62 protein-coding genes and 1 tRNA gene (2 of these 63 only partly in view) are annotated in these 57,404 nt (G+C 49.0%); 29 read left to right on the forward strand and 34 right to left on the reverse strand.

Features of this window, described 5'->3' with window-relative positions; translation table 11 throughout:
• Positions 1-351, forward strand: partial view of an alpha/beta fold hydrolase gene (locus tag C0557_RS20870; RefSeq protein ID WP_208660702.1) — the end only. The gene continues 531 nt to the left of window position 1, outside the view; only the last 351 of its 882 coding nucleotides appear in the window; its start codon lies beyond the left edge, outside the window; it ends in the stop codon at positions 349-351.
• 36 nt (positions 352-387) lie between these two features.
• Here C0557_RS20870 and C0557_RS20875 read toward each other — a convergent pair whose 3' ends face one another.
• Entirely contained in the window at positions 388-1,149 is a 762-nt protein-coding gene (locus C0557_RS20875) for a class I SAM-dependent methyltransferase (RefSeq protein ID WP_208660704.1), read from the reverse strand.
• A 108-nt stretch (positions 1,150-1,257) separates the two neighbouring features.
• Between C0557_RS20875 and C0557_RS20880 the strand changes: the two genes are divergently transcribed.
• On the forward strand, positions 1,258-2,037 hold the full coding sequence (locus tag C0557_RS20880) for a helix-turn-helix transcriptional regulator (RefSeq protein ID WP_208660706.1): 780 nt from the start codon (positions 1,258-1,260) through the stop codon (positions 2,035-2,037).
• 43 nt (positions 2,038-2,080) lie between these two features.
• Here the strand turns inward: C0557_RS20880 and C0557_RS27515 are convergent, their stop codons facing one another.
• Both C0557_RS27515 and cspA read right to left on the reverse strand, forming a co-directional pair.
• Entirely contained in the window at positions 2,081-2,269 is a 189-nt protein-coding gene (locus C0557_RS27515) for a cold-shock protein (protein ID WP_074774097.1), read from the reverse strand.
• A gap of 9 nt (positions 2,270-2,278) precedes the next feature.
• A complete protein-coding gene (gene cspA, locus C0557_RS20885; RefSeq protein WP_035887590.1) occupies positions 2,279-2,491 on the reverse strand; it encodes an RNA chaperone/antiterminator CspA in 213 nt (70 codons plus the stop codon).
• Between the two features lie 386 nt (positions 2,492-2,877).
• Here cspA and uxuA point away from each other — a divergent pair, with 386 nt between their 5' ends.
• Positions 2,878-3,945: a mannonate dehydratase gene (gene uxuA, locus C0557_RS20890; protein ID WP_208660708.1), complete on the forward strand. Its 1,068-nt coding sequence runs from the start codon at positions 2,878-2,880 to the stop codon at positions 3,943-3,945.
• Between the two features lie 61 nt (positions 3,946-4,006).
• The gene (locus C0557_RS20895; RefSeq protein WP_208660710.1) at positions 4,007-5,341 is read left to right on the forward strand and encodes a gluconate:H+ symporter; all 1,335 of its coding nucleotides are present in this window, start codon (positions 4,007-4,009) and stop codon (positions 5,339-5,341) included.
• 297 nt (positions 5,342-5,638) lie between these two features.
• Here C0557_RS20895 and C0557_RS20900 read toward each other — a convergent pair whose 3' ends face one another.
• From C0557_RS20900 to C0557_RS20915, 4 genes are read right to left on the reverse strand one after another with little or no spacing between them, the layout of a single operon-like run.
• Positions 5,639-5,911 (reverse strand): GNAT family N-acetyltransferase, encoded by a 273-nt coding sequence (locus tag C0557_RS20900; RefSeq protein ID WP_043956696.1) that lies wholly within the window; start codon positions 5,909-5,911, stop codon positions 5,639-5,641.
• 10 nt (positions 5,912-5,921) lie between these two features.
• Positions 5,922-6,152 carry a 4Fe-4S mono-cluster protein YjdI gene (yjdI, locus tag C0557_RS20905; RefSeq protein ID WP_007370286.1) on the reverse strand — a complete coding sequence of 77 codons (231 nt, stop codon included), beginning with the start codon at positions 6,150-6,152 and terminating at the stop codon, positions 5,922-5,924.
• 38 nt (positions 6,153-6,190) lie between these two features.
• Positions 6,191-6,703: an ATP-binding protein gene (locus C0557_RS20910; RefSeq protein WP_208660712.1), complete on the reverse strand. Its 513-nt coding sequence runs from the start codon at positions 6,701-6,703 to the stop codon at positions 6,191-6,193.
• Positions 6,704-6,731: 28 nt separating this feature from the next.
• Positions 6,732-7,625 (reverse strand): oxidoreductase, encoded by an 894-nt coding sequence (locus C0557_RS20915; protein WP_371813214.1) that lies wholly within the window; start codon positions 7,623-7,625, stop codon positions 6,732-6,734.
• Positions 7,626-8,632: 1,007 nt separating this feature from the next.
• Here C0557_RS20915 and C0557_RS20920 point away from each other — a divergent pair.
• From C0557_RS20920 to C0557_RS20985, 13 genes are all read left to right on the forward strand, one after another.
• Complete coding sequence (locus tag C0557_RS20920; protein WP_208660714.1) at positions 8,633-9,550, forward strand: HlyD family secretion protein; 918 nt, start codon at positions 8,633-8,635, stop codon at positions 9,548-9,550.
• On the forward strand, positions 9,547-10,458 hold the full coding sequence (locus C0557_RS20925; protein ID WP_064563857.1) for an ABC transporter ATP-binding protein: 912 nt from the start codon (positions 9,547-9,549) through the stop codon (positions 10,456-10,458). The genes C0557_RS20920 and C0557_RS20925 overlap by 4 nt, the downstream gene beginning before the upstream one ends.
• A gap of 29 nt (positions 10,459-10,487) precedes the next feature.
• Complete coding sequence (locus C0557_RS20930; protein WP_208660716.1) at positions 10,488-11,597, forward strand: ABC transporter permease; 1,110 nt, start codon at positions 10,488-10,490, stop codon at positions 11,595-11,597.
• A gap of 754 nt (positions 11,598-12,351) precedes the next feature.
• The gene (locus tag C0557_RS20935) at positions 12,352-12,909 is read left to right on the forward strand and encodes a fimbrial protein (RefSeq protein WP_074772938.1); all 558 of its coding nucleotides are present in this window, start codon (positions 12,352-12,354) and stop codon (positions 12,907-12,909) included.
• Positions 12,910-12,965: 56 nt separating this feature from the next.
• Positions 12,966-13,637 carry a molecular chaperone gene (locus tag C0557_RS20940; RefSeq protein WP_371813215.1) on the forward strand — a complete coding sequence of 224 codons (672 nt, stop codon included), beginning with the start codon at positions 12,966-12,968 and terminating at the stop codon, positions 13,635-13,637.
• A gap of 91 nt (positions 13,638-13,728) precedes the next feature.
• The gene (locus C0557_RS20945) at positions 13,729-16,230 is read left to right on the forward strand and encodes a fimbria/pilus outer membrane usher protein (RefSeq protein ID WP_253073841.1); all 2,502 of its coding nucleotides are present in this window, start codon (positions 13,729-13,731) and stop codon (positions 16,228-16,230) included.
• 20 nt (positions 16,231-16,250) lie between these two features.
• The gene (locus C0557_RS20950) at positions 16,251-17,216 is read left to right on the forward strand and encodes a fimbrial protein (protein WP_208660722.1); all 966 of its coding nucleotides are present in this window, start codon (positions 16,251-16,253) and stop codon (positions 17,214-17,216) included.
• Positions 17,217-17,444: 228 nt separating this feature from the next.
• Positions 17,445-17,786, forward strand: a complete 342-nt coding sequence (locus C0557_RS20955; RefSeq protein ID WP_208660723.1) for a hypothetical protein — start codon at positions 17,445-17,447, stop codon at positions 17,784-17,786.
• A 68-nt stretch (positions 17,787-17,854) separates the two neighbouring features.
• Entirely contained in the window at positions 17,855-19,138 is a 1,284-nt protein-coding gene (locus C0557_RS20960; protein ID WP_208660725.1) for an HlyD family secretion protein, read from the forward strand.
• Entirely contained in the window at positions 19,131-21,245 is a 2,115-nt protein-coding gene (locus C0557_RS20965; protein ID WP_208660727.1) for a peptidase domain-containing ABC transporter, read from the forward strand. Before C0557_RS20960 ends, C0557_RS20965 begins: the two co-directional genes overlap by 8 nt.
• A 13-nt stretch (positions 21,246-21,258) precedes the next feature.
• The gene (gene yjeJ / locus C0557_RS20970; RefSeq protein WP_208660729.1) at positions 21,259-22,095 is read left to right on the forward strand and encodes a YjeJ family protein; all 837 of its coding nucleotides are present in this window, start codon (positions 21,259-21,261) and stop codon (positions 22,093-22,095) included.
• A gap of 771 nt (positions 22,096-22,866) precedes the next feature.
• Positions 22,867-24,099, forward strand: a complete 1,233-nt coding sequence (locus C0557_RS20980; RefSeq protein ID WP_208660731.1) for a tyrosine-type recombinase/integrase — start codon at positions 22,867-22,869, stop codon at positions 24,097-24,099.
• A 191-nt stretch (positions 24,100-24,290) separates the two neighbouring features.
• Entirely contained in the window at positions 24,291-24,533 is a 243-nt protein-coding gene (locus C0557_RS20985) for a hypothetical protein (protein ID WP_053894008.1), read from the forward strand.
• A 27-nt stretch (positions 24,534-24,560) separates the two neighbouring features.
• Here C0557_RS20985 and C0557_RS20990 read toward each other — a convergent pair whose 3' ends face one another.
• The 12 genes from C0557_RS20990 to C0557_RS21045 form a co-directional block, all read right to left on the reverse strand.
• Positions 24,561-25,223: a phage baseplate protein gene (locus C0557_RS20990; RefSeq protein ID WP_208660733.1), complete on the reverse strand. Its 663-nt coding sequence runs from the start codon at positions 25,221-25,223 to the stop codon at positions 24,561-24,563.
• On the reverse strand, positions 25,223-27,097 hold the full coding sequence (locus C0557_RS20995) for a hypothetical protein (RefSeq protein WP_208660735.1): 1,875 nt from the start codon (positions 27,095-27,097) through the stop codon (positions 25,223-25,225). The genes C0557_RS20990 and C0557_RS20995 overlap by 1 nt, the downstream gene beginning before the upstream one ends.
• A complete protein-coding gene (locus C0557_RS21000) occupies positions 27,097-27,291 on the reverse strand; it encodes a hypothetical protein (protein WP_080818183.1) in 195 nt (64 codons plus the stop codon). Before C0557_RS21000 ends, C0557_RS20995 begins: the two co-directional genes overlap by 1 nt.
• A 134-nt stretch (positions 27,292-27,425) precedes the next feature.
• Positions 27,426-28,463, reverse strand: a complete 1,038-nt coding sequence (locus tag C0557_RS21005) for a major capsid protein E (RefSeq protein ID WP_208660737.1) — start codon at positions 28,461-28,463, stop codon at positions 27,426-27,428.
• 18 nt (positions 28,464-28,481) lie between these two features.
• Positions 28,482-28,859 (reverse strand): hypothetical protein, encoded by a 378-nt coding sequence (locus C0557_RS21010; RefSeq protein ID WP_208660739.1) that lies wholly within the window; start codon positions 28,857-28,859, stop codon positions 28,482-28,484.
• Between the two features lie 3 nt (positions 28,860-28,862).
• Positions 28,863-29,096: a hypothetical protein gene (locus tag C0557_RS21015; RefSeq protein ID WP_208660741.1), complete on the reverse strand. Its 234-nt coding sequence runs from the start codon at positions 29,094-29,096 to the stop codon at positions 28,863-28,865.
• Between the two features lie 526 nt (positions 29,097-29,622).
• Positions 29,623-29,964 carry a hypothetical protein gene (locus C0557_RS21020; RefSeq protein WP_208660743.1) on the reverse strand — a complete coding sequence of 114 codons (342 nt, stop codon included), beginning with the start codon at positions 29,962-29,964 and terminating at the stop codon, positions 29,623-29,625.
• Positions 29,961-30,182, reverse strand: a complete 222-nt coding sequence (locus C0557_RS21025; protein WP_208660745.1) for a hypothetical protein — start codon at positions 30,180-30,182, stop codon at positions 29,961-29,963. The genes C0557_RS21020 and C0557_RS21025 overlap by 4 nt, the downstream gene beginning before the upstream one ends.
• Positions 30,182-30,553 (reverse strand): hypothetical protein, encoded by a 372-nt coding sequence (locus tag C0557_RS21030; protein ID WP_208660747.1) that lies wholly within the window; start codon positions 30,551-30,553, stop codon positions 30,182-30,184. The genes C0557_RS21025 and C0557_RS21030 overlap by 1 nt, the downstream gene beginning before the upstream one ends.
• Positions 30,554-30,674: 121 nt before the next feature.
• Positions 30,675-30,956, reverse strand: coding sequence for a hypothetical protein (locus C0557_RS21035; RefSeq protein ID WP_208660749.1), 282 nt, complete (start codon positions 30,954-30,956; stop codon positions 30,675-30,677).
• Positions 30,953-31,870 (reverse strand): hypothetical protein, encoded by a 918-nt coding sequence (locus C0557_RS21040; RefSeq protein ID WP_208660751.1) that lies wholly within the window; start codon positions 31,868-31,870, stop codon positions 30,953-30,955. The genes C0557_RS21035 and C0557_RS21040 overlap by 4 nt, the downstream gene beginning before the upstream one ends.
• 976 nt (positions 31,871-32,846) lie before the next feature.
• Entirely contained in the window at positions 32,847-33,515 is a 669-nt protein-coding gene (locus C0557_RS21045; RefSeq protein ID WP_208660754.1) for a DNA N-6-adenine-methyltransferase, read from the reverse strand.
• A gap of 780 nt (positions 33,516-34,295) precedes the next feature.
• Here C0557_RS21045 and C0557_RS21050 point away from each other — a divergent pair.
• The gene (locus C0557_RS21050) at positions 34,296-34,913 is read left to right on the forward strand and encodes a tyrosine-type recombinase/integrase (protein WP_208660756.1); all 618 of its coding nucleotides are present in this window, start codon (positions 34,296-34,298) and stop codon (positions 34,911-34,913) included.
• Positions 34,910-35,119: a hypothetical protein gene (locus C0557_RS21055; protein WP_208660759.1), complete on the forward strand. Its 210-nt coding sequence runs from the start codon at positions 34,910-34,912 to the stop codon at positions 35,117-35,119. Before C0557_RS21050 ends, C0557_RS21055 begins: the two co-directional genes overlap by 4 nt.
• Positions 35,120-35,145: 26 nt before the next feature.
• Here C0557_RS21055 and C0557_RS21060 read toward each other — a convergent pair whose 3' ends face one another.
• The 6 genes from C0557_RS21060 to C0557_RS21085 form a co-directional block, all read right to left on the reverse strand.
• Positions 35,146-35,436 (reverse strand): hypothetical protein, encoded by a 291-nt coding sequence (locus C0557_RS21060; protein WP_208660761.1) that lies wholly within the window; start codon positions 35,434-35,436, stop codon positions 35,146-35,148.
• A 10-nt stretch (positions 35,437-35,446) separates the two neighbouring features.
• Positions 35,447-35,866, reverse strand: coding sequence for a hypothetical protein (locus tag C0557_RS21065; RefSeq protein WP_208660762.1), 420 nt, complete (start codon positions 35,864-35,866; stop codon positions 35,447-35,449).
• A 132-nt stretch (positions 35,867-35,998) separates the two neighbouring features.
• Positions 35,999-36,325, reverse strand: a complete 327-nt coding sequence (locus C0557_RS21070) for a hypothetical protein (protein WP_208660764.1) — start codon at positions 36,323-36,325, stop codon at positions 35,999-36,001.
• A gap of 530 nt (positions 36,326-36,855) precedes the next feature.
• Positions 36,856-36,929: transfer RNA gene (locus C0557_RS21075), tRNA-Gly, on the reverse strand.
• A gap of 92 nt (positions 36,930-37,021) precedes the next feature.
• Complete coding sequence (gene actS, locus C0557_RS21080) at positions 37,022-37,762, reverse strand: amidase activator ActS (protein WP_371813216.1); 741 nt, start codon at positions 37,760-37,762, stop codon at positions 37,022-37,024.
• Positions 37,763-37,827: 65 nt separating this feature from the next.
• A complete protein-coding gene (locus C0557_RS21085) occupies positions 37,828-38,727 on the reverse strand; it encodes a LysR family transcriptional regulator (RefSeq protein WP_208660768.1) in 900 nt (299 codons plus the stop codon).
• A 217-nt stretch (positions 38,728-38,944) separates the two neighbouring features.
• Here C0557_RS21085 and C0557_RS21090 point away from each other — a divergent pair, with 217 nt between their 5' ends.
• The 4 genes from C0557_RS21090 to idi all read left to right on the forward strand — a co-directional run bounded on the left by C0557_RS21090 (position 38,945) and on the right by idi (position 42,439).
• On the forward strand, positions 38,945-40,438 hold the full coding sequence (locus tag C0557_RS21090; protein WP_208660770.1) for a UbiD family decarboxylase: 1,494 nt from the start codon (positions 38,945-38,947) through the stop codon (positions 40,436-40,438).
• A gap of 10 nt (positions 40,439-40,448) precedes the next feature.
• Positions 40,449-41,036 (forward strand): UbiX family flavin prenyltransferase, encoded by a 588-nt coding sequence (locus C0557_RS21095; RefSeq protein ID WP_208660772.1) that lies wholly within the window; start codon positions 40,449-40,451, stop codon positions 41,034-41,036.
• Positions 41,037-41,052: 16 nt separating this feature from the next.
• The gene (locus C0557_RS21100; protein WP_007370262.1) at positions 41,053-41,769 is read left to right on the forward strand and encodes a DUF554 domain-containing protein; all 717 of its coding nucleotides are present in this window, start codon (positions 41,053-41,055) and stop codon (positions 41,767-41,769) included.
• 118 nt (positions 41,770-41,887) lie between these two features.
• Positions 41,888-42,439, forward strand: coding sequence for an isopentenyl-diphosphate Delta-isomerase (idi, locus tag C0557_RS21105; RefSeq protein WP_208660774.1), 552 nt, complete (start codon positions 41,888-41,890; stop codon positions 42,437-42,439).
• Positions 42,440-42,487: 48 nt separating this feature from the next.
• Here the strand turns inward: idi and lysS are convergent, their stop codons facing one another.
• From lysS to xerD, 5 genes are all read right to left on the reverse strand, one after another.
• Positions 42,488-44,005, reverse strand: a complete 1,518-nt coding sequence (gene lysS / locus C0557_RS21110; protein WP_208660776.1) for a lysine--tRNA ligase — start codon at positions 44,003-44,005, stop codon at positions 42,488-42,490.
• A 9-nt stretch (positions 44,006-44,014) separates the two neighbouring features.
• Positions 44,015-45,113, reverse strand: a protein-coding gene (gene prfB, locus C0557_RS21115; protein WP_139109723.1) for a peptide chain release factor 2 whose coding sequence is annotated in 2 segments (ribosomal slippage) — positions 44,015-45,037 and positions 45,039-45,113 — 1,098 coding nt in all. Because the reading frame shifts where the segments join, the coding sequence is not laid out codon by codon here.
• 91 nt (positions 45,114-45,204) lie between these two features.
• Positions 45,205-46,938 carry a single-stranded-DNA-specific exonuclease RecJ gene (gene recJ / locus C0557_RS21120; protein WP_208660778.1) on the reverse strand — a complete coding sequence of 578 codons (1,734 nt, stop codon included), beginning with the start codon at positions 46,936-46,938 and terminating at the stop codon, positions 45,205-45,207.
• 5 nt (positions 46,939-46,943) lie between these two features.
• Positions 46,944-47,657 (reverse strand): bifunctional protein-disulfide isomerase/oxidoreductase DsbC, encoded by a 714-nt coding sequence (gene dsbC / locus C0557_RS21125; RefSeq protein ID WP_043956671.1) that lies wholly within the window; start codon positions 47,655-47,657, stop codon positions 46,944-46,946.
• 24 nt (positions 47,658-47,681) lie between these two features.
• Positions 47,682-48,578 (reverse strand): site-specific tyrosine recombinase XerD, encoded by an 897-nt coding sequence (xerD, locus tag C0557_RS21130; RefSeq protein WP_208660780.1) that lies wholly within the window; start codon positions 48,576-48,578, stop codon positions 47,682-47,684.
• Positions 48,579-48,678: 100 nt separating this feature from the next.
• Between xerD and fldB the strand changes: the two genes are divergently transcribed.
• Complete coding sequence (gene fldB, locus C0557_RS21135) at positions 48,679-49,200, forward strand: flavodoxin FldB (RefSeq protein ID WP_064563822.1); 522 nt, start codon at positions 48,679-48,681, stop codon at positions 49,198-49,200.
• A gap of 19 nt (positions 49,201-49,219) precedes the next feature.
• Here the strand turns inward: fldB and C0557_RS21140 are convergent, their stop codons facing one another.
• A complete protein-coding gene (locus tag C0557_RS21140) occupies positions 49,220-49,636 on the reverse strand; it encodes a protein YgfX (protein WP_208660782.1) in 417 nt (138 codons plus the stop codon).
• Entirely contained in the window at positions 49,617-49,883 is a 267-nt protein-coding gene (sdhE, locus tag C0557_RS21145) for an FAD assembly factor SdhE (protein WP_043956667.1), read from the reverse strand. Before sdhE ends, C0557_RS21140 begins: the two co-directional genes overlap by 20 nt.
• A 247-nt stretch (positions 49,884-50,130) precedes the next feature.
• On the opposite strand from sdhE, the gene ygfZ reads away from it, so the two are divergent.
• Positions 50,131-51,111 carry a tRNA-modifying protein YgfZ gene (gene ygfZ, locus C0557_RS21150; protein WP_208660784.1) on the forward strand — a complete coding sequence of 327 codons (981 nt, stop codon included), beginning with the start codon at positions 50,131-50,133 and terminating at the stop codon, positions 51,109-51,111.
• 39 nt (positions 51,112-51,150) lie between these two features.
• Here ygfZ and C0557_RS21155 read toward each other — a convergent pair whose 3' ends face one another.
• Positions 51,151-51,810: a hemolysin III family protein gene (locus tag C0557_RS21155; protein ID WP_007370251.1), complete on the reverse strand. Its 660-nt coding sequence runs from the start codon at positions 51,808-51,810 to the stop codon at positions 51,151-51,153.
• Positions 51,811-52,155: 345 nt separating this feature from the next.
• Between C0557_RS21155 and C0557_RS21160 the strand changes: the two genes are divergently transcribed.
• The gene (locus C0557_RS21160; protein WP_208663076.1) at positions 52,156-52,884 is read left to right on the forward strand and encodes a MurR/RpiR family transcriptional regulator; all 729 of its coding nucleotides are present in this window, start codon (positions 52,156-52,158) and stop codon (positions 52,882-52,884) included.
• 116 nt (positions 52,885-53,000) lie between these two features.
• Positions 53,001-54,434, forward strand: coding sequence for a 6-phospho-beta-glucosidase (gene bglA / locus C0557_RS21165; protein ID WP_208660786.1), 1,434 nt, complete (start codon positions 53,001-53,003; stop codon positions 54,432-54,434).
• A 102-nt stretch (positions 54,435-54,536) separates the two neighbouring features.
• Here the strand turns inward: bglA and C0557_RS21170 are convergent, their stop codons facing one another.
• Positions 54,537-55,406: a LysR family transcriptional regulator gene (locus tag C0557_RS21170; RefSeq protein ID WP_208660788.1), complete on the reverse strand. Its 870-nt coding sequence runs from the start codon at positions 55,404-55,406 to the stop codon at positions 54,537-54,539.
• A gap of 126 nt (positions 55,407-55,532) precedes the next feature.
• Here C0557_RS21170 and C0557_RS21175 point away from each other — a divergent pair, with 126 nt between their 5' ends.
• The gene (locus tag C0557_RS21175; protein ID WP_208660790.1) at positions 55,533-56,279 is read left to right on the forward strand and encodes an SDR family NAD(P)-dependent oxidoreductase; all 747 of its coding nucleotides are present in this window, start codon (positions 55,533-55,535) and stop codon (positions 56,277-56,279) included.
• A gap of 143 nt (positions 56,280-56,422) precedes the next feature.
• On the forward strand, positions 56,423-57,404 hold the 5' portion of the coding sequence (locus C0557_RS21180; RefSeq protein WP_208660792.1) for an MFS transporter. 470 nt of this gene lie beyond the right edge of the window; 982 of the gene's 1,452 nt are visible here — the first part of the coding sequence; its start codon is at positions 56,423-56,425; its stop codon lies beyond the right edge, outside the window.

The following is a 57,404-nucleotide window of genomic DNA, read 5'->3' on the forward strand; positions in this document are numbered from 1 at the left end:
CACGGCGTTAGCGATCCTGCGCTGGTTGCGCCGGAAGGTTATCAACTGGATGCCCTGTTGATGGAGCGGCCCGGCAATAAGGCAATCCAACTGGATCTGTTTCTGGATTACGCCAATAACCTGAAACGTTACCCGGAATTTCAGGCTTTCTTCCGCACCAGGCAGCCGCCAGCGCTGATCATCTGGGGCAAACACGATCCGTTCTTTATTCCGCCAGGGGCTGAAGCCTGGAAACGCGATAACCCCAATGCGGTGGTCGAACTGCTCGATACCGGCCACTTCGCGCTGGAAACCCATGCCGGTTACATCGCGCAACGCATTCGCGAAGTCATCGGTGAGGCGCTGGGCTGAGGAAAGTGTGCGCCCACTTACCGTGGGCGCAGATTGTCAGGCCTGAGTCTGGAACATGATGGTGTCCGAAGTAAACGAGCCATCTTCGCCAATCAGGAAGTGCTGCTTCACCTCTTCCGACGTTTGCTGTTGCAGAAAGCGAATTGCCTCGCGCAATACTTCCGGCGTTTTCATGCGTTCAACCCACGAACTGTATTCCAGCACCAGGCGATCGGTTAACAGCTTATCGACCGTCATCCCGCTCTGCTGCGTCATTTGCAGCCACTCCGCCGCCGAGTAATTGCGCACATGAGACGGATCGCGCAGCACTTCGATGGTTTGCAGCCAGATATCCAGCACCGGACGGCCCGGCGAGGCGATATCCATTAAGATAAATTTACCGCCCGGCTTCAGCACACGTTTCACCTCACGCAGCGCCAGCGCAACATCGTGCCAGTGATGGGCAGAGTAACGGCTGATCACCACATCAAACGCGCCATCGGCAAAGGGCAACTGTTCGGCCGCGCCATGCACCGTGCTGATATTGCTCAGTTGACGATCGCGGGCCGCCTGACGAACCACGTCGAGCATTTTTTCCGACAGATCGTAAGCTGTCACTTCACGGGCGACGCCAGCCGCGACAAAACTGGCGTGCCCGGCGCCGCAGCCCAGATCCAGCACCGCGGCAGCAGGATTTTCACTGAGCCACTCTGCCAGCCGCACCAAATCTGCGCCCTGCGCATGAACCTGGCTGGTGAGATAGGCCTGCGCCTGGTCGCCAAACTGTTGCTTCGTTAATTCATGATGATTGACCGCCATTCTCTTTTTCCTTTTTTCGCACGACAAAAATTTGCTCTTTGCCGACTATACGAGCCTCTTTATAGGGGTACAATATGGCTACTTATACTGGTATTAATGAGTACCACCATGGAAAATACGCTCTTTGCCGGGCCAAAAACTCTCGGCGCTTTTTTACGTGCACAGCGGGAAAAAACCGCGCCGGCCGATATTGGCCTGCCTGCGCAAGGTCGGCGGCGCACCTGCGGATTACGCCGGGAAGAAGTGGCGCAGCTCAGCGGTATCAGCACCACCTGGTATACGTGGATTGAGCAGGGACGCGACATTGTCGTGTCGCCGCAAACCTTGTCGAATATTGCCGGCGTATTAAAAATGACGCAGGCGGAGCGGAAGTATCTGTTCCACCTGGCGCTGCAAAACGATCCGCAGGAAGAGCATGTCATTACCGTGGAAGAATCGGTGCTGGCGACGGTGAATCAGGTGCAGTGCCCCTGTTATTTGCTGGATGTCACCTGGAATATGGTGGCGTGGAATACGCCTGCTGAAGCACTATTTAGCGGCTGGCTGGATAAGGATGCCCAGCCGAATATGATGAGTTTTATGTTTCGTCATCCCCTTGCGCAAACGCTGGTGGTTGACTGGGAGACGCGCGCCAGCCGGATTGTCGCGGAATTGCGTGCCGATGCGATGCACTATCCGCACGATCAGGGATTGAATCATTTCGTGCAGAGTCTGAGTAATGACAGCGAACTGTTTCGCACCTTCTGGTCGCGCCAGCAGGTGGTGGTGCGCGAAGGCGGAGAACGCGTTTTTCATCATCCGCAGCAGGGGGAGTTGCACTTCCGGCAGATAACCTGGCAATTAACCAGTAATCGCGCGATCAAAATGATTATGTTAATGGCGGAATAATGCAGAATAAAAAAAGCAGATCAGAAATCTGACCTGCTTTTTTTTATTTACGGAATTCGACAGTATTCGAACCAGACTGGATAAACGCAGCGATATTATCAAATGTGTTCATTGCAGATTTGCAAAAAATACATTTAGCACCGACCGGGTTTTTCTCAGTGACATCAAAACTGGAAATTCGGTATTGCGACCCGTGGCAGCACGGGCAGCGAAAATGGATACGATTCGTAATGGTAAATCCTTAGCGCGGAACCACGTTGGCCGCAGCCGGACCTTTCGGGCCGTTTTCGATAGTAAACTCAACCTCTTGATTTTCTTCAAGAGTACGGTACGCATTGCTCTGGATAGCAGAGAAATGTACGAATACATCTTTGCTGCCATCTTTCGGAGTAATGAAACCGAAGCCTTTCTCAGCGTTGAACCATTTAACGATACCGTTCATTTTAGTAGACATGCTTGTTACCTTCTATTTTGTTCGCCGAATGCGGCAGTAATGGTCTGAGACATTATTTTTATCAGAGTGTAAAGCGAAGACCCAAAAAGAAGTAGCAAGGAGGTACTTAGAGATGAGAAAGACTTTAGTGAACTGCTGGAGATAATGATTTATCAAACCGACGACGCATTAACTCATGGTTGCCCTTATTACGCAAGCGTTAATTTTAAAAAATTTGTCAGCGCCTTATTTCACCCGCATAACCAAACACCTCGGAAACTCTCCTGCCGACAACCGCAAACCAAACGGCTTATGTGTGAAGCCGATCGCAAAAACAGGCACAGGCAAACGCTACTATAAATACTAGTATGGCAGTTGAATGTTTTCTTTTAGAGGTGGCAATGAGCATGCAAATGACAATGCGCTGGTTTGGACCAGTTGAAGACAAAATCCCGCTGGAATACATCCGCCAGGTACCGGGCGTCGAAGGGGTGGTAGGTGCGTTGTACGATGTGCCGGTAGGTGAAGTATGGCCAAAAGAGAAAATCAACGCGCTGGCCGGGCAAGTCCATGATGCCGGCCTTAAGATGGAAGTCATTGAAAGTGTTAATATTCATGACGATATTAAGATCGGTCTCCCTAGCCGCGATCGGCTAATTGCCAATTACCAGCAAACCATCCGCAACCTTGCAGAAGTTGGGGTAAAAGTCATCTGCTACAACTTTATGCCGGTTTTTGACTGGATGAAGACCGAGATGAATTACGTGCTGCCGGACGGCTCGCTGACGATGGCGTTCGAAAAGAAAGGCATCGATAAAACGCTGGATGAAGTGGTTAAAGAGGTGCTGGAAAATTCCAACGGCTTTGCGCTTCCGGGCTGGGAACCCGAACGACTGGCAAAAGTACAAGAGCTGTTTGCCAAATATAAAGATGTCGACGATAAAAAATTACGTGAAAACCTGGTTTACTTCCTTGAGCGCGTTATTCCGGTCTGTGAAGAAGTCGGTATTAAAATGGCGATTCACCCGGACGATCCGCCGTATTCTATTTTTGGCCTGCCGCGTATCGTTAAAAATCGTGACGATCTCGACTGGATTTGTAATGCAGTCGATTCTGAAGCCAACGGTATTACCTTATGTACCGGTTCGATCGCCGAGGATCCGGATAATAATGTGTGCCAAATCCTGGCCGAATTTACACGCCGTAAACGTATTCACTTTGCGCACGTGCGCAATATCAAACTGATTAAAGATAAAGATTTCTATGAATCCGCGCACTTATCCCGCTACGGTTCACTGGATATGTACGAAGTCATGAAAGCCTTGCATGACAACGGGTTCGACGGTTACATCCGTCCGGATCACGGGCGTTTCATCTGGGGCGAAACCGGCCGTCCAGGTTACGGTCTTTACGATCGGGCGCTCGGCGTAACCTATTTACACGGACTTTGGGAAGCACTCGAAAAACAAAACTAATTTTATTCGGGCCGGTGGTTCCACCGGCTTTTCTTGATAGCCAATCCGTAAGGTATTCTCTATGTCCCCGCTGTTAGCCTTATTCTGGGTGCTGGTAGGTATTGCACTTTTGGTTTTGATGAACCTGAAATACAAATTTCATAATATTTTCGCGCTGCTGATTGCAGGTATATTTGTCGCAATCATGGAAGGCATTCCACTCGATAAAATTGTGTCTGTCGTTCAGGACGGTCTGGGCAGTATTCTCGGCCATCTTGCACTCATTATTTTATTCGGCGCGATTATCGGTAAATTTATGACCGAATCCGGCGCCAGCCAGAGGATTGCCGATAGCGTTATTGAGCACTGCGGCACACGTCTTCTCACCGTCGGTTTAATGTTTATTGGCGTGATTTTCGGCATCGCCATGTTTTATGAAGTCGCCTTCCTGATTGCCATGCCGCTGGTTTTGAACATCGCCAAAAAAGCCCATATTCCCTATATGAAACTGGTCGTGCCAACGGTGGTCGGCGCAACCATGGGGCACAGTTTGTTCCCACCGCAGCCAGGGCCGGTCGCGCTGATCAGCGCGTTTAATGCCGATATTGTGCAGGTCTATCTGTATGGCATCCTGGTCATTATTCCGGCGCTGTTTTGTGCAGGTATTTTATTGCCGAAATATTTACCGGGAATCAAAACGATTCCGCTGAATTCACTGCTAAAACCCGTGGAGGAAAAAACAGCACAGGATCTGCCGCGGTTTAGCATCAGTATTTTGATCCCGCTGATCCCGGCGGTACTGATGATTGTGGCCTCGCTGGTAAAAGGCCTGATGCCCGCTGGCTCGCAGCTGGTAAAAGTCTGTACTTTTTTCGGCAGTGCGGAAATCAGTATGCTGCTGGCAACGCTCGCGGCAATCTGGTTTCTCGGCATTAAGCGTGGCATGACGCCGGACGGAGTAACCCATTGCGTCAGCGACGCGATTGCTAAAATTGCCAACGTCCTGTTTGTTATTAGCGCCGGTGGGATCCTGAAGCAGGTGATTGTGGTTTCCGGCGTTGGCAACCATATCGTGGACATTATGAGTAACGTCCCGCTGTCACCGTTTATCGTGGCGTGGATCATCACGGCCATCATCCGCATTCTGACCGGGCAAGGCGCAGTTGCGGCGATTACCTCTGCAGGGATCGTCGCGCCGATGGTCAGCGCTTTTCATTTAAATCCCGCGTTGATGTGCCTGGCCGTCGCCTGCGGCAGTAATACCATTACGCTGATGTATGATGGCGGCTTCCTGCTGTTTAAAGAAACCTTTGGCATCTCCATGAAAGACACCTTCAAAACCTGGGGGCTGCTGGAACTGATTAACTCAGTTATCGGGTTAGGCATGGTGCTGCTGCTCAGCCTGTTTATCGCCTGACGTTTGCACTTGGGGGAACAAGGAAGTCCCCGCCAAAATAATCCGCCCTTCTCATTCGCCATGCTACGTTTATCAGCAATAACATCCAATCCGGCCAGCCAATGTAACGACATCTCATTGTAAACACACTTTTTTCATCGTGTAGTGCATGCTGCACGCGGAGCTTTGTTTGCCTGAGAATGTTAACAATGAATACGTTATGCATCGCAAAGTGCGCTGGCACTGGTGATGACCGTGCTGATTCGCTACCGACGGTAACGATGAAGGGTGGGCACCGGCTAACACCGGTGCACATTTTTATGCGCGTATGTCGTCATATTCACGAGTTTTATCAAACTCGTGTTTGGCAAACGGGCACAGTGGAATAATTTTACGGTTCTCGGCCCGCATTTTTTCCACCACGCGCGCCACAAGCTGTTTACCCACGCCTTGCCCTTTCAGGCTGGGATCAACATCAGTGTGTTCAATAATACTGAGATGTTCGCCCGTCGGCACAAATACAATCTCGGCAACCTGCACGCCCTGGGCGTCGTTGACGTAAAATTTGTTGTGACCTTCCAGTATTTCCATCTTTTCTCACTCAGTTATGGCGGTATTTGAGCGCACCGCTTGGGCAGGTATCAATCACGTTGATCACCGTCTCAACATCCACTTCGTCCGGAATGATCCACGGTTTACGTTTCAGGTTAAAAAGCTTCGCATTACCGCGTACGCAGTTTCCTGAGTGTTTACAAATGGCCGTATTGAAGTAAACATCAATTTTTTCACCGGTATACACGCGATAACCCGCGTCCAGTAGATCTTTATCCACGACATTGCCTCCGCTGTTTTTATCGGGCGTTGAAGACATCATAACCTTGTTACGGGATTGTGAATATCGTGACGCAAGATATGAAATCCCTCATCAGCACCCGGCTCGACAAAATAACGGGTGATCGCTTCAAACTGTGCATCAGAAGCAGCAAAATCGTGGTTACCCGCCGCATTCCTCCGTCGCAATCGCGCTTTGCACTCCTCATCCGCCACCGGCAAATAGTGCAGGCAATGCGTCGCGCCTGAAGCGTGAATCAAAGACATCATCCATTGGCGACTGGCAAGCGTATTAGCGGGAAAATCCAGCACGACGCTGACACCCGCTTTAAGCAACGCCACGGTATGCGGACCGATAGCGTTCCTGAGTTTTTCCGAGTAGTGAACATAGTCCGCCACGCTGCTCATCACATCCTTAAACAGCAACGCCAGCCAGCGATCTTCACTTAAGAGCACAGTGCCCGGTGTTTTTGCCAGTTCAGCGGCAAGCGTCGATTTACCGGACGCAATTTTGCCGCACAGGATATGCAGGGTCGGTGCAGAATGCGCCATCGTTCCTCCTTTATATACGCGACTTTTATCAACCGGGCCCGTCGCTGGCCGCAGCAAGCAGCGGCACAATCAGATCGCTTAACGGCGTTGGAATACCCCGCTTACGCCCGTACCGCTGTATAACGCCGTTACGGATATCCCATTCAAGCACTCGTCCGGCCTGGCGATCGGCGAGAATAGAGGTACCCAGATCCGCCGGTGCACGATGAAAAACATCAACGATCTCCTGCGGCACGTCATCACTTAATACCGCACCTTCCGCACGCGCCACCGCAAGGCATTCGCGCAAATAAGCTAATGCCACATCTGTAATATCGGAGCGTGAAAACATTCCGGCGCGACGCCCTGACAGCACCATCAAGCCCGCAACCGCATTCTGCAACAATTTGCGCCATGCAATAGAGGTGAAATCAGCAGCAAGATCGACTTCACAGCGCGTGCCCTGCAATACCTCGACCACACGTTGGGCTGCTGGCGTATCCGGCAATGTCAGACGCGGCTTAGCGCGCAGCCAGACAGAGGAATCGGGTTCACGCTGTGCGGGGAACCATACCACTGATGGCAGAACCGTCGCACCTGCAACATAAGCGGCGAATTGTATTTTCTGCTCAACACCATTTTGTAATACGCAGACCACCGTATGCTCGTCGCACAAAACATTCAGCCAGGCCGCTGTGGCGTCCAGTTGCGTTGTTTTCACTGCGACAAACACCAGATCAAACGGCTGTTTGATTTCGGCAGGCTCGGTCAACACCGGGCCCGGTACAATAATGCGCCCCTCGTCAAAACGTAATTCGAGCTGCGGATGCGGTGTACGTCCACAAATTACAGGAGTTCGACCTGATTCGTGCAGGGCCGCGACAACCGTCGTTCCGATGGCCCCCGGCCCAATGAGGGCCACTTTAGGATTTTCAGAAATCATGAACTTCCTCCAGGTGATCTTTAACTGCCCTTGCATCTTTATAATAAGGATGAAAAACAATACCACCGGCAATCAACCCGGTGACAGATGCTCTGCTTATCACGCTCAAATCGGCATCGTCTGGTGGTTATAAATACGCTTAATCTAATACAACTTTTTTACAAGTGTACGCCAGATGCTCTCAGCCGCCCCTTGTTTCGATAAAGCATTAAAAACCTGCGATCGGCGATGGACTGATGACAGGATAGAGAGAAAGGCGTCAACAACGTATTCGTATTTATTACCTATTCATTTTCTCGGAAAAAATCTTAATTATTAGTTCTTAAAACATCATCATCAATTACAGACAAACAATTAAGAACCATTTAAAAAATCATATTAGTTTAGATTTGTAAAATATTCGTAACTATATAAAATCATGATAGAAAAAACGTTACAATAAACATCTGCGCATCATTAAAAACCATCTGCAAATGCTGTGGATGAGGTTTAATTTAATTGATCTCGTTACTCTGCCTGTAATATCATCCTGGTATTGCAACAGCTAAATTGTTACCTACTCTGTTTTTATGGATGTCAAAAACAGAGCTTGTCCCTATTGACATTTGACAAGGAAGATATTTGTGGGAGTATTCAGTTACAAAGACCACGGAGAAGAAGAAACAGCGCATTATTTTATAACACACTGATAATGTTAACAAAGAATGACAATAATACTGATGATGGTTTCGCTGACAACCTGGGGTTTTATGTTCCCACGAACAACCTTCGTTACGGATTGATGGAACGCAGAGTCGCTCAATCTTATTGAATATCGGCGCTCACGCTCCCGGCCTTGATTCGGAATCTATGTTAATTGAAACGATGAATAACTCAGACTGGTCAGCAGCATCTGATAAAAATCGAATAACATTACCAGTCTGAATAATACACCTAACATTTACTGAATTTATGAAATAATTAATGCCATGAAACTCTTTTCTCATAAAATGACCGCCATATATTGTATGGCATTGGTTTTTATCACCGGTTGCCGTGATGAAAATAAAAAAAATCTGCAAGGGTATATTGAAGGTGAGTTCGTCTATATCTCGACTGAAAGTTCCGCGCTGATTTCAAAAGTGATGGTTAAGCGTGGCCAGCATGTTGCCGCAGGACAAACTTTGATTGTTCTGGATGATGATTATGAAAAAAAACAGGTCGAAATAGCGAATCAAACGCATGCAAGCGAGGCCTCGACTCTGGCCGATCTGGGCAAAGGCGGTCGCGATGCCGAACTGGATATTCTGAAAGCGCAGCTCTCACAGGCGCAGCATGACGCCGAAGTGTCCCGCTCGAAATTTGGCCGCTACCAGAAGCTGCAATCCAAAGGCTACGTGTCCGAGCAGGAACTTGAGCAGTCCGAAGCAGATAACAAAATGAAATGGGACAGAGTGCAGGAATTGACCTCACAACTGAAAAATAAATCCCTGCCTTCGCGCACCGATCAAATTGAGGCTCAAAAGGCCAGAGTGGAAAGTTCTTTATTGCAGGTCAAACAGAGCCAAATCGCGCTGAACAAACGCATTTTACGCAGCGCCGGTAGCGCCAAAGTTTACGACATTATGTATCACACTGGCGAAGTGGCCTCGCCTGGTGCGCCGCTCATCTCATTACTGCCGGAAGAGACCATTAAAATCCGTTTTTTTGTCCGCAACCCGCAGCTTTATAAAATCACGCAGGGTATGCAAATCGCAGTCAAAATCGAAGGCCGTGAAGAGCCAATGGCGGCAAAAGTGACCTATATTTCGCCCAAAGCTGAATTCACGCCACCGGTTATTTTCACCTCTGCGCACAAAGAGCGAATGGTCTTTATGATCGAAGCGATGCCGATCGAACCGGGAGAAAAGCTCCATCCTGGTCAGCCCGTCGAGGTCATATTATGATGGATTATTGCATCAAACTTCAGAACGTGAATAAGTCATTCGGGACCAAGCATGTCGTGAAAGATCTCACGCTGAATATCCCTACCGGTAAAATCACCGGTTTTCTCGGGCCAAATGGCAGCGGGAAAACAACAGCAATGCGCATGATGTGCGGGCTACTGAAGCCGGACAGCGGTTCAGGTAGCTGTTTTGATTTCGATATTTTTAAGCAGCGAGAGTCCATTAAACCGATGATCGGTTATATGACGCAGTATTTCTCACTGTGGGAAAATCTTACGGTCCGGGAAAACCTGCTATTTCTGGCCAAAATACGGAATATTCCCCAACCGATAAAACGCGTTGAAGAGCTTATTAACGAATTTGCTCTTCAGCGCTTTCGGGATGTTCTGACGCACCATTTATCCGGCGGCTGGAAACAACGCGTCTCGCTCTCGGCCAGCATCTTGCACGATCCGAAGATAATATTGCTGGACGAACCGACGGCGGGTGTCGATCCGTATGCCCGCCGGGAATTCTGGAAAATTTTGCATTATCTTTCCAGCAAAGGCATGACGATTCTGGTCAGCACGCACTATATGGACGAGGCTGAACGCTGTAACCATCTGGCGTGGATGTCCTATGGTAATTTGCTGGCTTCCGGTTCTGCTGAAAGCATTATTCAATCCCAGGGGCTGACTACATTCGCTATTAAAGGTCCGAATCTGCACGATCTGGAATACCGCTTCAGCGATATCGACGAGATCGAACAAACCGTGATCTTCAGCAACACACTGTTTGTTACCAGCAAACAGAGCAACACACTTAATACTATTGTTGGCGCCTTGCCCGATAACTACCACGTTGAAAAAACCGCCACCACACTTGAAGATTCGTTCGCGCATTTGATGAAACAGGCTGTACCAATATGAATAGATTAAAATTGATATACGAGCGCGTCATGGCAATTATCGTGAAAGAGATCTTTGAGCTACGCCGCGACAAGGTCAGCTTGCTGATGATCTTTGCGATTCCTTTGCTCAACCTCTGTATTATTGGTTTTTCGGTAAACACTGACCCTAAATTTGTACGCACTGCGCTGATCGATCACGATGTCTCATCCTTTAGCCGTACGCTGGTAACCGGGATGACCAATACGGATTATTTTGCTATCCAGCGGGTTACCAGTGAGCAAGAGGCCGATAAGCTTTTCCGTGAAGGCGCAGTGCAGCTGGTGGTCATTATTCCAGCCGGCTTTTCCAGAGATCTCATCGCCGCCAGGAAGCCGCAACTGTTAGTCCAGACCGATGCCAGCGATCCCGCGGCGACGGCAAATGCTACACAGGCACTGACAACACTGCTTAATGATGTGTTCAGACACGATACGAAAAACTTACCGGGCCTGCAAAAAGAGAGCACACAACTGGTCGATGTTATAGTGCATAAACTCTATAACCCGGAGGGAATAACCCGCCTAAATATCGTACCTGGGCTTGCAGGGGTCATACTTTCCATGATCCTGATTCTGATGACCAGTCTTTCTATCATCCGTGAAAGAGAGAAAGACTCCATCATGCATATCATCAATTCGCCAGTCACCGCATGGGAAATCATGCTGGGTAAGGTTTTCCCCTATTTTTGTGTTGGTCTGTTACAGGCTGCGTTTATCGTTATGATGGCGGTTTACGTCATGGACGTTCCGGTCATGGGATCGTTTATTTCGCTGGCATTTCTGCTAACGATTTTCATCATTCTCTGCCTGGCAATCGGCGTCATATTTTCTACGATCACGAAGAGTCAGCTCCAGGTGATGCAACTGGCTTCGTTTTACTTTTTATTATCGACCATGCTTTCCGGTTTCATGAATACGTTCTATGGCATGCCTTTCTGGTCGCAACTGTTGGGTTCAGTACTTCCGCTCACCTATTTTTTACGCCTTGTCAGAGGGATTATGCTGAAGGGTTACGCTCTGAACGAAATGGCGCCTGATTTCATGTCGCTGTTATTTCTTACCGTATTCTTATCGTTACTCTGTTGCATTCTTTTTCATCGCGTGGTTAAAAAGCTCTAGATCATCATTGATAAACGCGCTATCTGTTCTTATTTTTCCTGTCCATAACGTGGTTATGTATTGTTCGCATCGGCCAATAATATGGAAAAGAACTCAAGCATCCGTTATGAAAATACTTATCGGATGCTTGCCATTCGTCCAGCCTCCCTTCTATAAAATGTCATCAAGCTAAACCTGTCACTTTTTCAGTTATCGCACGCACGTTATTACCTGCCTTTTTAACAAGCAGTGAGCAATCGCCCCCCAACAGAATTAATTATCTGCTGACACACCCTATAACTTGCCACACCAATATTTGCCCGCCCAATAATTCCATTATTCACAACAAACAAATAAAAAACATTTAGTCCGTAAGTTGTTATTAAATGGCCTTAAATAAACATACATAACACACATTAAAATTCCTGCGCACGCCCGCCACGACTTAACCTACCTACTGAAAAAGAAGGTCTTTTTTATATAAGAGGCAATACAGATAGGTATAGCAAAATAATAATTTTCTTAAAAAGAGAGCAACTAAGAAAACACATCTTTGCAATATAAAAAACTGCATATAGAATTCTCACTGCAATCACGAGATGATTCTGCGTAATGTAAAAGTCGTAGCTGCAAATCATAATACCGTATAAAAAACTGCGGCAATAAAAATGATAAAACAGCCTGCGATTACCTCTGACGCGCTACACAAATATATCTTTTATATACCTGATGATAATCATTAGATTCGTCATCTTTATTAAACAAGGACTATGTTATGAAAAATCTGAAAACTACCGCACTGGCATCATTTGTCGTACTGGCATTATCTTCTATTTCTTCTGTAAGTGCAGCAGACGGTACAATTAACTTTACCGGTGAAATTACCGATGCAGGCTGCAACACTTCTGTTAACGGTTCCAGCGCTACGACTGGCGACGTTGATATGGGTAAAGTTGTAAAAACTTCCTTTAAAGGTGTTGGTTCAACTGTTGACGGTTCTGCAAGCAGCACCGGTTTCACCATCGAAATGGATGACTGCCCGTCTACCGTAACTTCTGTAACCTTCAAGTTTGACGGCCAGAACGAAAATGGCGACGACACTGTTCTTGCTCTGACCGCAGGTGCTAACTCCGCTACCGGCGTTGGCATCCAGCTGTACGATAAAGATCGTAATGTAATCCAGCTGGCTAAAGCTTCCGCACCGTACACCATTACCAACACTGGCGCAGGCAGCACCAACTCCCTGCCGTTCTACGCCAAATACATCCAGACTCAAAATACGGTAACCACCGGTCCGGCAAACTCTGTTGCGACCTTTACCGTTAACTACTAATCACCTTTGGCCTGTTCCCCCGAGGGGACAGGCCTCTTTTTCAAAAGATGTTAGCCATGTTAAAAATATCTGCATATGCATTTTCCCTTATTTTTTGCTGCGCTTCGGCACAGGCTGGCGTGGTGCTTGGCGGCACGCGCATTATTTATGAAGAAGGGAAAAAAGAAGTCTCCATCGACATCGAAAATAAAGGTTCAGTGCCTTATCTCATTCAATCCTGGATTGAAAATAAGGACGGAGTGAAAACCGGGGATTTTTTAGTTACTCCGCCATTATTCCGTCTTGATGGTGATAAAAAAAATGCATTACGCATTTTTAAATTGGTAAAAGAACTCCCTGGCGACCGGGAATCACTCTTTTTCCTTAACGCAAAATCTATTCCCGGCGGCATGCCGGACAGTAATACGTTGCAGATTGCAATCCGCAATCGGTTGAAACTTATTTATCGCCCCGCCGCTTTAAAAAAAGAAACGCCAGAGAGCCGCACTGAGGAATTAACCTGGAGCAGAACGGGTAATAAATTAAAAGTAACAAATCCCACTCCGTATTATCAAAATTTTATGTTTATCAAAATCAATGATAAAGACATTGAGCTGAAAGATAAAAGCTACGCAGCTCCTTTTACAGATACCTGGTTTGATATTGGTGCCATCAATGGTAATCAAGTTAGCTGGAAAATCATAAATGATTATGGTTCGGCTGGCCCTCTCCACAGGAAAAATTTATAATAATACATGAGGTTATTAAAATGAAAGATGAGTCTTTCAGCGTCAATTATAAGACGGGGTTAAGCCTGTTGATTCGCGTTACTCTTGTGTCATTTTTTTTTCGGATTGTGTCGCAGCCCAAAGCCTCTTCAACCCTGAATTTTTAAAAAACAGCGATCAGCAAAATGAAGTTGGCGACCTCTCTTATTTTGACATGGGATTACGCCAGAGCCCTGGCACTTACCGTGTTGACATTTGGTTGAATGGTAAAGCAATTGAAACGAGTGATGTTGAATTCAGGGCCCAAAAAGATGAGACAAGTGATACCATTGGGCTGTCGCCTTGCCTTAATCTGCCAAAATTAATTTCATTAGGTCTAAATGAAAATTACATCAAGCAGAATGCCTGGCTGGCAAAAGATCCTCAACGTTGTGATATTCTTTCACTTATACCAGAAGCTACGGCACAGTATGATACGGAACACCAACGTCTTAATTTAAGTATACCTCAAGCCGCATTAGTCCGTAAAAATAGGAATATTGTTCCTCCTGAACAATTTGATCAGGGTATTCCGGCATTTCTGCTGAATTATAAATTTCTGGCCAGCCAGACAAGTTCCAATCAAACCTCTGCCAAACAGGATAGTTACCACCTGAACCTGCGGCCGGGCCTGAATATTGGAGCATGGCGTTTACGCCATTATTCCACCTGGTCAAGAACAACCGATAATTATCGAAACGATGATTCGTGGGATAACATTTATACCTACGCGCAGCGCGATATTATTCCGTTACGTAGTTCTCTCGTTTTAGGGCAGAGTACGTCACCGGGCGATATTTTCGACAGCGTTGGTTTTACGGGTATGCAACTGGCGACAGACGAAACAATGTCTCCTGAAAACGTTACCGGCTATGCTCCAATCATCCGGGGTATTGCTAAAAGCAATGCCAAAATCGTTATTCGACAAAACGGTTACCAGATTTATGAAACCTATGTTTCTCCAGGTGCATTTGAAATTGATGATTTGTACCAGACGAACTCTAACGGCGATTTACAAGTTACCGTTCAGGAGTCCGATGGCAGCCAGCAAATCTTTACGGTGCCTTACGCCTCACTCCCCGTCATGCGACGTGAAGGCAGTCTCAAGTACAGCCTGACCTCTGGTGTTTATCGCACCTACGACAACAGCATTGCTAAAACGCCCTTTACGCAGGCCAGCGCCAGCTATGGCTTACCATTTAATGCCACTCTGTACGGCGGGATTCAGGCTGCGTCGAAATATCAGGCGCTGGCTACAGGGATTGGGAAAAATATGGGAAAGATTGGCGCAGTGTCAGTTGACGTGACGCAGGCGTGGTCAAAAAAACAGGATACCGATAAAAGCGATGGTCAATCCTGGCGTATTCGCTACAGCAAAAATGTTACCCAGACTGGTACCAATTTCGCTATTGCGGGTTATCGATACTCAACCTCTGGTTTCTACACGCTCGCTGATGTGCTGAATACGTATCGCGATGATCACCGCAGATATCAGATGTATCGTGTCAGAAACCGTACCGAAATGAATATTAACCAGAACATTGGCGATCGACTGGGCTACGTTTCCTTAGGCGGAGTCATTGAAGATTACTGGGATAATAACCGGCAAAACAGATCGATCAGTACCAGCTACAGCAATAGCTGGAATAATATCAGCTACAGCCTTAACTATAGCTATGTGCAATCCATACAGAACAGAGGGCGTTTCGAGAAAACGTATAATGATCAGATAATTAGTCTGACGGTAAGTCTTCCTTTCGATCAATGGCTGCACACCAATCATAGCCTCTATGCCTTTAATAACATGAATGTCGCCAGGCCTGGCGAGACCTCTTTTATGGCTGGCCTGGCCGGTACCGCGCTGGAAGAGAATAACCTCAACTGGAGCGTTCAGCAGGGCTATGGGAATAAATCGAATGCCAGCGGCAACCTGGATCTTTCGTACCAGGGAACGTATGGCGAACTGGTTTCTTCCTATGGCTATAGCCAACAGTCCCGTCGCCTCAGCTATGGCGTTTCAGGGGGAATGGTTGTTCATGAACGCGGCCTGACGTTAAGCCAATCGCTTGGAGAAAGCGTGGCTCTGGTTGAAGCGCCAGGAGCAGCGGGAACCAGCGTGTCAAACCATACTGGCGTGAAGACAGATTTCCGGGGTTATACCGTGGTGCCGTACGTTACTCCGTATCGTCTGAACGATATCGTACTTAACAGCGAGACACTTCCCGATAACATGGAGCTGAACAGCAACACGGCGACGGTTGTACCGACGCGCGGCGCAGTTGTGCGTTCAAGTTTTGCAGGCAAAGTGGGGATAAAAGGATTTATCAGGCTACTGGATCGTTCAGGAAAAATTCTCCCCTTTGGTGCGACGGTAACGCTGCAGAATGCAGAAAATAACGTGTCCAACTTCGTGGGTGAAGATGGGCAAGTCTATTTAACGGGTCTGAGCGAACAGGGTTCTCTTCTCGCGAAATGGGGCAATGAAGCTAATAAACAGTGCAAAGCTTCTTACGACTTCCGTGATACCCCTACGCCACCAACCGGCATCCAGCAGGTTGAGGCTGTCTGCCAGTAAGATTTCAGGAAAGTTAATATATGAAGAGATATGTTTTTATCACATCGTCAGTGATGTTATCACTATTCCATTCAGCTTCGGCCTGGGCTGTTGGATGCCGAGCCACAGCGTCTGGCATGGGAGTGGAAGGCAATAAGCTCGAGTACCGTCTGAATAGTCCCTTAATTGCCATTGATCCGAATGCCCCCATCGGAGAAATATTATGGACCCGCAATATGGATACTTCGGGGAGGAAATGGAGTTGCAACTCCACGGCGCAGCGTCCATATGCTTCAACAATGGGCGCGGCGTATTCGACGATTATCGGTAGCAATTCAAGAGGGAATATTTATTCGACGGGTGTCGAGGGGCTTGGTATTCAGATCAGCGATCTCTACCAACCTAACAAAGTTGTCCCCAATAAAGCCTGGCCTACAGCACCACAAACCTCAGACTGGACAAGTAACAGCTACACGCGTATTGATTTTATTAAAGTTGGTAAGATTGGTTCCGGTAGTATGCCCAATGGTCCTATCGCAACATATTCAATGGATGGGGTACCCGTTATGACAGTTTCTGCCTACAGTTCAACATTAAAATTTAAAAGCTGTACTATTGGTGGTGGTTATAATCGCACAATTAATCTGGGAAAGCTCAATGTTCATGATATAAACCCCACATCGAAAGATGTACCTTTTACCTTAACACTCACCTGCCAGGCAGATTCTGTTCCTGCTTATGTCCAGTTTGATGCGCTCAATGGCAGCAGCGGTGATGGTTTATTAAACATTGATTCAAGCGTTGCGAATCCAGCGACGGGTGTTGCGGTAGAGATTGTTGATGCCTATAGCCACGCGCCACTAAAATTTGCTCAAGAAACCAAATATCACTTGAACAACGAAACAGCAATTTATATCTCACTGGCTGCCCGTTATAAACGAATTGCATCCACGATTACGCCAGGCCAGGCTAATGCAGGGATGACTATTACTATTAACGAGCGTTGACCTCATTTTAAAATCTTAAACAGCACTCATACTATTTAGCAATAAGCATTTTCAGGGGCCAAATTAAATATTAAATGACCGGATTTCACAAAATTTAAGTTGTTTTTAAGACATGACATCCTGAAAATAAAAACTATCAGCACGGAACTCATTACCGAAAGCTGAATTTTGTCAGTTGAAAAATTTGCAATACTACAATTATCTGAAAACACATTTAAGGTAAAATTTATGAAAACTTTATCTGTTCAAGACATGAATAATGTCTCCGGAGCTTATTCCTGGAATAGCTGGACATCTATTTTTAGCAACACTGTTGAAGCGATCGCAAGCGCCGCGTTAGGTGCTGCGCTGGGCTTCGCTGCCGGTGCTGCTATTGGTGGTAAACACGGTGGTGACGGCGGTGGTCTGATCGGTGTTGGTTCCGTTGGCCAGTTGGTTGGTATGCTCGGGGCTGGTGTGATTGGTGCCGTTACAATCGGTATCACCGGAACTATCTCTGGTTTCGAAAGCACCATGAAAAACTACCAGAACTTCCTGGACGGTTTGTTCGACGGTACTTTTATTCCGTGATTAAGATTTAAGTTTAGATTTCAGGCCCGACATGTTCGGGCCTTTTTTAACTGTCAGGTAATATGCCCATGAGTCAAAAATTATTCAGGCAAGAAGCCGTAGACCACCAGAGAAGCTACTGGAAAGGCAAGGTCATTTTATTTAAAGGCATATCACCTTTTATTATTTCCGCATGCTGTACCGCTTTTATGGCGATACTTATCGCCATGCTTTGCTTCTTTAAATTCACACAGCGTATCGATGTCGTTGGCGAAGTGATTACCCTTCCCCATCCATTAAATATTTCATCACCGCAGCCTGGTTTTATATCTCAACAATTTATTCAGGTTGGTGATACTGTAAAAAAAGGTGACATTCTTTTTGAGCTGGATGTATCTAAAAGTACCAATGCGGGTAACGTATCTGATACGAATATTTCGATGATAAAGGCTAAAATTGCCAATGCCGAAGAAATCATCAATAAACTGAAAGTGAACAAAGATGATTTTATCGCTACAACACAACGGCAAATCCAGCGTTATGAGCATTCACTTGCGGAAACTGATGGACTGTTAGCTACCGCGAAACAGGGTTTAACGAAAATGGAAGACGCGCTTCAGAACTATAATCAGTATCTGAAGAAAGGGCTGATTAATAAAGATCAGTATAATAACCAGCATTCCCTTTATGTGCAGCAGCAGAATGCCTTTCAGTCCTTATCGACACAGAAGATGCAGCTCGAACTACAACTCACCCAGTCGCGCAGTGATATCACGGTTAAATCTGCAGAACTGGATAACCAGATTGCATCACAATATAACCAGTTAAGCGATTTCCAGTCTCAGCTTATTGAAACGAATGCCAATGGGAAAATCCTGGTAAAATCGACTATTGCTGGCAGAGTGGAATCCGTTGCAGTTACTCCTGGACAAATGGTTGATGCAGGAAGCAGTCTGTCCCAGGTCAAACAATTAACGGATGTTAAGTATTATTTATTATTATGGCTTCCCGACAACAGCCTGCCATATGTGAAAGTCGGCGACACTGTGAATATCCGTTATGATGCATTTCCCTCAGATAAATTTGGACAGTTTTCCGGGAAGATAAAGTCAATATCATCCATGCCAGCGACACGAAGAGAGCTATCGGAATATAGCATTGGCCAGACAAATACTAACTCACAGCTAACGTTGTACAAAGCAATTATAGATATCAAAGAAAATGAATTTATTTATAAAAATAAAAAACTAGCATTATCAAATGGCCTTAAAGCCAAAAGTATTGTCTTCATGGAAGAAAGACCACTTTATCAGTGGCTGTTCTCGCCCGTGTATAAAGTTGCACAGAGTTTGACAGGGCCAAATAATGAATAAAGCTATTCTTGATACTATATTTAAAAGAATCAATTTCTCCATTAGAAATAAAGTACCCGTGATTATTCAGTCTGAAGCGGCAGAGTGCGGCAATGCTTGTTTATCCATGATCTGTGGTTATTACGGTAAAGACATTGATCTCTTTAATTTTCGCAATCGCTATGGTTCGCCAGCGCAAGGGGCAACATTAACCGATCTTAACCAGGTTGCGCAGACGGCAGGGTTGAAAACGCGCGCCCTCTCACTCGACATGGATGAAATAAAAGAGCTGCGCCTTCCTTGTGTCCTGCACTGGTCATTGAATCACTTTGTGGTACTGGTTGCGATAAAAGGCAAACGCTTCGTGATTAACGACCCGGCAATGGGTCGGCGTGTTGTTCATCAGAAAGAGATGTCTGAGAATTTCAGCGGCATCGCCCTCGAAGCGTGGCCCGACAGCCATTTCAAACAGGAAAAACAGCGCTCGCGGCTCAAATTGCTGGATTTAATGCGCAATATTGTCGGCCTGAAATCGGCGCTGAGTAAAATCTTCATGCTTTCCATTGTCATTGAGGCGGTCAACCTTCTCATGCCAATGGGCACGCAGCTGGTCACGGACCACGTTATCACCGCCCATGACAACAACCTGCTGCTGGTGATCTGCGCCGGGTTGCTGTTTTTTACCCTATTCAAGACCGCAGTCAGCATGATAAGGGCATGGGTATCACTGAAGCTGAATACGCTAACCGATATTCAGTGGAAGACCAGCTTTTTTGATCATCTGCTGAGCTTGCCGCTCGCCTTTTTTGAAAAGCGCAATCTGGGCGATATCCAGTCGCGATTTTCTTCTCTGGATACCATCCGCGCCACTTTCACAAATAACATTGTGATGGGAACGATCGACTCCATCATGACCGTGGGCGTGTTGGTTATGATGAGTCTGTACGGCGGTTGGTTGGTCTGGGTCGTGCTCGGCTTTACCCTGTGTTACGCGGCGATGCGAATTATCACTTACAAATTTTACCGTACGATCAGCGAAGAGCTGATCGTTAAACGCGCGCGTTCAGGTTCCCATTTTATGGAGACGCTGTACGGTATCGCGACCATAAAATCGCTGAACCTTAAAAACCGCCGCTCTCAGCACTGGCTCAATACTAATATCGACGTCAGCAACGCCAGCCTGCGGCAGACGCGCTTTGATATGTTATTCGGCGGTATCAATACTTTTATTAACTCTGTCGATCAGGTTGTCATTCTGTGGCTTGGCGCACTGATGGTAATGGATAACACCATGACTATCGGTATGTTTATGGCGTTTAACGCCTATCGTGGCCAGTTTGCCCAGCGCGCCTCGTCGCTTATTGACCTGGCAATGCAGTTCAAGATGCTGTCGCTGCATAACGAACGTATTTCAGAAATTGTCTTCAGCAAACCGGAAGCGGAATCACCGCCGCGGAAAGTTTTTGCAGACAGCGCTGGCGTGCCGCTGCAGGTTCAGGATTTGTCGTATCAATATGACAAACTGACCAAACCGGTGTTTTCCAATGTGAATATTAGCGTTGCTGCGGGCGAATCCGTGGCATTAATTGGTGCCTCCGGAATTGGTAAAACTACGCTGCTGAAAGTGATGTCCGGCCTGCTTACACCCGATCATGGCGATATTTTCGTCGGTGATTTTGACGTCAAAAAAATCGGTGTAAATAATTACCGCGCCTGTACTGCCTGTGTATTGCAGGAAGATCGTCTTTTTTCAGGTTCTATTGCCGATAATATTTCCGGCTTTGAAGATAATGCCGATCAGCAACTGATTGTTGAATGTGCAGTAAAGTGCAATATCCATGAAGAGATTATGCGCATGCCAATGGGTTACGAGACGATTATTGGTGAATTAGGCAGCGGCATCTCGGGTGGTCAGAAACAACGCTTATTGATCGCTCGTGCACTTTATCAGAAACCCAATATTTTATTTATGGATGAGGCCACCAGCCATCTTGATGCAAATAATGAAAGAATGATTAACAACGCGATTGAGTCATTAAATATTACGCGCATTATTGTGGCTCACCGTCCGTCCACTATTGCCTGCGCAGACAGGGTTATTGATCTTTCCAAAATATCATCGCTATAAAGGAGAATGATAAATGAATATGTTAAAGGGAATAAACGCGGGAGTTATTAACTCGGCAGATGGTATACCTGTAATTGCGCTGAAGATGATTGATTCTGGCGATAGTGAGCAGTTACTTTTATTGCCACCTAACCTGTTACAGGAGGTGATGTTTGCTCTGTTTAGCTGCTACCGCTCTTTACATCGGATCTACCAGCAATCACCTGACCAGATCCGCGAACAGGTGAACACTCACACACAGATGTTGAGTACCAATGTTCCGGCCATTTCTCTCGATGAGGTACAAAGTATCAGCGCAGAACGTTGCGTAACGAACTTTGTGCTCAAGCAGCGGCAGGACAGAATTAATTTCTTGTTCTTATTACAGAACGGTGAAAATCTGTTGCTGGCCTTAGACTATACGCAAACAGAATATGTTCTCAGCCTGCTGGCAAACACCATCAAGAGCACGGGTAACGAGCAATTAATGGCGCTGTGTTTGACTATGAATGACTTTATTCCTTTTTATGTCACCACCTTTAATAAAGGTGAAAATAAAGGGATCGATTACAATCAATTTTCGGTGCCAGACTGGAAATCAGAGACCTTCGACACATTTCATTCCATTTTATTTATCCAGCCGGATGGCACAATTGCCTGTGGTGCGATCATTAAAGCAGAACCGGCATTCCCGGCAGGTCGTATTGAATTCATTGCGCAAATTTTATTGCAGAATAATAAAATGCTCGTGCCCTATAAGAATCACACTATGATTATCGATCATAACCGGCTGGATATACCTGCGGGCAATGAGAGTATGGAAACGTTATTACGCGCGCACATCGCTCATCGGACAACGAAACTGGGATAACCGGCTCACAGTAGAATATGGAGCGGTGAAGGAACATCGCCGCTCCAGAAATTTGCCAGCCCAATAAGTTTATAAACGACAACGGGATGTTGCGTTTAATGACGCTCTAATACCCTTCTCTTCTTCGTTCCATGCGCAAACGCGTCAATTCAGGAATATCTTCACATGATGCAGCGCTTCACCATAGCCTTGATGTGGTCTTTCGCTTAGGCTGTTTCCTTCCGTGGACAAACAGGGACAGCTTCCTCATCGTGGATAACATCCTGGTTTTGAAAGCAATCGTTGTGGCAATTCTTGCCCTGTGGGCAATTGATGTGCTCAGAACAAAGCGAAGAAAGCAGCACAGCGACCCCGCTATTGCCGAGGCTAACGCCAGAGAACGCCATGACTGGCGCTATTTCAGATGGGGTTTCCGGATAATGCAGATCGCCTGTGCGCTCTATTTCATCCTGTCAGCGATAAAATTCATACTGGCGTAGTCAAGGTCGCCCGGTTCAGAACATCGATTACGCGCCATTTTTTAGAGCGTGATAACGAGACGGAACAGTTAACCGCAGAACGTTGTTCCTGACGACATATCATCAACAGCATCGCTTCGCAGCCAGCAATAATCATGTTTCAGGGAAAGTTTGTGGGGAAATACAGCAGGAGATTCTGGAGCGGGCGAAGGGAATCGAACAAAAATCCATTCCACTTCTGTAACCTACTGACAGATAACGATATTGCGATCAGCATAGGTAACTGATTACGTGATAATAGAGGATCATTATCGTGTCAATCAAGGGCCAGGCGTACTTATACAAACGAAAAGACGGAATCTGGATGTTTCAGATCTTCGTACCGAAGTATCTAAGATTTTTATATCCGTGCCGTATGTGGCGTAAAACCACCTCAACCCGTGATCTCAATGAGGCTCGGCGATTCAGAAACCACCTGTTGTTAGAATGGGAAGAGCTTAAGCGGAAGTACAATCCGAGCAACCCCGATCAGTGGTTGCAGCAGTCTATAGCCGCCTTGCACACGGAAGGGAAAAAGAACAAGAGCCGCCCTCAGCCTGTAGCGCGATCCTGTTCTATTCCCACTCTGTGCCTCTTACGGGACGAATACGCCGAAAGCTATAAAGACCGCCGCTCATATTCAACGTTAAGCAAATCAGCGCGAGCCGTTGAGCTATTCCTTGAAAGTGCCAAACAACCCGACATTGCCTTAGAAAGGATAGGCCGTCGCCTGGTAACTGAGTTTCTCGAAGCGCAAAAAGAAAAGGGAGCCGCCGATCAATCTTGTCAAAACTGGCTAACGTGTTTAGGGAGCCTCTACGAGTTTGCAAAGCGCCGCTATGATGGCATACCAGACCGCAACCCTTTTCACGGTCATAACCTCGAAGCACGACGAACCATCGAGAGCTACCAGCCTTTCACACCTGACCAGATGCAAAAGCTACTTGATGCGGCAGAACCAGAGATCAGGAACATTATCACTATGGGGCTGTTTTCAGGATGCCGCCTTGATGAACTGGCAAGCCTCAAGAAATCGGAGATCCAGACGGTGGAAGGGGTTCGATGTTTCTACATCTCGAAATCAAAGACGAAAGCGGGGATCAGGCATGTGCCGATTCATTCCAGTCTATCTGCGGTTGTCGATGAATACCTGAGCCACGGTTCCGGCGAATACCTATTCCCGCAAGCTAACAAGATAAACAGGAAGGATGGTAAGAAAGGGCCGTACTACTCTCAAAACTTCACCAGACTGCGTGATAAGGTTTTGCCTACCGCTACAGATCGGCAATGCTTCCATAGCTTGCGCGGGATGTTTATCACTTGCTTAGACCGTGCAGGATGCCCTGAACAGCGCATAGGAGCCATCACCGGGCATACTGAACAGAAAGCAAAAACCGAAGCTTTTCGAACTTACTCACAAGGCGCGAGCATAGAAGAGTTAGCAGGCTATGTTGAGATGGTAAATTATGAGCAAATATCGATCAATAAAACCAGTATTATCCTCTGATTAAAAGGCTAATTTAGTTAATTCATTAGCATAAAACACCGCACTTTTTGTTATCTGTGAATTTATCCAGTAAAGTGATTATTCATCATTGCTAAGCGAAACGGTGAGGACTATCTTAAACACTATATGTAGTGCCATTTAGCACTTAAAGACACCACATAAGACCAATCAACTACCTAAGGGCTGAAAGAATGGCAAAGAATCCTAAGCAAACATCAAGTAAAATCGCTTCTGTTGCTGGTCAAACCTTAAACGATCCCAATGCTTCAAAGGTACAAAAACGGCTGGCAGCCTCCGCACTTTCTCAACGTGCCGCCTCCAGCCACACCAGTGATGTAATGGAAACAGTTGCAGCTAAAGCACTCGACAATCCACGCTCAAGCGAGAAAACCAAACAGCTTGCAGCAACTGTGTTAGCTCAATCAACGAAATAAGAAGTGAAAAAAGGGGCTTAAAGCCCCTTATTTCTTAAACGCAGTGGTCACCGTATCATTCTGCGGCGCAACAACTTTTTGTTTAACTGTTCCCCCAGCATTTTTATTGCTCTGCGTCTTAGTGGCGATAACATTCACCTCTGCTTTACTAACCAATCTGATCTGTTCAAATTCAAGGTCAAATTGCATAGCAAATTCCGATTTATAATCGTAACTGATACCGGAGAGAATGACATTCTCAAACACTTTATGCTCTGTCACTAATGTCAGAGGTTGTCTGCTGTCAAATATCTGATCCAGATAGGTTATAGCTTGTGATATACGCGTACCATTAACACCAGCACTGTATAATAAATCTCTCTCAAGCCTGATTGGCGTTTCCGTGATTATTCCAGACATTTTGAATGTATTATTCTTAATCTGAACGTGATCACTCACCTCTGCCCCGCTCTCAACGGGATAGCTCGTAATATCAGCCTGTCTACGGACTCCCGTGTCTGTCACTGCATCAAACACTATCGCCTGATAGTTACGAATATAGTTATCAGATGCCGGGTTATATACCGATGCAAGAATGGTGAATCCGTTTTCACCTTTGGTACGGGTAGCACTGCTGTTATTGCTGTTCTGAGTTGAATTGATTCGGGAAGCATCGCCCCCAATTGTTAAACTTCCTGGTGTTGTTGCCATTAGTCCCCCGCCCCTTGTCCAGATGAAATAGCCAGCACCATACGCTGATTACTTTCATTGATGCGCTGTTCAACGGTAGCATTTAGCATATTTCCAAAGGTTGGATCAGGGGAAATAGTGAGAGCAATCATTCCTGCCGGAAGATTGTTCTGTAACACCACAGGTTGCATAATTGGTGCATTGGCTGGCGTAGCTGTTGAAGTTGCACTCTGTTTCAACATCGAAACAGGAGAGTAATCTCCGTTAGCGCTCTGAGCGTAGCTGCTCACGTCTTTAGCATCGCCTGTGCCGTTCCACCACTCGCGCATCGTATCAAATACATTAGGCTGGTGTGTGCCATCTGCTTTCGGCTGGCTGGCTCCGTAAGCATTAGCTACAGCATTATCACCAGGCTGTGCAGGTGCTGACGTAGTGCCGTAATGCTGGCTAACAGCTTCTTTAGAGGTGTTATCCCCGTTCAGGAGGTTTAACTTGCCTGTGATCCAGTTGGTTAGCTTCATTAAGCCATCTACTACATCACCCGCCGCTCTTCCCACGCCTTTGAAGAAGGGTAACGCCTCCTGCATAGCTTCTTTAAACTCTCGCATGGTTTCAGGGTCAATCTCTGACATAAACCCTTCGAAGAAGGCCAGCTTCTGGCTATCGGAGAGAATGTCCATTTCCTGATTGAACTTGCGGTACGCCACTAATTGATCTTGCTGCTCCTGGTTCAACCATTGCCCGTTACGCTTGAGCACATCCACCTGATCAGTGATCGCTTTTCCTTGATTAGAAAATGCCTTGTGATACAAGCCTAAATCGTCTGCAAGGTCTTCCAGGTTATGGAGAATTTGCTCCTGTGAATACCCTTTCCCCTGCATGGTGTTGGTGTAAGCAGAAATGAAGGCGAAGGGGTTTGATTGAAAGCCTTTCAGATCTTCTTTTGTGAATCCCATGTTCAGGGCTGTATCTACTGCGGCGTTCCCGCCTTTCCATTTTCCAGACTTCTTATCAAAGGTGCTGTTGGTGTAGCTGTCTGCCAGCTTTTCTGAGATGTCTTTTCCGTTATCAAGCAACTTCCGCTGACCTTGCAGCCCCATTCCGCTATCGATCCCATTAGCCGTAGCATACTGGGAAAGTGCCTGGAGGACGTTATAATCCACCCCGCCCAGTCTGGCACGCTGCACAATCTCGCTGCGCTCTTCTTGTGCTGTAACAGCCTCTTTCCCCCATGAATAAGCGCCATAAGCCGCCGCCCCGATACCAGCGCCAGCCAGCGCACCAGTACCTAAGCCCATCAGAGAACCAGAGATAGCCCCTGTAGCCTTACCACCGCCACCAAGAGCGTTAGCCCCTCCCGCCTTTGCCGCTGCTCTACGCTCTGCGTTAATGCGTCTGTAGCTCTGCTGTAGTCGTTTGATCTCGCTGTTTTGGCGTTGTAGGGAGATAGTACCTGCTGCATAGGCTTTGGTGATCCGTGACGCAGCAAGCGCGGCCTGTGTAAGCTCAACATTGGTAAGATGTTGCATACTCTTAAAGCTGCTGGCAGTGTCGAGGAGTTTTAGCTCTGCACGTTCACGGCGCTGTGCGTTTCTTGCGGCCTCTTTCGCTGCCTGAGCCTCTACACGGGCTTGCGCCTTAGCTGCCCTTGCCTTTTCTCGTTCATCGCTATTACGTGGCTTAGAGGCTTTCTTATTCAGCTTATCTAATTCTCTTTCAGCAGACTTTAGCCCCTGGCTGAATCTCTTCATGTTCAACGTGGGATCTTTAATGCCTTTGGCTTTCTTCTGAATTTGATCGAAAGCGTCCATAGCTTCTTTCATTGAATTACGGTTAACCACGAATTCGACGGTATTACGGATCGTACTCGTATTAACGATTAGTCCACCTGACATTATTCACCGCCTTGTTTGTCTAAATAATGGTGAATAGCTTGCTCAATCGTATCCCCTCGGAAAATACGTTGTCTCACGCCATTATAGTCAACACCTAATAATCTGCACATTGCAGCAACATTTAATAACCCTTCGGCATCAGAGGCCGATAATTGAACATGCAGCCCTTTGTTAGATTTTAAAATTAATTGCATACTTTTTCCCCACGTTGGAAATAAAAAAGGGGCAAGGGCTGGCGCATTTGCTTTGCGTGTTCCAGTTCCCTACGCCCCTGATTAAAAGCTCTTCTGTTATTTTCCAGACGGGAAGAACTACCGTCTATCGCTCGTTATAATGAGACAGTACCGAAGATGATCGCTTGTGGCACATTCACAATAGGGAGATAGCTACACTCTGTAGCCACTTCTGGGAAGCCCCAACGCTGATCAACAATTACATACTGATGATATAGCTCTGCGCCTTTGCCTTGTGTCGCGTGGCGAACACCAACACCGCTATGCAGAACATAGGCGTTAGAGTCAGGACTCATGACAGGCAAGCTAACGAAGCCATCAACCCCGATTTTGTCAGTGATTAGGCTATAGCCTGTCACATCGATAACGGTGACACCGTTCAGTGTCCAGGTTTCGAAAGCAGGGTTAGCACCTTTAGTGCGGGTGTAGAAGTTATCGCCCTGCTCAAGAGGAAGCGTATACACCATGAAATCTTTCACGGATGGGTGATAGCGTAGCGCTACGGCTGCTTTGCCAGAAGCCAGAATCACCGCCCCTTGTTTAGCCTGTGCCAGTGCTGATCCCAGTTTCACATTCTGAATGCGCCCGATTTCGGAAAGTTGCTGGAACACGTTAGCGTCTGCGCTAATGTCCATCGTGTATGTGGTTTTGCTACCACCTGCAAGGAAATCTAAATTGCCCTGTCCGGCGTATTGTGACTGCACACGAAGCCCTAACAGCGCCTCTACAAGGTCAACTTCTACGGTGTTACTCACCTGTGCATATTGCGCATCGCTGAAATCGTTAATAGCGAGAGTAATTTGATCGGCAATATCAGCCGTTCCTCGCGCCTTATACTGTTCCAGATCACGAGATGTAACACTATTCAGGGAGTTAGTGTATTTAAGCTGGTAAAGGGCATTGGTAAATTCTGGACGTTCTGCACTGTTCCAATCTGACTGTGCATAGGGCATCTTTTCAGGTGCTACGAGATTTTTCACATCGGTAATCTTCTCAAGAGCGATTGAATTAACGTCGTGATGTTCAACACGGAATAACCCAAGATTGGTAACAATCTGGTTTAGCTGGGTAGAAAACGTAAATGGGGATACGAAATCAAACATACTTCCCGAAAATAAATCTGAATAAGCCATTTTTATTATTATCCTTAATTAGGTGGTGCGTAGCGCTACGGTGTCGTAGTCAGTGAATGTAAAGCCGAGAGTTGCTAATTGCGCTTGAGCCAGAGATTTATCCAGACTTCCAAATTCAACGCCTGCAAGAGAGAGAATCGTATGTTCTGGAGAAGCTGCAACAAAGGCAGCAGAGCCTGCTTTAGCTGGCTCAACAACAACATACGCAATATCGACAGGAGATGAGGCTAACGCCCCGTTAGAATCCACCAGATCGCCGACAATAAGGGAATCAGGGATGGCACTTGCAGTGCGGATAAGCTGATCCTGCATAAGCGCATCACTTGCGTAAGCCACCACTTTATAACGGGCGTGGCTATTATTCCCGTTCAGAGTTTGAAATGTTCCAAATTGCATTGGTTATTTTCCTTTAGCTAATTGTTTTAATCGTTCCTCAAGCCCTGATGATGGGCGAGGAGAAGAGGTTTCTTTCGATTTAGTGATCGTAGATATAGGCCAGAATTTTTCTGTAGCCTTTCGAATGACCTCAATATCTACATTGAGGAGATCAGCCGCCTGTTTCATCATCTTTTCAGAAAGAACAAGAGAAGCGCCTTTGTGAGTGATCACTCGGTCATAATTCATCAGAAACATTGCTTTGTTTCCTTGTTTTCGTAACAAATTTGTTATAACTAAATAAAAATAAACCCCAGTGAAGGGGCTTATTAGATAGGCTGGCAATCTCAGGAGGAAATCCAACCCAGATTATTAGACGTGTTTCCACGCTGGCACTAATAATCAATGGAATCTCGTTATCATCGCTGGAAACAATAATAAGAGAATACTACATTCACCCTAACGGAATGAATGAGCAAAGAGCGAATGCCCTTTCTGAAAAAGTCGGAGATGCGCGGTGATTGCGATGCAATACCAACACAACGAGATATTACACCCCGCGCATCCCCCTTTGGAACAATAACAAAGAAGAAAGAACCAACACTTTCAGAAAATAGCATTCAGAGGGAGAGAATGCCGCTATGGGAACGGCATTCTCAGAGAGTGCGTATTCGAGGAATGAAATGTGATTCGATACGTTTATTCATTCCCTATTTCTAATTCTATAACATTTCTGTTAACTTGTCAATACCAAATTGCAATTTCATTCACTTTTATTGCATTTTTATTCAGTTTCACTTGCGGTGTATTTCTCGGCAATGTTAATTGCCAGATCCGTAAGTTCGGTGGTGAGATTTTGCAGGGAGCAAGTAAGCTCTTCAAGCTCATTGGCTACTCGCCAGGCTTCTTCCGGTGTAATCGTGCTGCCTTCACGCTGCACCAAACGAGCTACAGACGTTTGCAGATGTTCAAGAGCGGTGATTGCCTTTTCAGTGTGTTGCAGCGCTTCCAGAAGCGCGGAGGGCGTTCTCTCACGCCACGCTGCATTAGCAAGCTGTAAGGTTGGTAAATGCCAGTTGTCGTGATAAGCATTAATTAGGGTAAGTATCGTGTTCACTGTGTTCATTCTTTTAATTGCTCCATTTTTATTTTAATTATATTTGCCACTGCAAGGAATGGCGCACTGAGGGTAAGGATTCTATTTTCCAGTTCATTAAGTTCATCTAATTTCTTGTCATCTGTCAGAAAAGCGTCATTGGTGATTTTCTCTATTTCATCGTAATACCATTCGCAACATTTGACGTGCTGTGCGAATCTTTTCGTTTGTGTCGTTTCGAAATCCATTATTCTTCGTTATGCTCCATAAAAAATAGGGTATCCAGTTCTCTGGCTCCTGCAACTGTGTTATTCATTGCATTGTATGTGAGGTAATGTCTTAAAGAGGTGAAGCCCAACATTTGCCATTTTTTTAAATTTGAATCATCCCAGGTGTAAACCTTGCGTTTGCGGGGGCGATAATAAACGCCCGGACACGTAGAAATAATGACATTCATCGCTGCCCACGTTTCACCATCTGGCGGGGGTGAATCCACTAATTCAACGTATTCTATTAATTCACCAGGAATTTCTTCGAATGAAGAGATAATGACTCTCTCTCGTTGCTTACGTGCGGCAAGGCCGATCCGTAAAATGTTATTTCGTTCTTTTTTTCCCATTCATTCCTCGCGATGGGAACCTTCCTTGTTTTCTCGTTAATGTCCATACAGCGTAAAATGCAAATAGCCAATAGATAGCGATGATCATAAAAGTTTCCCGATTGTTTGTTAGTGTTGTTCATCAATTGGATGTAGTGATAAAACTCACCGCATCATTAACAGTAATGTCATAATACTTGCCGTGACGCTCCATTGTAATAACGGCTGCATCGTGCATTAATAACATCCAATACCGCGCCCCGCTCTCACTTATTCCAACCCCATCAGCGATGTGTTTCACGGTGGCTTTTATTACTCCGCTTTCGTGTTTAAGGGATACAAGATGATAATAAAGACGTTGGCAGACGGTGTTACATTCAATTTGATGATGTGTAGATTCGTTCAAGAGGTATAGTTTGTTCAATGTATTTTCCTTGTTTTCTTCATTGTTTCTCTTAATAGCGTTTGGTATTGAGCAGGAGTGAATAACCCTCGGATGAAATCACCTTCTGATGTTGCAGGATTCAAAAGCCTACTCAATGTCTGATTTTCTGCTGCAAGCCTCACCCCTTCGCCGTGGGCGTTATCGTACATTGAGATCTCTGCATACCATTCATTAGAATAAGGCTGATTGGCCTTATAACCGTTTTCAATGTGCCAGGCATCATAAGCAGCCATTGCCGCCGCCGTGAGCGTGTCGAGTACCTCAGAGCGTTTTACTGAGCGTTTACGTTCCAGGATTGGGAAGCCCTGCATATGTCCAGATAAGTAGCGGTTAGCTAAATCACCTTTCCAGACAAACGAAGGATTAATCCACATCTTTAATACGCCTTTCTGGTGTTCAGCTTTATCAACCTTGATGTAATGCTTTCGCTCAAGACCCGATAAAACACGATTGAGATGATCCGGCGTGGTGTTGAGCACTGAGCACAAATCCGCACGTTTGATAAATGCTACGTTTCGTCTGTCAACTTCGTTACACAATGAAAACACTTTCGTGAAATCTGGCTTGCTTAATACGTCTGCGTATTCCTTGATCCCGTTATAAGTTGCATTGCCTGGGAGGTCGCCCAGCTTGTTAGCGTATTCACGGTGTGCCTGTTTAGATTTTGCTGTGTCTGCTGTCGAGTAGCTCAAATGCAGGTCCTGAACAATGCCACCACCCAGCAAATACTCTGTCGAGTCGTAGTGAAGAATTTCACCACTATCCATATCGACAACGTACAGAACATTATCAATAACGATGAGATTTTGGGATTGTCTGGAAAATGCTGAAAGCGGGTGATCGTGGTGCGGGGTATCTCTATAAAAATAACCGTCTTCGTATGCTTGAATCAATATTCCTCCTTAGTTGGTGTTCTCCTTTCGGTGTTGGTCATAGCGGATAATTGCAGATTGAAACATTTCCATTCGGTCTGTATACCCTCTCGATTTTGCTGCTTGCATAGATGCGTAAATAACGTGGCGTTTAACTTCGCCGCTTATCAGATCATTAAAAATCTGGTCACTACTGAAATATTTCAATAATGGCCTCCTTCGGATTTTGGATGTAAAAAGCCCCAGGCAGATTACCCCGCCCAGGGCCGAAATTTTAAGAAGGTTTTCTCCCCTTCTTAATATTAAGAATACCACGAATCACTAACGTTTGTCAACACCTACCACAATAAACACAGGATGTCAATAACACTTATTGCTACGTGCCATATGGTAATCTGGCTACTTCGCCAATCGCCATTTCTTGAAAAAAAAAGTGAAAAATGGCGATTTTTAACCTATTTTTCCATTTAAAATCAATAGCCTACTAAATCCGCTATAATAATAGAGAGATTCTCTCTCTGCGCTGAAGTGCATCAGCACGAGACAATCAGTGATGATTGGATTGGGATGTTTGCACGTATGGTAATGTCATAGCTACCTTGCACCAGATAAACAGACAGCCTAAAGGATTTAGGGTGGTTGTTTGGTTGGTGGCTAATCAAGATCGGTGGATGACATTAAGCAGGAATGCCATTGGATCATTGCGGAGTGTTGTTAATGGCGGCGTAGTCGCTGGATGGCATTAAGCACAGTTTGGGCGGTAGTAGCCCAAGAGAGAGAAAACCAATTAACTAACCTTAAGTTAGTTGGGTTTAATGGGTTTATGTTTGGGAGCGTAGCGAGCATAACAAGCATCTGTACAGGAGAAGCACCTTTGATGAAGGTAACTTGTCAAAAATGATCTCTCCTGTAATGGCTATCTTTCATGCGCGGCGTGAGCCTGGCACCGAGGCCAGCGCATAACAGTATGGTTCCGGCGCTTCGCGTCGATTACCTATCAGCCCTTCACCCAACGATAGACCGTCGCCCTGCTCACTGCGTATCGTTCCACCAACTCAATCACTTTAGCGCCCTTCCGATGAGCCTGGATTATCTGATCCCTGACACCATGCGAATGTTGCAGCGGCTTTCCGTTCCGCTTGCCGGAAACGTGTTGCAGCAATATCCCGGTGTCAGCACAATGCACCCCGATCAGCTTGTCATTACAAACTGTGTTCCTGTAAATGAGAATGCAAATTGGCAGTGGACTACGTACAGAAGGAATTCCTTCAGGATGCAGAAACTTCACCCCACGATGCAGAAACCGGATTTCATGACAATGCGGATTACCAAACACCTGTTTCAGGAAATAACTTGTCTGGGTACGTGCAGCCACAATAAAAGCGGCAACATCACATTCACCCGCTTTAGATAAAAACTCTTCCGTCTTTGAGAATGGAGGATTACAAAATCCCCTCTCACCTTGCCAGGGCATCAATAACGCATCATCTTGCTCAGAATAATATCGGTCGCAGACACTGTTATTTTTATCTGCTGCAAGGTCTATCGTGAAATCAAATTCATTATCCAGACTCTTTAAAAGCTGAAATGGCGTTTTCCAGTCATCCTTACCACCGTTATTTATTCCGTGTCTGATCCATCGGTAACACTCATCACGAATCGTCATTTTATCTCATAACCAACCCAGCTAATGAGAATAATCGTACATAAAATGACGGTTAAATCAACTGTTTGGCAAGTCTAAATAGCCCATAATGATTGAGGGGAAATGGTCATTCCCACCTTTGATAATAACCAGTGTAACTATCACTCACTTTACGTAATCCCTTGCGCCGTGCGGCTCACAGCGATCATTGTGGACAATGTACACTTTCATGACAGGTGCAATTTGTCGAACGAGTTTTCACAAGTGAAATTTATCATCGTGAAAAACCCTCATTTTGGTGCATTTTTTTAACAAATAAACAATAATGATTATCATTTACATCTGAATGGCCATCCAGCCATCTAAACACCAATTCAATTGGACATTTAGGTTATCTGTCCTATTAATCATGCAGTAGAAACAATCACTTATGTTTTAGCTCGATTTATTGGCCTTTTTTCGGCTATTCCTGGGGCAAAATCAGCGTTGAAAAATAAATCTGTTGACAAGAGATAGTTTCCATGAAACACACACTAAAGAATAAAAACCTTATAAATCAACAAGATATTTGACAATCAAGAAATCATCAGATCGGGGGCTACCTTGAACACCGTTAAGCCCCTCTCGCAATGGTTCTAACCTAAATACGGTTTAATACCAATTAACCCCCGTTAAATATCCCTAAAATCCCGTTTAATCATCTCAATAAGACATTTGTGCAAATATGTTAAAATTGATCTTGCCATCTATATGTTTTTGATCAATATTTACGCTATCAAGACAGATTAAGGAGGTAGAGAAATGGCAATCAGCAAGGGTGCAAAGCGTACAGACGGACTTGAGAGCGCCGATCAGGTGGCTCTGGTAGTTGAGGAAATCGCGAAGAAGAGCCAAACAGTGGCGGATCTCTTCCTTATAGGTGTAGAGACACAGCTTCGTGGCGTAGATATGCGTTCCTGGCGTTGGGATGAGCTGGACATCGGTAGCAAGGTACTACGCATCACCCAGGACAAAACCAAAGAAGCAGTAGAGGTGGAACTCACGGAGACAGCGAGGGAGGTGCTCAAAGCTCGTTATAATGAGCGCGGGGATAACGTGTATGTATTCCAGAATGACAGCAACCGGAGCAAGGGTAAGCCGATCAGCCGTTCTAAAATCCACGCAGAGATTCAGTATGCAGTGGACAAGCTAAAAATGCGGGGCTTGCTTCCACAAGATGCAGTGATCGCCATGCACAGCGCACGTAAGACAGTGGCAGTGATAGCCCACGCCCACGGTGAAGACTTAGAGGTGATTAGTAAGATGTTGGGCCATCGTTCAACGGAGCACACACGCGCCTACCTGGGGATCACTCAGGCCAAAGTAGACGCATTGAGAACGAAGTATTCAACGGGGATTAAGAGAGGAACACGCGCATGAAACGCTTGATTGTGCTGACACTGGCATTACTGCCAGCCCTTGCGACTCACGCCGGACAGATAACTATGGTCAACCCACAGGAGGAACGGACGGAGAACGGGAAAACGCTGTGCGTGTACGAAAACAGCCAGTTTGTTTTCTCTTACCACACGAGCGCTCAGAGTTGCCCCTATACCAAAACATTCGACGCTAATGATGCGGAGTAATAACAGCCAGGGGTTGCCCCCTACCTTTATACGTTAACTAACCATTTTGTAGGGATTTCAAGCCATTTCTGACTTTCTTCATCAAAGTAGGATACATCATCAATGCCATGCTCAATGAGATTAATATCCTTCTGTATATTCCTTGTACCGCCATTTCCCGTGCGTTCTTGAGCAGGAATCAGATTAGGTTCGACGTGCAAGCTAACAAGGTGAGTTAAGATACTATTGACCACGTCAAATCCAGCCCATTGAAAAACCAGTTCTACCGGCTCCCCTCTCAAGGTATAGCGAATCTGTAATTTTTTGTAATCAACCATTCCTAAGCCCCTATGCGTCAAACTCATTTCGGCATACTTTACAATACCAACTCGGTTTATACTCAGTATTTCCTGCAAAGTAATCCATGTGTATCGATTTAGTATCTTTCTCTATACATACAGGACAGAACGGAGTGCCATCCCCCACTCTCCAGTAAAGACGCCCATCAAAAATAAACTCCTGCTTGCTATCAAGTTTAGCTTTAAGCTCTTGTATTTCTTGTTCTTTAGTCAATAAAACAGCCTTGAGGCTAACGAATTCACTTTTTACTTCTACCAAATCATCAAGCAAATCAATCAACGTATTACGCATTTCTGCGGCATTAAGTTCGTTATCCCCTTTCTTACGAAGATTACGCACTAAGTCAACGGATTTGTTAACAAGTTCAAGAGTGCCTGAGATAGCAGCAATAGAAGCCGGATCAGCCATTGAAAAGTCCCTTACGAAAAATCAAAGTGAGCAGATTATAACCTTACCCTTAGACGCAAAAACCACTTTCTCTCGTAAACAATGTATCAGCTTATGCGGTTTACAACTTAAAGGAGTGTAAGGAATGCTTAGTTATTCTTTAAACTCGATTTCCTGACCATCAAGTTCCCCATTACGAGAAAGCTTGATTGAAAAACGTTTGAAGGTTTTGAAAAAATCCTCAAAAGTTATCTTAACTTTTTCGCGTCTCAATCCGTAATCATCATCAGTAATATATGCATCAACATTAAAGAAATGCTCTGCTGAGTAAAAGGATATACCTTTCACTATCTCACCTTCTTTCATTAACCCTTTGTCTCTAAGGAAATCGCTGAAGTTTTCTTGATCGGCTCGATCAGCAACAGCAGTGCCTTTCCAATCGTCATACTGAGCCTGCGCTTTAAAATATTCTTTTGGCATCCCATTATCCTTCAAGTGTGTATGGTCAAAGGTAGAGTAGCTCAGATTTTGGACAATACAAGCCATAAAGCCCCGTTAGTGGTAAGGAGACAAGCGGAGCGTAGCGACTTCATCAAATTGTCAGAAGGATCACACCTTATCAGGGTGCTCGTGTACCGTTAGGAGCGTGAGCGAAGCGCTGGTAGAGCCTGTATTTCGTGTACAGGTACGTAGCTACGGTTGAGCGCAGCGATTACCACTATTCACCTGTTTACGCAGCCACAAGGCCGCACATCGGGCTTAAATGCGTGTGATCGATCTGTCGATGACATAACTATGCCTGGATGGGCTTTTTCTTCACGTTGTGCTATCGCGGTGTGAGGATGCAACTGCCGCCAACGCTGAGTTATACTGTCATCTCACCATGTAACTTAGCGTGACAGTTACCAAGGGCGGATCACAATGGTAGAACCCATAGGCGACTAAAATAGGTAACTATTTAAGTTGCTGATAGAGAAGGCTTTTAAGGCTTCTCCACAAGGGGAGATTTCTGGAGCGGGCGAAGGGAATCGAACCCTCGTATAGAGCTTGGGAAGCTCTCGTTCTACCATTGAACTACGCCCGCGTCGAAGTGCGTAACGCATTATAGTCTTTACGCACCGTCTGGCAAGATACGCCTGCGCTAACAGGTTAATTTATCGTCTGTTAGGCGCATTTTTAACATTTAGGGGCGCTGCCCTGCGGCGGTAAATAACGCAGCGGATCAATCGCCGTTGCCCGGTAGCGCAGCTGGAAGTGCAAGCGAACGGAATCCGCATCGCTGCTGCCCATGGTGGCGATCTTCTGCCCCGCTTTCACGTTCTGTCCGTTATTCACCAGCATCGTATCGTTATGCGCATAGGCCGTAATGTAATCTTCGCTGTGCTTGATCATGATCAGATTACCGTAGCCACGAAGCTGGCTGCCAACGTATACCACCTTCCCTGCACCAGCAGCATAGATGGCTTGCCCGCGCGAACCTGCAATATCAATCCCTTTATTGCCGCCGTCGGACGTGGAGTAACCCATAATCACTTTCCCGCTGGTCGGCCAGCGCCAGCAGCGTTGCCCTACCGGCGGCCATGAGGATTGCGGCACGGCGGAGGATGGCGTGACTTTGGCGGTTTTCGTGCTGGTTTTACCCGAGGATGCGCTGGCTTTAGAACCATTAACCTTCAACCGCTGCCCCACTTCGATGGTATACGGCGGGGAGATCCCGTTCAGGCTGGCGAGATCTTTCACGCTGGTTCCGGTAATGCGTGAAATACGGTACAGCGTATCGCCCCGCTTCACCGTATAGGTGGAGCCGGAATCACTGCCTCCGGAAGAGGATTTCCCGGCGCAACCTGCCAGCAGCAAAGCAATCGCCAGGCAAAAGGCAATGCGGAACGGGTTACTCATCAGGCGTCCTGCGTGCAAAACAGATCCTCGATTAAAATAAATGGCGACCTATGATAACAGCCACAATCCGGATGCCAATACTTTCACGATGAATGGCGCGGCATCGGATAGCCCTGAGCAATGATTTCCATCATTTCCGGCAGATACGGCATCGCCGGCATCTTCACTAGCGCCGGGTAGAATACCTGCGGCGACGGAAAAACATCCACTACGTGGCAGTTCGTTAATTTGGCTGCATCCACCTCTGATGACGGCAGCAGCGTCGCCGCAGCGAGGCCAGACTCCAGCCATTCCAGAATCACGCCAGGCTGGGTGATATGCATGATCACCCGTGGATTCCCACCCGCTTTACGGAACAGGTCGATTAACATCTCATACGTTCCGGCATCTTTTGCCCGGTGCAGCAGCACCAGCGGAAATGCCGCCAGTGCCTGGTAATCAAATGGGCTCGCTGGCATTTCAGGCAAACACTGTTTGCTGATCACCGCAACCAGCCGTACCGGATCGAAGGAGACATAATCAAAGCCTTCACTGCGGTAGGGGCGTTGGATCAACGCCAGATCGATCGCACCTTCGTTAAGCATGGTTTCCAGATGGCTGGAATCCGTTACCGAAATATTAATCTCTGCATCGGGGTGACGCTTATAAAGCTCCAGCAACAGTGGCTTGAAATACGATTGAAAAAGATGGGTTAAGCCGATTCTTAACTGGAATTTTTCTTTATTGGCAATGGCGACCGTTTCGCGGGCGGTGTCTTCAACCTGGCGTAATATTTCGCATGCTTTACGATAAAGAAAATATCCGGCATCGGTTGGCTCAATACGATTTCCCTGGCGGGTAAACAGTGAAACCTGTAGCTCTTCTTCCAGTTCCTGTATCCGTTTACTCAGTGGCGGTTGCGCCATATTCAGCACTTTCGCGGCCTGGCTTACGGACCCCTGCTCTACAACGCGGCAAAAATAACGCAACCTTTTCAAGTCCATAAAGCTTTACTCCGCGATACCCAGGCGCTCAGTATCACACTTAGCGCAGCAAAGGAAAAGTCTGGTTTTCTAATCAAATTAGAAACCTAAATTTAACAATTTTATAAATAGTACTTTTTTGATCTGGTCTGAATCAGGAAAACGGTATTTGTTTAATGTTCCCTGGAAAAATAAGGTAGCCACCGACAGTAAACCCTTTTTTTCGATGGAACAGACTATGTCAAATAGCGAAAATAAAAATACCAGCGGCGTTACAGATTTACGCTCAGCGATTGAATTATTAAAAACACTGCCCGGCGAATATGTCGAAACCGATACTGAAGTTGATCCACACGCCGAACTTTCCGGTGTTTACCGTTACGTTGGCGCAGGCGGCACCTGCCAGCGCCCAACACGTAAAAACGGCCCGGTGATGATGTTCAACAAAGTGAAGGGCTTCCAGGATATCAGCGTGGCTATCGGCCTGAACGGCTCGCGCAAACGCGTCAGCCATTTCCTCAACTGCGCGCCGGAAAAATTGGGCCATCTGCTGAAAGATTCCGTGCAGAACCCAATCCCGCCAGTACTGACCAAAGATAATGCCGTCTGCCAACAGGTGGTTCATCTGGCCAGCGACGCTAACTTCGACCTGCGCAAACTGCTACCAGCACCAACCAATACCGAAGAGGATGCCGGCCCGTACATCACAATGGGTCTGTGCTACGCTTCCGATCCTGAAACTCACGAATCTGATATCACCATTCACCGCCTTTGTGTGCAGAGCCGCGACGAGCTGTCGATGTGGTTAACCCCGGGTCGCCATATCGATGCATTCCGCATGAAAGCGGAAGCCGCCGGGCAACCACTGCCGATCTCGATCAGCATTGGCGTCGATCCTGCTATCGAAATCGCCGCCTGCTTTGAGCCGCCAACCACCCCGCTGGGTTATGACGAACTGAGCGTTGCCGGTGCCCTGCGCGGCAAGGCTGTAGAAATGGTGCAGTGTAAAACCATCAACGAACGCGCCATTGCGCATGCGGAGATCGTTATCGAAGGCGAACTGCTGCCGAACGTACGTCTGCGTGAAGATCAGAACACCAATACCGGTAAAGCGATGCCTGAATTCCCGGGCTATACCGGCGAGGCCAAAGATGCGCTGCCGGTAATCAAAGTCAAAGCCGTCACTCATCGCTATAACCCGATCTGGCGTACCACTGTTGGTCCAGGCGAAGAACACGTCAATATGGCGGGCATCCCGACGGAAGCCAGTATCCTCGATATGGTGGGCCGCGCAATGCCGGGCAAACTGCTCAACGTATTCGCTCACTCGGCGGGCGGCGGTAAGCTGCTGGCGGTGATGCAATTCAAAAAATTCTCCCCGGCAGATGAAGGCCGTCAGCGCCAGGCAGCCCTGCTGGCATTCTCTGCCTTCCCGGAACTGAAACACGTGATTCTGGTTGATGAAGACGTGGATATTTTCGACAGCGACGATGTGCTGTGGGCGATGCAAACCCGTTATCAGGGTGATGTCGATACCGTCACCATTCCTGGTGTTCGCTGCCATCCGCTCGATCCCTCGCAGATCCCGGCTTACAGCCCAAGCATTTTGCAGCAGGGAATGTCCTGCAAAACCCTCTTTGACTGCACGGTGCCGTTCCATCTGAAAAGCCACTTTGAACGCTCGAAGTTTAAAGAGGTTGATGTGAAACGCTTCCTGCCAGATTTCGAGTAAGGGGAACAATGTGGCGGCATCTCAACGCATCATTGTCGGCATTAGCGGTGCTTCTGGTTTTCAGTATGGCGTTAAGGCGCTTGAGCTTTTACGTGCGCAGGATCCTGAAGTCCATCTGGTTATCTCAAAAGGGGCGGAAAAAACCTGTGAGCTGGAAACGGACTATCAGCTTGATGAGGTGATGGCGCTGGCGGATGTGGTTCACCCCATTGGTAATCTTGGCGCAGCCATTTCCAGCGGATCGTTTAAAACAATGGGCATGCTCGTTGCCCCCTGTTCCATGCGTTCGCTGGGCTCCATCGCAAACTGCCTGACAGATAACCTGCTGACCCGGGCCGCCGACGTGGTACTTAAAGAGCGCCGCCGTCTGGTGCTGCTGGCGCGCGAGACGCCACTTAACCTCGGACACATTCGCAACATGCAGGCGGTGACAGAAATGGGCGGGATTATTTTCCCGCCGGTTCCGGCGCTGTACCAGCGCCCGCAAACCACTGATGAAATCATTACCCACAGCGTCAGCCGCGCGTTAGACCTGTTTGGTATTGATGTGAAAAACCTTCCGCGCTGGGGCGAGGGCAACCTGGTTCATAACGCGTAATCATGCAGGAAACATTATGTTAATTGGTCCTTATGTGAATGGCGCTGCCGTTATTGTCGGCGGTTTGCTGGGTTCACTTGTTGGCAAGCGTATTCCGGAGCGCGTGAAAGTGGCGCTGCCCCTGACCTTTGGTCTCTGTTCGGTCGGTCTTGGCATCAACCTGGTGATAAAAGTGAAGTTCATGCCTGCCGTGGTTCTGGCGATGGTGCTGGGCGCGGTCATTGGCGAAGCATTCTTTCTGGAAAAACAGATCGGCAGAGCGGCGGGCACAACGCGCGGCTTAATCAACCGCGTTTTCCCACCGGTTCAGGGTCTGGGACACGATGAGTTTACGGAGAAATTTGTCGCAATTCTGGTGCTGTTTTGCGCCAGCGGCACCGGTATCTTCGGTGCAATGCATGAAGGTATGACTGGCGATCCCTCTATCCTGTATATCAAAACGGTACTCGATTTGTTTACCGCCGCCATTTTCGCCACCATGCTGGGCTTCTCAGTAATGACCATCGGTTTACCACTGATTGCCGTGCAGGTTGCGCTGGCAACGCTGGCGGTTTACATCCTGCACATGATCACCCCAGACATGATGGGGGATTTCTCCTGTGCAGGCGGGTTAATCATGGTCGCTACGGGGCTACGGATTTGTAATATCAAGCCGTTCCCGGTGGCGAATATGTTGCCCGGACTGGTACTGGTAATGCCCTTTTCCGCTCTCTGGGCAAAACTTTTCGCCTGATAGTTGGTTATAATCGCGTTTGCCCGGTGGCGCTGTGGCTGGCTGGTTTGCAGGGATCGTGTTCCCTGTAAACTGGCTAAGTCCAGCGCCACCCGGCGTTTTACGTTCGGGAGCCATTATGGGTACACAAGAGCACGTTATTTTAGTGAATGAGCAGGGAGTGGTAACCGGTACGCAGGAAAAGTACGCCGCACATACATCGCAAACGCCGTTACATCTGGCTTTTTCATGCTGGATTTTTAATGCCGCAGGACAGTCTCTGGTGACACGGCGCGCATTAAGCAAAAAAGCCTGGCCAGGCGTCTGGACGAACTCCGTTTGCGGGCATCCGCAAAAAGGGGAAACCACCGAACAGGCTCTTATTCGCCGCTGCCGTTATGAAGTTGGCGCCGGAGTCGGGCACATTACCGCCATCGCACCAGAGTTCCGTTACCGTGAAACCGATCCTTCCGGCATCGTGGAAAACGAAATCTGCCCGGTCTTCGCCGCGCAAATCACAACGCCGTTGACGATTAACTACGATGAAGTGATGGAATATCAATGGGTGGATCTGGAGGCGTTATTGCAGGCGCTCAATGCTACGCCCTGGGCTTTTAGCCCGTGGATGGTGGCAGAAGCAGCCACTGCGCGGGCCGCGTTCAGAGATTTTGCCGCCACATTGCAGGTATAAAAAAGCCCCGACGTTGTTCACGCTGGGGCTTTTTTTATCGCTGAGCGATTACTTCACCGGACGCATTGCCGGGAACAGGATCACATCGCGAATGGTGTGGCTGTTGGTAAACAGCATCACCATACGGTCGATACCAATGCCCAGACCCGCCGTCGGCGGCAGGCCGTGTTCCAGCGCGGTCACGTAATCTTCGTCGAAGAACATCGCTTCGTCGTCGCCCGCATCCTTCGCTGCAACCTGGTCAGCAAAACGCTGCGCCTGATCTTCCGCGTCATTCAGCTCGCTAAAGCCGTTACCAATTTCACGACCGCCGATGAAGAACTCAAAGCGATCGGTGATTTCCGGATTGACGTCGTTACGGCGTGCCAGCGGGGAAACTTCCGCCGGGTATTCCGTAATAAAAGTCGGTTGAATCAGATGCGCTTCGGCTACTTCTTCGAAGATTTCGGTCACGATACGGCCCAGACCCCAGCTCTTCTCAACTTTGATACCGATGCTTTCAGCAATCGCCTTCGCGCTGTCGAAGTTATCCAGATCCGCCATATTGGTTTCCGGACGGTATTTCTTGATCGCTTCGCGCATGGTCAGTTTTTCGAACGGTTTGCCGAAGTCGAAAACTTCATCGCCGTAAGGCACTTCGGTTTTGCCGAGGATGTTCTGCGCCAGCGTGCGGAACAACGATTCGGTCAGTTCGATCAGATCGTTATAATCCGCATACGCCATATAGAGTTCCATCATGGTGAACTCAGGATTATGGCGAACGGAGATACCTTCGTTACGGAAGTTACGGTTGATTTCGAACACGCGCTCAAAGCCGCCAACCACCAGACGTTTGAGGTACAGTTCCGGCGCGATACGCAGATACATGTCCAGATCCAGCGCGTTATGATGAGTGATAAACGGACGCGCGGACGCACCGCCCGGGATCACTTGCATCATCGGCGTTTCAACTTCCATAAAGTCGCGGCCCACCATGAACTGGCGAATACCGGCCAGGATCTGTGAACGCACTTTAAAGGTATTGCGGGATTCTTCGTTAGAGATGAGATCCAGGTAACGCTGGCGATAGCGCGCTTCCTGATCCTGCAAGCCGTGGAATTTATCCGGCAGCGGACGCAGGGCTTTAGTCAGCAGACGCAGTTCGGTGCAGTGAATGGAAAGTTCGCCGGTCTTGGTTTTGAACAGCTTGCCGCGCGCGCCGAGGATATCGCCGAGATCCCATTTTTTGAACTGCTCGTTATACACGCCTTCTGCAAGATCATCGCGCGCAACATACAGCTGAATTCGACCGCCCACATCCTGCAAGGTTACGAATGAGGCTTTACCCATAATGCGGCGGGTCATCATGCGGCCAGCAACGGCCACTTCAATGCCCAGGGCTTCCAGTTCTTCGTTCTCTTTGCCATCAAATTCAGCGTGCAGCTTGTCAGAGGTCTGGTCACGACGGAAATCGTTCGGGAACGGCACACCCTGCTCGCGCAGTTGCGCCAGCTTCTCGCGGCGGGTTTTCAGTTCATTGTTAAGATCGACTGCCGCGTCAGCGCCCTGTGCTTGTTGTTCAGACATGTTGGTTCCTCATAACCCTGCTTTCAAACTTGCTTCGATGAATTGATCCAGGCTGCCGTCCAGCACCGCCTGCGTGTTGCGGGTTTCAACCCCGGTACGCAGATCTTTGATGCGGGAATCATCCAGGACATAAGAACGGATCTGGCTTCCCCAGCCGATATCGGACTTGGTGTCTTCCATCGCCTGTTTCTCCGCATTTTTCTTTTGCATTTCCAGTTCATAAAGCTTCGCTTTCATCTGCTTCATGGCCTGGTCTTTGTTTTTATGCTGAGAACGGTCGTTCTGGCACTGCGTTACCAGCCCGGTCGGAATATGGGTAATACGCACCGCGGATTCCGTACGGTTAACGTGCTGGCCGCCCGCGCCGGATGCGCGATAGACGTCAATACGCAGGTCCGCCGGGTTAATCTCGATATCAATATCGTCTTCCACTTCCGGGTAGACAAATGCGGAGCTAAAGGAGGTATGACGACGGCCGCCGGAGTCGAACGGGCTCTTACGCACCAGGCGATGAACGCCAGTTTCGGTACGTAGCCAGCCGTAGGCGTAATCGCCGATGATCTTGATGGTCACAGATTTAATACCCGCGACTTCACCTTCAGACTCTTCGATAATTTCAGTTTTGAAGCCGCGCGCTTCCGCCCAGCGCAGATACATGCGCATTAGCATGCTCGCCCAGTCCTGCGCTTCGGTACCACCGGAACCCGCCTGGATATCCAGATAGCAATCGGCGCTGTCATATTCGCCGGAGAACATACGACGGAACTCAAGCTGCGCCAGCTTCTCTTCCAGCCCGTCCAGCTCGACGACCGCTTCGTTAAAGGTTTCTTCGTCGTCAGCTTCTACCGCCAGCTCCAGCAGGCCGGAGACATCTTCCAGCCCCTGCGACATTTGATCGAGGGTATCGACGATAGCTTCAAGTGAGGAACGCTCTTTGCCCAGCGCCTGTGCGCGCTCTGGCTCATTCCAGACATCCGGCTGCTCCAGCTCGGCGTTTACTTCTTCCAGACGCTCTTTCTTGGCGTCATAGTCAAAGATACCCCCTAAGAACGTCGGAGCGCTCCGTGAGGTCCTGAATACGATTTTTTACCGGGTTAATTTCAAACATGGTCTGATTTCTTTTAATGGACTTGTCAAAATGCGGTGATAAGGGCGGGAGTTTACCGGATCCACGCCCTTTTTTGTAGCGAATACTGGCGCTAAAGTGGCCAGAGATTTTCGATGATAAGCTGTACGCTACGATTCCCGCGGAACTCGTTGACATCAAGTTTATAAGCAATATTCACCTGCCGCACGCCGTTGTCCGGCCAGCAGGTGGTATCGACGTTAAACACAATGCCATCAAGCAGCGGGCCGCCGCCAACCGGCTCGAGCATTACCTTCAGGTGACGCTCGCCCACCAGCCGCTGTTGCAACAGTCGAAACTCGCCATCGAACAGCGGCTCCGGGAACATTTGCCCCCACGGCCCGGCTTCACGCAGCATTTCGGCGACATCCAGCGTCATCTCTTGCGGCGTTAGCGGGCCGTCAGAAACAATTTCGCCCTGCAACAGCGCCGGATCCAGCCATTCCGTCACCAGCTCGCCGAAGCGCTGTTGGAACTCTTCGAAACGCGGCTCTTCGAGCGTCAAACCGGCAGCCATCGCATGACCGCCAAACTTAAGCATCATGCCAGGGTAGAGCATATCCAGGCGCTCCAGCGCATCACGCATATGCAGCCCCTGAATCGAACGCCCGGAACCTTTCAGAACGCCATCGCCAGCAGGCGCAAAGGCAATCACCGGCCGATGAAAACGCTCTTTGATTCGCGAGGCAAGGATCCCCACCACGCCCTGATGCCATTCGGGATGGTACATCGCCAGCCCGCCGGGCAGCGTATCGCGGCTTCGTTCAAGCTGCTCGCACAAGGTTAGCGCTTCGGCCTGCATCCCTTGCTCGATCTCTTTGCGCGTCTGATTCAGCGCATCCAGATCGTTAGCCAACTGACGCGCTTCGCCGAGGTTATCGCATAACAGCAGCGCGACGCCCACCGACATATCATCCAGCCTGCCCGCCGCGTTCAGGCGTGGACCCAGCGCAAAACCCAGGTCGCTTGCCGCCAGTTTCTGCGCGTCGCGGTTGGCGATTTCAAGCAGCGCTTTAATGCCAGGACGACAGCGCCCGGCGCGGATCCGGCTCAGGCCTTGCCAGGTGAGAATACGGTTGTTGGCATCAAGCGGCACTACGTCTGCTACCGTTCCCAGCGCGACGAGATCGAGCAGTTCCGCAAGATTCGGCATTGCCAGCCCGCGCGATTCAAACCAGCCGTTGTCGCGCAGAAGAGCGCGTAGCGCCAGCATCAGATAAAAAGCGACACCGACGCCCGCCAACGATTTCGACGGGAAATCACAGTCGCGCAGGTTGGGGTTCACAATGGCTTCCGCCTCCGGCAGGGTATCGCCTGGCAGGTGGTGATCGGTCACGACCACAGGAATACCCAGTTCGTGCGCCCGCGCCACCCCGGCATGCGAGGAAATACCGTTGTCCACTGTCAGGATCAACTGCGCGCCGCGTGCATGCGCCTGATCGACCACTTCCGGGCTGAGGCCGTAACCGTCATCAAAACGATTCGGCACCAGGTAACTCACATTTTCACAGCCCAGCGCACGCAGCGCCAGGACGCTGAGCGCCGTACTGGTTGCGCCATCGGCATCAAAATCACCGACCACGATAATGCGTAAACCTTCGCGCAGTGCGTGATAAAGGTGCGAAACCGCCTCATCAATACCGGTAAGTTGCTGCCAGGGCAGCATGCCTTTTACGCTGCGCTCCAGTTCGCTGGCCTTACGCACGCCGCGGCTGGCGTAGAGCCGACGCAGTAACGGCGGTAAGTCTTCCGCCAGTTCCGCAGAATCATCCACCTTGCGGCGGCGAAGTTGTATCTGAGCTTTCACGCGTTTTATTTACCGCCGGTGGCTTGCTGATGTTTGTCGAGGAAGGCTTTCATCTCAGCCGGTGCCTGATAGCCCGGAACAAGGTAGCCATCGTTCAGCACAATGGCCGGTGTTCCGTTGACGCCAAACTGCACGCCCAGCGCGTAGTGGTTAGCAATATCAATATCGCAGCTGGCCGGTTTGATGCCTTTGCCATCCATCGCGTCATCAAAGGCTTTATTACGATCTTTGGCACACCAGATTGCTTTCATCTGGTTTTCGACTTCACTCGGCACGCCCTGACGCGGGAATGCCAGGTAGCGGACGGTGATGCCCAGCGCGTTGTAATCCGCCATCTCACTGTGCAGTTTCTGGCAGTAGCCGCAGGTGATGTCGGTGAACACGGTGATCACGTGTTTTTCTTTCGGCGCTTTGTAGACAATCATCTCTTTTTCCAGCGCGTTAAGGTGCGGCAACAACATTTGCGTGGTGACGTTTACCGGCTGCGCGCCGCTGACATCGTACATCGGCCCCTGGATAATATGTTTGCCGTCTTCGGTCACATACAGCACGCCGCTGTTGGTCAATACCGCTTTCATTCCGGCGACGGGAGCGGGCAATATCTCAGAGCTCTGTACACCCAGTTTTGCTAACGACTGCTTGATAGCGGCGTCGTCAGCATGCGCAACGCCAGAAAAAGCCGCTGCCAGCAGGGTGAACATAATCAAACCATTTTTCATAAAACATCCTTTAATTATCAGCGATCACGCCCGCGGGTGATGCTGTTCATGAAGCTTACGCAGCCGCTCGGTGGCCACATGCGTATAAATTTGCGTTGTAGAAAGATCCTGATGCCCCAGTAGCATTTGCACCACGCGCAGATCCGCGCCGTGATTAAGCAAATGCGTGGCAAAAGCATGACGTAAAACGTGAGGGGAAAGCTTTTCGCTGTCAATCCCCGCCAGCACGGCATAGTGTTTGATACGGTGCCAGAAAGTCTGGCGCGTCATCTGCTGAGCGCGCTGGCTGGGAAACAGCACATCAATCGATACGCCGTTCAGCAGCCACGGACGCCCGTGTTCAAGGTAGTTTTCCACCCAGTACACCGCATTTTCACCCAGCGGCACCAGCCGTTCTTTATTACCTTTACCAATCACCCGCAACACGCCCTGGCGCAGGCTGATATCGCTCATGGTTAACCCGACCAGTTCAGAGACGCGAAGCCCGGTGGCATATAAAACCTCAAGCATGGCTTTATCGCGTAACTCCAGCGGTTGGTCAACTACCGGTGCCTGTAAAAGTCTCTCAACCTGCGCTTCTGTTAGGTCTTTCGGCAGACGCTGCGGCAGCTTCGGCGAGGCCAGTTGCGCGCTGGGATCGTCGCTACGGATTTTCTCCCGGTACAGGTACTGGAAGAGTCTTCGCATGGCGCTGAGCAGACGCGCTGAACTGGTCGCTTTGTAGCCGCCATCCACGCGTTCGGCCAGCAGCGCCTGTAAGTCATCGCTTCTCGCCTGCGCCAGGCTACTTCCCCGATGATGCAGCCACTCGGCCACGCCTTGCAAATCGCGGCGGTAGGCGCTGAGCGTATTGTCCGCCAGGTTATTTTCCAGCCAGAGCGCATCAAGAAATTGTTCGATACGTGCGAAATCCTGTTCCATTGAAACGCCTCCGTTTCTCAATCGCTGCATTATGCCTGATAGCCGTACGATTCTGGTACACTGCTCACAAAGACACATCCGGAATTGAGAAGTTTACGTTATGAATATTGGCCTGTTTTACGGTTCCAGCACTTGCTATACCGAAATGGCGGCGGAGAAAATCCGCGAAATTATCGGGCCGGAACTGGTAACACTGCACAATCTGAAAGATGACGCACCCGCACTGATGGAGCAATACGATGCGCTTATCCTCGGCATTCCGACCTGGGATTTTGGCGAATTGCAGGAAGACTGGGAAGCCATCTGGGATCAGCTTGATGATCTCAATCTTGACGGCAAAATCATTGCGCTGTACGGCATGGGCGATCAGCTCGGCTACGGCGAATGGTTCCTTGATGCGCTGGGCATGCTGCATGACAAACTGGCGCCCAAAGGCGTGACGTTCATCGGCTACTGGCCGACGGAAGGCTACGAATTTACCAGCAGCAAACCGGTGATTGCCGATGGTCAACTGTTTGTCGGCCTGGCGCTGGACGAAACCAATCAGTACGACCTGAGCGATTCGCGCATTCAGTCCTGGTGTGAGCAAATCCTGACAGAGATGGCGGAACGGCTGGTTTAAAGGCAGCCATTTCCCCCTGTTAATGCAGCCCCTGCGCCGGTTTTTGTGATATCACCCGGCGCAGATCGCGCCACTCCTGCGCATCCATACTGTCTGCCGCCAGCCATAAATGTTGACGACGCCCATCCTCTTCACAGCGCAAACGCAGCATCATTCCACCGCGTAACATCCATGGCGTTCCGATGATATCCCATTCCACGCCCTGCCAGCGCAGGCGGGAATCCATCAGCAGCTTGAGTTCGCCATGGCAGGCATTGATCCGCCGCTGGCTGCGCACGCAATCAAAAACCACCAGTGACAGCAACAGCAGCCACAGCGGTGTGTAACTCAAAGGCCAGGGCATCAGCAAAATGAGTGCTGCACCCAGACCGTGGAGCAAAAGCGAGATCCATTGTGCGCGCCAGGAGACGCGTAACTCAGATTGCCACAGGACCACGATCCCGATTCCGTGTCTGGATTAACTGCACCATTCTTTGTAACCCCGCGTCCTGAGGCTTTCCATGATTCATTAACCAGTTGAATAAATCAGGATCGTCACTTTCCAGCAGACGAACAAACAGCTGTTTGTCGTCATCGCTCAGCGTGTCGTACTCATGTTCGAAAAAAGGCATGATTGAGATATCGAGTTCACGCATTCCACGGCGGCACGCCCAGTGGATACGGGCTTTGTTGTTAATATCCATGATCTTCTCCCTGCATCAGAATAATGGCCCCATTGTAACGTGTTTTTAATATTCCTTTTGCGGAATATTTCGCTTCGCGGGGCCGCTTCCAGCATTAATCGCACCCACTGCAAAAATATCATCACGCTGCGTAATGCTTCGCAACGCATGCACAATGGCACAAAACGCATGCTTTATTACTTGCAATGAACAACGGCTCTTTTACCATTAAGAACCAACACAGCGTTAAGCTAATCAGGACATTAATATGCCTTTTACTCCGTTTCCTCCGCGCCAGCCGACCGCATCATCACGTCTGCCGCTGACGCTTATGACGCTCGATGACTGGGCGCTGGCAACGATTACCGGCGCAGATAGCGAAAAATACCTGCAAGGCCAGGTGACCGCCGATGTCACCACTATGACGCCTGAACAGCACCTGCTGGCGGCACACTGTGATTCTAAAGGGAAAATGTGGAGCAATATGCGGTTGTTCCATTTCCAGGAAGGTTTTGCCTGGATCCTGCGCCGCAGCGTGCGTGAAGCGCAGCTTCGTGAACTGAAGAAATACGCCGTATTCTCCAAAGTCGCCATTGCGCAAGACGATGAACACGTGCTGCTGGGCGTGGCCGGTTTTCAGGCGCGTGCGGCACTGGCGAATCTCTTTACCACCCTTCCGGACAGTGAAAAACAGGTTGTGCAGGAGGGGGATACCACCCTGCTGTGGTTTGCGCATCCTGCCGAGCGTTTCCTGCTGGTAACCAGCGCCGCAACGGCGCAACAGGTGGCCGAAAAGCTGCGTGGCGAAGCGCAGCTTAATAACAGCCAGCAGTGGCTGGCGCTGAATATCGAAGCGGGACTGCCGGTTATTGATGCGCCAAACAGCGGACAGTTTATCCCACAGGCCACTAACCTACAGGCGCTGGGCGGCATCAGCTTTAAAAAAGGCTGTTACACCGGCCAGGAGATGGTGGCACGAGCAAAATTCCGCGGTGCCAACAAGCGCGCATTGTGGTATCTGGCAGGGACAGCCAGCCGGGTGCCGGAAGCGGGAGAAGACCTTGAGTTGAAGATGGGAGACAACTGGCGCCGTACCGGTACCGTGCTGGCATCTGTGCAGCTTGATGACGGACGCCTTCTGGTTCAGGTGGTGATGAACAACGATATGGAACCCGGCAGCGTGTTCCGCGTGCGCGACGATGCGAATACGCTAAGCATCGAACCGCTGCCTTATTCACTGGAAGAGTAAACGCGCTAAGCCGGGGCGGAAATCGCCGCCGGCTCTGACTCAAAGCTGTCCGACGTACAAATAAATTGCCAGGAAGTGGCAGACACTGCCGCCCAGCACGAAGCCGTGCCAGATCGCGTGGTTATAAGGGATGCGTTTGCAGACGTAAAAAATCACGCCGAGCGAATAGACCAGGCCGCCCACAGCCAGTAGCGTTACGCCTCCAACTGACAGGCGCGTGGCAAGCTGATAAATCACAATTAGCGACAGCCAGCCCATGGTCAGGTAGGTCACCAGCGACAGCACTTTAAAACGATGGGCAATGGTGAGTTTAAATAAGATCCCCAGCAGGGCGAGGCTCCAGATGACAATCATCAGCCCACGCGCCAGCGGCGAGTCCAGCCCAACCAACAGAAATGGTGTATAGGTTCCGGCAATCAGCAGATAAATGGCACAATGGTCAAATTTCTTCAGCCACGCCTTGGCACGCTGGTACGGAATGGCATGGTAAAGCGTAGAGGCAAGGAACAGCAAAATCATGCTGCCGCCATAAAGCGAGTAACTGGTGATAGCCATTGTACTGGCTTTTGCATCTACCGCCTGTACCAGCAGCAGCACCAGCCCGACGATACCGAACACCAGCCCAATTCCGTGGCTAATGCTGTTGGCGATTTCTTCTGCCAGTGTGTATCCCTGTGCGATTAAGGGTTTCTTGGCCATAGCTAACTCCGGGAGAACTCAAAAAAACATTGCGTCAATAGAGTAACTGAGAATGATTCCAGTGCACACCTGTACGCTAAAAAAATTCGTATCAATATATTCGCAGCATTTAAGCCGACGGCTGGCGTTACAACTGTTCATCCTTCTCGCAATGAGCGTACCCCATGAAACGTGAATGTAGGATGAAAGTATGAAGCGGAAATGACAATATGCAGGCCGCGAAATCAGATTCTTATGCCGGGGACAAAACTCAGGGCAAGCCAGCCGGAGTTATGGCAGCATGTGGACACGCAATTGCATGCCGGCTGGCAACGTTAACAAAGAGCAAAGGACACCACCGTGACGATGTTTACCCACTCCGCCATCGCCAGCCTCAATAATCTGGAGATGATGGTCTATCACTATGTGGTCAAAAACCGCGACAAAGTGATGTATATGACGATCCGCGAGCTGGCCGATGCGGCGGGCGTCTCCACCACCACGGTGCTGCGCTTCTGCCGCAAGCTCAACTGCGAAGGCTATTCGGAGTTTCGCGTCCGCTTCAAATTATATTTAGAGCAAAATGAGTTACCGCAGGCGAATTTTGGTGCCAGTGAAGTGATTAGCTTTTTTAAAAGCGTAAATAACGATGAATTTGATGTCCTGCTGAATAAAGCCGTCGATATAATATTATCCTCAGAGCGTATTATTTTTGTTGGCGCTGGCACATCCGGCGCACTGGCAAAATATGGTGCCCGCTTTTTCTCTAATATCGGGAAATTCAGCAACCATATCGACGACCCTTATTTCCCGGTCACCAATGATATGGCAAAAAATGCGCTGGCGATTGTCCTTTCTGTCTCTGGCGAGACCGAAGAGATCCTGCGTTTTGCCGGGCAGTTTAGCCTGCATCACTGCAAAGTGCTGTCCATTACCAGCCACGAACAGTCACGTCTGGCGAAACTGGCGGATTTTAATCTCTCCTGGCATATTCCTCCCACACGTATTCCCGGTGGCTACGATATTACGACGCAAATCCCGGTCATTTATATTCTGGAATCGCTGGGGCGCAAGCTGGCTAAGAAAATAGCATAAAAAAACAGGGCGTTTTTCTGGTGTAACAAATTACCCGGCCGGTAATTTGTTATATCGTGACATTTAATTCACCTTTGTTAGACTCGTTAATAGCCAATATGACGAGAAGAGCAAAGATGAAAAAACTGACCTTACCAAAAGATTTTTTATGGGGCGGCGCCGTTGCCGCGCACCAGGTTGAAGGCGGCTGGAATAAAGGCGGCAAAGGCCCGAGTATTTGCGACGTGCTGACCGGCGGCGCGCACGGCGTACCGCGTGAGATCACCACCGAAGTGGTGGCCGGGAAATATTACCCGAACCATGAAGCGATCGATTTCCACGGTCATTATAAAGAAGACATCAAGCTGTTCGCCGAGATGGGCTTTAAATGCTTTCGCACCTCGATCGCCTGGACCCGCATCTTTCCCAAAGGGGATGAGCAACAGCCTAACGAAGAAGGGCTGAAATTCTACGACGATATGTTCGATGAACTGCTGAAATATAACATCGAACCGGTGATCACCCTCTCCCACTTTGAGATGCCGCTGCATCTGGTGCAGGAATATGGCGGCTGGACCAACCGTAAAGTGGTCGATTTCTTCGTCCGCTTCGCGGAAGTGGTTTTCGAACGCTACAAGAACAAGGTCAAATACTGGATGACCTTCAACGAAATCAACAACCAGCGTAACTGGCGAGCGCCGCTGTTCGGCTACTGCTGCTCCGGCGTGGTCTATACCGATCATGAAAACCCGGAAGAGACCATGTACCAGGTGCTGCACCATCAGTTCGTCGCCAGCGCCCTGGCAGTGAAAGCGGCCCGCCGCATCAACCCGGAAATGAAAGTCGGCTGCATGCTGGCAATGGTTGCGCTCTATCCCTTCTCCTGTAAGCCGGAAGACGTCATGTTTGCGCAGGAATCAATGCGCGAGCGTTATGTCTTTACCGACGTACAGCTACGTGGTTACTACCCGTCCTATGTGCTGAACGAGTGGGAGCGCCGCGGCTTCTCCATCAAAATGGAACACGGCGATGAACAGATCCTGCGTGAAGGCACCTGCGATTACCTGGGCTTTAGCTACTACATGACCAACGCGGTGAAAGCGGAAGGCGGCAGCGGCGATGCTATATCCGGCTTCGAAGGCAGCGTGCCGAACCCGCACGTCAAAGCCTCCGACTGGGGCTGGCAGATCGATCCCGTCGGGCTGCGCTACTCTCTGTGCGAACTGTATGAACGCTACCAGAAACCGTTGTTCATCGTTGAAAACGGCTTTGGCGCTTACGACAAAGTCGAAGCCGATGGCAGCATCAACGATGACTACCGCATCGATTATCTGCGCGCGCACGTTGAAGAGATGATGAAAGCGGTCACTTACGATGGCGTGGATCTGCTGGGCTATACACCGTGGGGCTGCATCGACTGCGTCTCCTTCACCACCGGCCAGTACAGCAAGCGTTACGGCTTTATCTATGTGAACAAGCACGACGACGGTACAGGTGATATGTCCCGCTCCCGCAAGAAGAGCTTTAACTGGTACAAAGAGGTGATCGCCAGCAATGGCGAAAAGCTGTGATGCTTTGAGACGTTGCCGGATGTCGGCGGCATAAAGCATCGTGGGCTAACCAGAGCGGGACAAGTTTTCTCTGTGGCGTGCTCCGTAAAATGGCACGCGGGTTCACGGTGCTCTCGTCGCCGGGTCGGCAAGCAGCGTATCGGCGATATCCAGCATTGCGCGCAAGCGGTCCATATGCCGGAGATCCTGGTGGTAGCCGACCCACATCTCTCTGGATGGCAGTTGATCCTCAGTCTGAATACGTTGCAGACCGGAAACGGCGTCTCCCAGTGGCCGTGGCAACACGGCTACTCCCATCCCCTGCAAGCACATTTGCGCCTGAACAGCCCGGCTTGTGCTGGTGAAAACACGCCTGGAGCGGGGGAATCTGTCGAGCAACCATGTGACGTCAGGAAAATGTGACTGGGCGGTGTTCATCAGAATAAGCCCCACTGACGCCGGATCGTTGTATATGGTCTGTGCGATTTCAGGCGTACCGTACAGACCATAGGAAATGGTCATCAGGCGACGCTGGACGATGTCCGGTTCGGTAAAAGGTACGAGACGAAAGGCCACATCCGCATCGCGCCGGGATAAATTAAGTAAGCGGTAGCTGGCGATGATCTCCGGTACCACGCCCGGATGACGCCGCGTCAATTCAGCCAGCACCGGTGCCAGCACGTAGCCCGCAAACCACTCGGCACATGAGATTCGCAAAATGCCTTCGAGCCGTTGGTGATTACCCGCCAGGCGCCTTTCCAGCGCCAGCGCGGAATTTTCCATCGATTCCGCCAGATTCAGCACCGCGTCTCCGGCATCGGTCAGCACCAGCCCCTCACGCGTGCGGCGAAACAGCGGCTGTTGTGCCTCATCTTCGAGCGCTTTGATCCGTCGGCCCACCGTCGGATGGCTCACGCCCAGGCTTCGGGCGGCCTCGCCGAACGATCCCTTGCGGATCACCGCCAGAAATATCCGTACGTCGCTCCACTCCATACCCGCCCCCGTTCAAAAATGAACATCCAATATACATAAATGGCAGTTCCCTAACAATTATGCAGGCATCACCATAACGTCTCTTCACTGAACAGGCTGCTATGGCCTCATCCGGGATCTGAAAGTATGAACAAATTAAAAAACAAAGTTGCCATCGTCACAGGCGCATCCAAAGGTATCGGTGCCGGAATTGCCCGCCAACTGGCGGCGGAGGGGGCGAAGGTTATCGTCAACTACGCCACCAGCAAAAGCGGCGCAGACAGCGTGGTTGCGGATATCGAAGCCGCAGGCGGACAGGCCGTGGCGGTCGCCGCAGACGTTACCAACAAGCGTGAGGTTGAGGCGCTGGTTAGCTCGGCGATTGAACATTTTGGGCGGCTGGACATTGTGGTGAATAACTCAGGGATTTATCAGTTCGCCCGGATCGAAGAAACCACCGAAGCGCTGTACCGCAAGCAGTTCGACATCAATGTGCTTGGCCCGCTACTGGTCTGCGCCGCCGCCGTGCCGCATCTGGAGAAAGGCGGGAGCATCATCAACATCAGTTCGTTCGTCACACGCGTGTTCATGCCAGAGAGCGCCATTTATAGCGGCTCCAAAGGTGCGATTGACGCCATTACCGGCGTACTCGCGCGCGAGCTTGGTCCGCGCGGCATCCGCGTTAACGCCGTTAATCCTGGTCTTATCGAAACTGAAGGTACACACGCTACCGGGGCGATGGGTTCGGACTTCCAGACCTGGAACGAAGCGCAGACGCCGCTTGGTCGTATCGGTCAGGTGCAGGACATCGCGCCAATCGTCTCTTACCTGGCATCAGACGATGCGGGATGGGTGACCGGCGAGGTCATTATGGCGTCTGGCGGCATGCGCTAACGCGCCGCAATTCAATAAAGGCTGCCCGGGCGTTTGGTCAGGCAGTTCGCAGGCAGAAGAGAGCCGGGAATACCCCGTGCGCCTGGCTCCACATGTTTCATTTGATTGATTGATTGGAAACCACAGGGTTTCCGGGAGGGGTTATGTCAGCACATAACATGACGCACGCTGAGCCTCGTCGCTGGGCGATGTTCGTTATCTTACTGGTGGGCGCCTTTCTGCCACCGCTCGATTTTTTTATCGTTAATGTGGCGCTCCCGTCAATCCAGAGTGATTTAGCCTCTTCGTCTTCTGCGGAGCAACTGGTTATCTCATCGTATGCCGCAGTGTATGCGACCACGTTAATCACCGGTGGGCGGCTGGGTGATCTGTATGGTCGTGGCAGGATGTTTTTCCTTGGGCTGATGGGTTTTGCGGCTGCATCACTGTTGTGCGGGATCGCCGGATCGCCGTGGGTATTGATTTTCGGGCGCGCACTTCAGGGCGCTTCGGCCGCCATCATGGCACCGCAGGCGCTCGCGTCCGTGCAGGCCATTTTCCCTGAAACAGAGAAGCCATTAGCGTTGGGTTTATATGGTGCCGTGTTTGGCCTTGCCTCCGTTATCGGACAGGCGCTGGGCGGCATCCTGATTACATTGAATCTGTTCAACCTCGGGTGGCGGGCCATTTTTCTTGTTAACCTGCCGGTGGCGCTGCTGGTCATTGTTTTTGGTATTCCATTGCTGAAAGAGACACGGGCGCCACATGCCCGCAAACTTGATCCCGGCGGCATGCTGCTGGCAACAGCAACGTTGAGCGCGCTGATTATTCCGTTGATTGAAGGCCGTGAGGCAGGCTGGCCCTGGTGGACGTGGCTGTTATTCCTTGCGGCTCCGCTGCTGGCCTCGCTTTTATGGCGTTATGAAATACGCCTCAGCCGTCATGGCGGCTCACCGCTGCTGGATCCTGTCGCGTTACGTGCGCCTGGGCTGGGTTGCGGGCTGGCGATCGCGCTGTTGTTCTATTCCATCGCCGCATTCTTTTTGCTGTTTTCGGTTTATCTGCAAAGCGCACTGCATGTCGATGCGCTGACGGCTGGCCTGATTTTTCTGCCTTTTGGCGCCGGTTTTCTGATTGGGCCGTTGC

This window comes from Kosakonia sp. MUSA4 (genome assembly GCF_013085925.1).
Classification (GTDB): domain Bacteria; phylum Pseudomonadota; class Gammaproteobacteria; order Enterobacterales; family Enterobacteriaceae; genus Kosakonia; species Kosakonia sacchari_B.

Excerpts from the sequence above, each read along its gene's own strand:
- C0557_RS20875 (WP_208660704.1), bottom strand. The coding sequence starts at position 1,149 with ATGGCGGTCAATCATCATGAATTAACGAAGCAACAGTTTGGCGACCAG.
- C0557_RS20880 (WP_208660706.1), top strand. The coding sequence starts at position 1,258 with ATGGAAAATACGCTCTTTGCCGGGCCAAAAACTCTCGGCGCTTTTTTA.
- cspA (WP_035887590.1), bottom strand. The coding sequence starts at position 2,491 with ATGTCTACTAAAATGAACGGTATCGTTAAATGGTTCAACGCTGAGAAA.
- uxuA (WP_208660708.1), top strand. The coding sequence starts at position 2,878 with ATGCAAATGACAATGCGCTGGTTTGGACCAGTTGAAGACAAAATCCCG.
- C0557_RS20895 (WP_208660710.1), top strand. The coding sequence starts at position 4,007 with ATGTCCCCGCTGTTAGCCTTATTCTGGGTGCTGGTAGGTATTGCACTT.
- C0557_RS20900 (WP_043956696.1), bottom strand. The coding sequence starts at position 5,911 with ATGGAAATACTGGAAGGTCACAACAAATTTTACGTCAACGACGCCCAG.
- C0557_RS20910 (WP_208660712.1), bottom strand. The coding sequence starts at position 6,703 with ATGGCGCATTCTGCACCGACCCTGCATATCCTGTGCGGCAAAATTGCG.
- C0557_RS20915 (WP_371813214.1), bottom strand. The coding sequence starts at position 7,625 with ATGATTTCTGAAAATCCTAAAGTGGCCCTCATTGGGCCGGGGGCCATC.
- C0557_RS20920 (WP_208660714.1), top strand. The coding sequence starts at position 8,633 with ATGGCATTGGTTTTTATCACCGGTTGCCGTGATGAAAATAAAAAAAAT.
- C0557_RS20925 (WP_064563857.1), top strand. The coding sequence starts at position 9,547 with ATGATGGATTATTGCATCAAACTTCAGAACGTGAATAAGTCATTCGGG.
- C0557_RS20930 (WP_208660716.1), top strand. The coding sequence starts at position 10,488 with ATGGCAATTATCGTGAAAGAGATCTTTGAGCTACGCCGCGACAAGGTC.
- C0557_RS20935 (WP_074772938.1), top strand. The coding sequence starts at position 12,352 with ATGAAAAATCTGAAAACTACCGCACTGGCATCATTTGTCGTACTGGCA.
- C0557_RS20940 (WP_371813215.1), top strand. The coding sequence starts at position 12,966 with ATGTTAAAAATATCTGCATATGCATTTTCCCTTATTTTTTGCTGCGCT.
- C0557_RS20950 (WP_208660722.1), top strand. The coding sequence starts at position 16,251 with ATGAAGAGATATGTTTTTATCACATCGTCAGTGATGTTATCACTATTC.
- C0557_RS20955 (WP_208660723.1), top strand. The coding sequence starts at position 17,445 with ATGAAAACTTTATCTGTTCAAGACATGAATAATGTCTCCGGAGCTTAT.
- C0557_RS20960 (WP_208660725.1), top strand. The coding sequence starts at position 17,855 with ATGAGTCAAAAATTATTCAGGCAAGAAGCCGTAGACCACCAGAGAAGC.
- C0557_RS20965 (WP_208660727.1), top strand. The coding sequence starts at position 19,131 with ATGAATAAAGCTATTCTTGATACTATATTTAAAAGAATCAATTTCTCC.
- yjeJ (WP_208660729.1), top strand. The coding sequence starts at position 21,259 with ATGAATATGTTAAAGGGAATAAACGCGGGAGTTATTAACTCGGCAGAT.
- C0557_RS20985 (WP_053894008.1), top strand. The coding sequence starts at position 24,291 with ATGGCAAAGAATCCTAAGCAAACATCAAGTAAAATCGCTTCTGTTGCT.
- C0557_RS20990 (WP_208660733.1), bottom strand. The coding sequence starts at position 25,223 with ATGGCAACAACACCAGGAAGTTTAACAATTGGGGGCGATGCTTCCCGA.
- C0557_RS20995 (WP_208660735.1), bottom strand. The coding sequence starts at position 27,097 with ATGTCAGGTGGACTAATCGTTAATACGAGTACGATCCGTAATACCGTC.
- C0557_RS21000 (WP_080818183.1), bottom strand. The coding sequence starts at position 27,291 with ATGCAATTAATTTTAAAATCTAACAAAGGGCTGCATGTTCAATTATCG.
- C0557_RS21005 (WP_208660737.1), bottom strand. The coding sequence starts at position 28,463 with ATGGCTTATTCAGATTTATTTTCGGGAAGTATGTTTGATTTCGTATCC.
- C0557_RS21010 (WP_208660739.1), bottom strand. The coding sequence starts at position 28,859 with ATGCAATTTGGAACATTTCAAACTCTGAACGGGAATAATAGCCACGCC.
- C0557_RS21015 (WP_208660741.1), bottom strand. The coding sequence starts at position 29,096 with ATGTTTCTGATGAATTATGACCGAGTGATCACTCACAAAGGCGCTTCT.
- C0557_RS21020 (WP_208660743.1), bottom strand. The coding sequence starts at position 29,964 with ATGAACACAGTGAACACGATACTTACCCTAATTAATGCTTATCACGAC.
- C0557_RS21025 (WP_208660745.1), bottom strand. The coding sequence starts at position 30,182 with ATGGATTTCGAAACGACACAAACGAAAAGATTCGCACAGCACGTCAAA.
- C0557_RS21030 (WP_208660747.1), bottom strand. The coding sequence starts at position 30,553 with ATGGGAAAAAAAGAACGAAATAACATTTTACGGATCGGCCTTGCCGCA.
- C0557_RS21045 (WP_208660754.1), bottom strand. The coding sequence starts at position 33,515 with ATGACGATTCGTGATGAGTGTTACCGATGGATCAGACACGGAATAAAT.
- C0557_RS21050 (WP_208660756.1), top strand. The coding sequence starts at position 34,296 with ATGGCAATCAGCAAGGGTGCAAAGCGTACAGACGGACTTGAGAGCGCC.
- C0557_RS21055 (WP_208660759.1), top strand. The coding sequence starts at position 34,910 with ATGAAACGCTTGATTGTGCTGACACTGGCATTACTGCCAGCCCTTGCG.
- C0557_RS21060 (WP_208660761.1), bottom strand. The coding sequence starts at position 35,436 with ATGGTTGATTACAAAAAATTACAGATTCGCTATACCTTGAGAGGGGAG.
- C0557_RS21065 (WP_208660762.1), bottom strand. The coding sequence starts at position 35,866 with ATGGCTGATCCGGCTTCTATTGCTGCTATCTCAGGCACTCTTGAACTT.
- C0557_RS21070 (WP_208660764.1), bottom strand. The coding sequence starts at position 36,325 with ATGCCAAAAGAATATTTTAAAGCGCAGGCTCAGTATGACGATTGGAAA.
- C0557_RS21085 (WP_208660768.1), bottom strand. The coding sequence starts at position 38,727 with ATGGACTTGAAAAGGTTGCGTTATTTTTGCCGCGTTGTAGAGCAGGGG.
- C0557_RS21090 (WP_208660770.1), top strand. The coding sequence starts at position 38,945 with ATGTCAAATAGCGAAAATAAAAATACCAGCGGCGTTACAGATTTACGC.
- C0557_RS21100 (WP_007370262.1), top strand. The coding sequence starts at position 41,053 with ATGTTAATTGGTCCTTATGTGAATGGCGCTGCCGTTATTGTCGGCGGT.
- idi (WP_208660774.1), top strand. The coding sequence starts at position 41,888 with ATGGGTACACAAGAGCACGTTATTTTAGTGAATGAGCAGGGAGTGGTA.
- lysS (WP_208660776.1), bottom strand. The coding sequence starts at position 44,005 with ATGTCTGAACAACAAGCACAGGGCGCTGACGCGGCAGTCGATCTTAAC.
- dsbC (WP_043956671.1), bottom strand. The coding sequence starts at position 47,657 with ATGAAAAATGGTTTGATTATGTTCACCCTGCTGGCAGCGGCTTTTTCT.
- xerD (WP_208660780.1), bottom strand. The coding sequence starts at position 48,578 with ATGGAACAGGATTTCGCACGTATCGAACAATTTCTTGATGCGCTCTGG.
- fldB (WP_064563822.1), top strand. The coding sequence starts at position 48,679 with ATGAATATTGGCCTGTTTTACGGTTCCAGCACTTGCTATACCGAAATG.
- sdhE (WP_043956667.1), bottom strand. The coding sequence starts at position 49,883 with ATGGATATTAACAACAAAGCCCGTATCCACTGGGCGTGCCGCCGTGGA.
- ygfZ (WP_208660784.1), top strand. The coding sequence starts at position 50,131 with ATGCCTTTTACTCCGTTTCCTCCGCGCCAGCCGACCGCATCATCACGT.
- C0557_RS21155 (WP_007370251.1), bottom strand. The coding sequence starts at position 51,810 with ATGGCCAAGAAACCCTTAATCGCACAGGGATACACACTGGCAGAAGAA.
- C0557_RS21160 (WP_208663076.1), top strand. The coding sequence starts at position 52,156 with ATGTTTACCCACTCCGCCATCGCCAGCCTCAATAATCTGGAGATGATG.
- bglA (WP_208660786.1), top strand. The coding sequence starts at position 53,001 with ATGAAAAAACTGACCTTACCAAAAGATTTTTTATGGGGCGGCGCCGTT.
- C0557_RS21170 (WP_208660788.1), bottom strand. The coding sequence starts at position 55,406 with ATGGAGTGGAGCGACGTACGGATATTTCTGGCGGTGATCCGCAAGGGA.
- C0557_RS21175 (WP_208660790.1), top strand. The coding sequence starts at position 55,533 with ATGAACAAATTAAAAAACAAAGTTGCCATCGTCACAGGCGCATCCAAA.